This is a genomic window from Rhodococcus sp. DK176, from assembly GCF_038447315.2.
Lineage (GTDB): Bacteria > Actinomycetota > Actinomycetes > Mycobacteriales > Mycobacteriaceae > Rhodococcus_F > Rhodococcus_F jostii_A.
This window is the reverse complement of record NZ_CP118321.2, coordinates 6,696,400-6,752,768: the sequence shown is the minus strand read 5'-3', so window position 1 is coordinate 6,752,768 and position 56,369 is coordinate 6,696,400. Positions and strand designations below refer to the sequence as shown.

The following is a 56,369-nucleotide window of genomic DNA, read 5'->3' as shown; positions in this document are numbered from 1 at the left end:
GCGCTTCGGACCCTTACGGGTGCGGGCGTTGGTCTTGGTGCGCTGACCACGCACGGGCAGACCACGACGGTGGCGCAGGCCCTGGTAGCAGCCGATCTCGATCTTGCGTCGGATGTCGGCCTGGACCTCGCGGCGAAGGTCACCCTCGACCTTCAGCGACTCCTCGATGTACTCGCGGAGCTTGGCCAGATCCTCGTCCGAGAGATCCTTGCTCCGCAGATCCGGGCTGACGCCGGTGGCGTCCAGGATCTCCTTGGAGCGGGTACGGCCGATGCCGTAGATGTAAGTAAGTGCGATCTCCATCCGCTTTTCACGGGGAAGATCGACACCTGCGAGACGTGCCATGTCGGCATTTCCTATCGGTGTGCGGAGGTCTGCTCCCAGTCCATCCCCTGTGCCTCTTCAAACGTCGACGGTCTCGCGACCGACAATGCTTCAACTAACTCAGTGGGGCCCCGGCCTCCGTGCCGGGGGTGAACCAGTACCTGCTCGAAAGCCGTGAGTACTGGCTGGTGCTGGGAGGTCATCTTTGCTTGTTGCCAAGCAGATCCTCGAAAAGCGGAGATCTAGCCCTGACGCTGCTTGTGGCGCAGGTTCTCGCAGATCACCATGACCCGGCCGTTACGACGGATCACCTTGCACTTTTCGCAGATCTTCTTGACGCTCGGCTGAACCTTCACGTCTTCTGATCTCCTGTTTTGTGGCAGCCCACTACGCAGAGCCGCAGCGGACGTACTTCTCCCCGACCTGGTCGGGCGGGGAAGCTTTACTTGTACCGGTAAACGATGCGTCCGCGCGACAAGTCGTAGGGCGAGAGCTCTACGACAACGCGATCTTCCGGGAGGATGCGAATGTAGTGCTGACGCATCTTTCCGCTGATGTGGGCGAGAACCTTGTGGCCGTTCTCGAGCTCAATGCGGAACATCGCATTGGGCAGCGGCTCGACTACTCGTCCCTCGACCTCGATGGCCCCGTCTTTCTTAGCCATATCCTCCGCGATCCATGTGGTTTGGCGTGCTTATTGCATCTGTTTCCGTTACCGTGGCGCCCAATGGGATCTTCACCGGCCGAAACATGAACAATCCGGATCGAATCCGGCACTGGGCACGCAGACAACCGGCACGCATAGCGCACCGTTGATCCATGTTACGGGAAATTGCTCACCAGGCCAAATGCGGTCCCCGACGGAGCCGCCCGCCCGGCAGAATTCGACTTCCGATACCCACGGCCACGATGCGAAGGATGGTGTGCGTGCGCGCCCTGGTACAGCGAGTGACGTCCGCGTCGGTCCGCGTCGACGGCGACGAGGTCGGACGGATCACTCCCCCGGCCGGCGGCCACGGGCTGCTCGTCCTGGTCGGCGTCACCCATACGGACGACGAGGCGAAGGCGGCTCTGCTCGCGAAGAAGGTGTGGACCATGCGCATCCTGGAGAACGAACAGTCCGCGTCCGACCTCGACGCCCCGGTGCTCGTCGCCAGTCAGTTCACGCTCATGGCGGACACCCGCCGGGGCCGGCGCCCGTCCTGGTCCGCCGCGGCGCCGAGGCCGGTGGCGGAACCACTCGTGGACGAGTTCACCGGCGCCCTGCGCGAGCTGGGCGCGACCGTCGAGACCGGCGTGTTCGGCGAACACATGGAAATCAGCCTCGTCAACGACGGCCCGGTGACGTTGCTTATCGACGTATAGGCCCGCGCCCTCCGGCGGCCGGCCGCTACTCCGGACGCAGGGTCAGGATGCGCGGCCCATCCTCGGTGACCGCGACCGTGTGCTCCCAGTGCGCGGCACGGGTGCCGTCGGAGGTGACGACCGTCCAATCATCCTCGAGGACAACGGTATCGGTGGTGCCGAGGGTCAACATCGGTTCGATCGCCAGAACGGAGCCGACCACCAGTTGCGGCCCCTTGCCCGGAGCGCCCTCGTTGGCGAGGAACGGCTCCATGTGCATTTCGCGACCGATGCCGTGACCGCCGTAGCCGTCGACGATGCCGTACTTTCGGTCGTGCGCCACCTCGGCGGCGCGGGTGCCGAGTTCGATGGCGTGGGAGATGTCGGTGAGGCGGTTGCCGGGAAGCATCGCCGCGATCCCCGCCTCCATGGACAGCCGAGTGGCCTCGCTGAGCTGCTGATCCGCTTCGATGATGTCTCCGACACCGAAAGTCCACGCAGAGTCGCCGTGCCAGCCGTCGAGAATGGCGCCGCAGTCGATGGAGACGAGGTCTCCCTCGGCGAGAATGTCTTCCGCCGAGGGAATCCCGTGCACCACACGATCGTTGACGGACGAACAGATCGATCCGCTGAACCCGTGGTAGCCCTTGAACGAGGGCACGGCGCCTGCGCCGCGGATGACCGATTCGGCCACCTCGTCGAGTTCGAGCGTGCTCACACCCGGCTTCGCCGCATCGCGGACCGCCACCAGAGCCGCACCGACGATGGCACCGGCGGCCGCCATCGCGTCGAGCTCGCCTGCGGTCCGGAACGGAACGACCTTGCGCTTACGCCCGAAGCCCATTACTTACCCAACGCTGCCAGTGCACGAGCGTTGACCTCGTCGACCTCGCCCAGGGCGTCGACGGTCACCAGCTGGTCCTTGTAGTAGTCCAGCAGCGGCGCGGTCTCCTCGCGGTACACCCGGAGCCGGTTGCGGATGACGTCTTCCTTGTCGTCGGCGCGGCCACGGGCCAGCATCCGCTCGACCACGACGTCCTCGTCGACGATGAAGGACAGCACTGCGTCGAGCTTGGTGTTCAGCTCGGCGAGGATCGCCTCGAGCGCCTGAGCCTGGTCGACCGTCCGGGGGAAGCCGTCCAGGAGGAATCCGTTGGCCGCGTCCGGCTCGCCGACACGGGCCTTCACCATGTTGTTGGTGATCTCGCTGGGAACCAGGTCCCCGGCGTCCAGGTACTTCTTCGCCTCGAGGCCGAGGGGGGTGGCCTGGCCGATGTTCGCGCGGAACAGGTCGCCCGTCGAGATGTGCGGGACGCCGAGCTTCTCGGACAGAATCGCGGCCTGGGTGCCCTTGCCTGCACCGGGAGGACCAAGGAGGACAAGTCTCACTTGAGGAACCCTTCGTAGTTACGTTGCATCAATTGACTTTCGATCTGCTTGACCGTGTCCAGGGCGACGCTGACGAGAATCAGCACGGCCGCACCACCGAAGATGCTGCTGGAGGTCTGGCTTCCGGACAGGAAGAAGTGGGGCAGCACCGCGATCAGGCCGAGGTAGATCGAGCCGGGAACGGTGATGCGGTTGAGCACGTAATTCAGGTAGTCCGCGGTGGGGCGACCGGGGCGGATACCGGGAATGAAACCGCCGAACTTCTTCATCTCGTCCGCGCGCTCTTCCGGATTGAACGTGATCGCGACGTAGAAGAACACGAAGAACACGATCAGCGCGAAGTAGATGACGATGTACACCGGGTTGTTCGGATTCACCAGGTACTCGTTGATGATCCGCTGCCACCAGCTGGGATCGGCGGACGACGTGGCGCCGGTGAGCTGCGCGATGAGGTTCGGCAGATACAGAAGCGACGACGCGAAGATGACCGGGATGATGCCGGCCTGGTTGACCTTGAGCGGCAGGTACGTCGACGAACCGCCGTACATCTTGCGGCCGACCATGCGCTTGGCGTACTGCACGGGGATCCGCCGCTGGCCCTGCTCGACGAACACGACGCCGGCGATGATGGCGAGGGCCGCGACGCAGATGATCGCGAAGATCAGTCCCCCACGGCTGTCCAGGATGGCCTTGCCCTCGGACGGCAGGCGGGACGCGATACCCGAGAAGATCAGGAGCGACATGCCGTTACCGACACCGCGCTCGGTGATGACCTCACCGAACCACATGACGAGAGCAGCGCCCGCGGTCATGACCAGCACGATGATCACGAGGCCGAAGATGCTCTTGTCGGCGATGATCTCTTCCTGGCATCCCTGCAGCAGCTGGCCGCGCGACGCGAGCGCCACGATGCCGGTGGCCTGCAGGATCGCCAGGGCGATCGACAGATAACGCGTGTACTGCGTCATCTTCGCCTGGCCGGACTGGCCTTCCTTCCGAAGTTCCTCGAACTTCGGGATGACGACCGTCAACAGCTGGACGATGATGCTGGCCGTGATGTACGGCATGATGCCGATCGCGAAAATGGACAGCTGGAGTAGCGCGCCGCCGGAGAACAGGTTGATCAGCGAGTAGATACCCGCGGAGTCACCGCCCGACAGCTGATCGACACAGGCTCGGACGTTCCCGTAGTCGACGCCCGGCGACGGAATCACGGCACCGATGCGATAGAGCGCAACGAGACCGAGCGCGATGAGGATCTTCCGCCTCAGGTCTGGGGTCCTGAGGGCCGAGACGAAGGCGGAAAGCAAAGATCCTCCTGGCACGACGGTGGGGAGACGAGTCGAAAGCAGACTTGTCCGTGAATGAACTCTAGAACTCTAACAGTGGCAACTGAACGCACAGTTGGGAGACCTGCGGCAGGGCTGCCCGTACAGCCGCAAATGGCCGCAGTACAGCGCGAGGCTGTACTGCGGCCATCTACTGGCTAGCGGTGATAGCTCACAGCTCGGTGGCGGTACCACCGGCAGCAGCGATCTTCTCCTTGGCGGAGCCGGTGAACTTGTCGACCGTCACCTGGACGGCGACAGTCAGGTCGCCGTCGCCGAGAACCTTGACGAGCTGGTTCTTGCGGACGGCACCCTTGGCAACGAGGTCCTCGACCGTGACCTGTCCACCTTCGGGGAACAGACGGGCGATGTCGCCGACGTTGACGACCTGGTACTCGGTGCGGAACGGGTTGGTGAAACCCTTGAGCTTGGGCAGACGCATGTGCAGCGGCATCTGTCCACCCTCGAAGGCGGCGGGCACGTTCTTGCGGGCCTTGGTGCCCTTGGTGCCGCGACCGGCGGTCTTGCCGCGCTTGCCGCCTTCACCACGACCGACACGAATCTTGTCGGACTTGGCTCCCGGCGCGGGGCGTAGGTGATGCAGTTTGATGGTCATGGTTAGACCTCCTCAACTGTGACGAGGTGGCGCACCACGTTGATCAGACCGCGGTTCTGAGCATTGTCCTCGCGGACAACCGTCTGACGGATGCCCTTCAAGCCGAGGGTGCGCAGCGAGTTCCGCTGGTTCTGCTTGGTACCGATGGTGCTCTTGATCTGAGTGACCTTGAGTTCGGCCATTACTTCACGCTCCCAGCCTGTGCGCGCGCACGCAGCATGCCGGCGGGGGCAACGTCCTCGAGGGCGAGACCGCGGCGAGCGGCAACTTCCTCGGGGCGCTGCAGGCCCTTGAGCGCAGCAACGGTCGCATGCACAACATTGATGGCGTTGTCGCTACCGAGCGACTTCGACAGAATGTCGTGGATGCCGGCGCATTCCAGCACGGCACGCACCGCGCCACCGGCGATGACACCGGTACCGGGGCTTGCCGGACGCAGCATGACGACGCCCGCTGCGGCCTCACCCTGAACCGGGTGCGTGATGGTGCTGCCGATCATCGGAACGCGGAAGAAGCTCTTACGAGCCTCCTCGACGCCCTTCTGGATGGCCGCAGGAACTTCCTTGGCCTTGCCGTAGCCGACGCCGACCAGTCCGTTGCCGTCGCCCACGATCACAAGCGCGGTGAAGCTGAAGCGACGACCACCCTTGACGACCTTCGACACGCGGTTGATCGTGACGACGCGCTCGATGTGGTTCGACTTCTCGGCCGACTGTCCGCCGCGACGATCGTCGCGACCGCCACCACGACGGTCGCCGCCGCCGCGGTTGTCCCCGGTGTTGGGGCCATTCTGTCCGGCGGGTCCGCTTCCGCCGTCACGCCTCTGACGTCCCGGCATCAGGCTGTCCTTCCGTTCATGTACTCGGTCTTGGTCATCAGAACTTCAACCCGCCTTCGCGAGCTGCGTCCGCAAGGGCCGCGATGCGACCGTGGTAGCCGTGTCCACCGTGGTCGAACACGACGGCCTCGACACCGGCTGCCTTCGCGCGCTCGGCGATCAGCTGACCGACCTTCGCACTGAGGGCCTTCTTGTCGCCGTCCGCTGCACGCACGTCGGCCTCGGTGGTCGACGCCGCAGCCAGGGTGTGGCCTGCGAGGTCGTCCACGAGCTGGACGTGGATGTGGCGCGCGGACCGGTTGACGACCAGGCGGGGACGCTCGGGCGTGCCGGAGACCTTCTTGCGGAGACGGAAGTGACGACGCACCTTCGACAGGCGACGCTTCGTGGACGCATCCTTGCCGAGCGGAATCCGCTTGGCTTTCTGGTTTGCAGTCTGGCTCATATCACTTACCCGTCTTTCCGACCTTGCGGCGGATCTGCTCACCCTCGTAACGCACGCCCTTGCCCTTGTACGGGTCCGGACGACGGAGACGACGGATGTTGGCCGAGATCTGCCCGACCTTCTGCTTGTCGATGCCCGACACCGAGAACTTGGTGGGCGACTCGACCGCGAAGGTGATGCCTTCCGGAGCCTCGATCGGAACCGGGTGGCTGTAGCCGAGTGCGAACTCGAGGTCCTTGCCCTTGAGAGCGACGCGGTAACCGACGCCGTGAATCTCCATCTTGGTGGTGTAACCGTCGGTGACACCGGTGATGAGGTTCTGCACCAGGGTGCGAGACAGACCGTGCAGCGCGCGGCTGCGACGCTCGTCGTCCGGACGAGTCACGCTGAGCGTGCCGTCGTCGTTCTTCGCAATGGCAATCGGCTCGGAGATCGTCAGGGCCAGCGAGCCCTTGGGACCCTTGACCGTGACGTCCTGGCCGTCGATCGAGACGTCGACGCCGCCGGGGACGGTGACGGGAATCTTTCCAATACGCGACATTGTGGTGGCCTCCCTTACCAGACGTAGGCGAGGACTTCCCCGCCCACTCCTTGATTGGCCGCCTGGCGATCGGTGAGCAGGCCGGTGGACGTGGAAATGATCGCCACTCCGAGGCCGCCCAGAACCTTGGGCAGGTTGGTGGACTTCGCGTACACACGCAGACCGGGCTTGGAGACGCGACGCACGCCGGCAAGGCTGCGCTCACGGCTCGGGCCGTACTTCAGGTCGACGATGAGGGTCTTGCCCACCTCGGCGTCTTCGGTGCGGTAGTCGGCGATGTAACCCTCGCGCTTGAGGATCTCGGCGATGTTCGCCTTGATCTTCGAGTGGGGCAACTTCACCTCATCGTGGTACGCCGTGTTGGCGTTGCGCAGACGCGTCAAGAAGTCTGCGATGGGGTCGGTCATGGTCATGAGGTTGACCTCTACCTTTCTCACAACGGTTCCCTCTGCCGATTCCGGCGCAGGCCTATCGCGAAGTAGGTCTTACGTTTCCCGGTCCGAGGTTACGAACCGGAAGTCTGTGGGGTGACGCCGCCGCCGAGGCGACGGCGTCACCGGCTCACCAGGAGCTCTTGTGAACGCCGGGCAGCTCGCCGGCGTGCGCCATCTCACGGACGCAGATTCGGCACAGGCCGAACTTGCGGAACACCGAGTGCGGACGGCCGCAGCGCTGGCAGCGGGTGTAGGCGCGCACCGCGAACTTGGGCTTCTTGTTGGCCTTGTTGACCAATGCCTTCTTAGCCATTAGCTCAGTTCTCCTTGAACGGGAAGCCGAGGTGCTTCAGCAGGGCACGGCCTTCTTCGTTGTTGGTCGCGGTGGTCACCACGGTGATGTCCATGCCGCGCGGGCGGTCGATCTTGTCCACGTCGATCTCGTGGAACATCGACTGCTCGTTCAGGCCGAACGTGTAGTTGCCGTTGCCGTCGAACTGGTTGCCCGACAGGCCGCGGAAGTCCCTGATGCGGGGAAGCGCGACGGACACGAGACGGTCCAGGAACTCCCACATGCGGTCGCCACGCAGCGTGACGCGGGCACCGATCGGCATTCCCTCGCGGAGCTTGAACTGCGCGATGGACTTGCGTGCCTTGCGGATCTCGGGCTTCTGACCGGTGATCAGAGCGAGATCGTTGACGGCACCGTTGATCAGCTTGGCGTCGCGCGCGGCGTCACCGACACCCATGTTGACGACGACCTTGACGACGCCGGGGATCTGCATCACGTTGGCGTAGTCGAACTCGGTGTTCAGCGCAGCCTTGATCTCCTCGCGGTAGCGAGTCTTCAGGCGCGGCTGGATCTTGTTCTCAGTGGAGGTCATGTCAGATGTCCTTCCCGTTCTTCCGGGAAATCCGAACGCGCTTGCCGGACTCTTCGTCGGTCCGGTAGCCCACGCGGGTGGGGTTGCCGTCCGAGTCGACGACCGCGACGTTGGAAACGTGGATCGGGGCTTCCTGCGTGACGATGCCGCCGGAGGAGGCTCCGCGCTCGTTCGCGGAAACCGCGGTGTGCTTCTTGATGCGGTTCACGCCTTCGACGAGGACCTTGTTGGTCGCGGGGTAGGCCTGGATGACCTTGCCCTTCGCGCCCTTGTCCTTGCCGGCGATGACCAGCACGGTGTCACCCTTGTGCACCTTCATCACAGCACCTCCGGGGCGAGCGAGACGATCTTCATGAACTTCTTCTCACGCAGCTCACGGCCGACGGGGCCGAAGATGCGGGTGCCACGAGGATCGTTGTCCGGCTTGATGAGGACGGCGGCGTTCTCGTCGAACTTGATGTACGACCCGTCCGGACGGCGACGCTCCTTGGTGGTACGGACGATGACGGCCTTGACGACCTCGCCCTTCTTGATGTTTCCACCCGGGATGGCGTCCTTGACGGTGGCGACGATGATGTCACCGATCCCGGCGTAGCGGCGAGACGAACCACCGAGAACGCGGATGCAGAGAATCTCCTTGGCACCCGTGTTGTCGGCGACGCGCAGCCGCGACTCCTGCTGAATCACTTACTTCTCCTTGACCTGGACTGTTGCACGGCAGATTTCCGACCCGACGTGCGCGGTCTGTACCCGTGCCCTGCGAGAGGGGCCGCCCGGGTGGGCGGCACAACGGTGGGGTTGCCGTGCGTCTGCCGCAAGGCAACCCCACCATCGTACTGGATACATTATTCGGTTTCTTACTTGGCCTTCTCGAGGACCTCGACGAGACGCCAGTGCTTGGTCGCGGACAGCGGACGGGTCTCCATCAGCTGCACGCGGTCACCGATGCCTGCGACGCCGTTCTCGTCGTGCGCCTTCACCTTGCTGGTGCGCCGGATGATCTTGCCGTAGAGCGGGTGCTTGACCCGGTCTTCGAGCTCGACCACGATCGTCTTCTCCATCTTGTCGGAGACGACGTATCCGGTGCGGACCTTGCGGCTGCCGCGCTCTTCAGTGCTCACTGCTTTTTCCTCACTCATGCCGCGTCACCTGCGTCCGGACCAACGGCCAGCCCGAGCTCACGCTCACGCAGAACGGTGTAGATACGCGCGATCTCGTGACGAACGGTACGAAGTCGACGGTTGTTGTCCATCTGACCCGTTGCCATCTGGAAACGAAGGTTGAACAGCTCTTCCTTCGACTCACGAAGCCGGGTGACCAGCTCTTCTTCGGTGAGCTCGCGGAGCTCTGCGGCTGGGGTTCCAGTAGCCATCAGAACTGCTCCTCCCTTGTCACGATCCGGCACTTGCACGGGAGCTTGTGCATCGCGCGGCGCAGGGCCTCACGAGCGATCTCCTCATTGGGGTAGCTCATCTCGAACATCACGCGACCGGGCTTGACGTTCGCGATCCACCACTCGGGCGAACCCTTACCGGAACCCATGCGGGTTTCGGCCGGCTTCTTGGTGAGGGGGCGATCCGGGAAGATGTTGATCCAGATCTTGCCGCCACGCTTGATGTGCCGGGTCATGGCGATACGAGCGGACTCGATCTGCCGGTTGGTGATGTAGGCCGGCTCGAGAGCCTGGATGCCGTAGTCACCGAAGGTCACCTGGGTTCCACCCTTGGCGGCACCCGAACGGCTCGGATGGTGCTGCTTGCGGTGCTTGACCCGCCGTGGGATCAACATGCGTCAGCCCTCCTTCTGTTCAGTCGTAGCGGGTGCATCGGCAGTGGCGGTCGCTGCGCGGCCGGCCTCGGTGCTGGTCGCGGTGGTGCCGGTGGCACCGGAACGACGGGGACGGCTCGGACGCTCACGACGCGGGCGGTCGCCTGCGGGAGCAGCCACGTTGGCAGCCAGCTCACGCTTGCCACCGACGATGTCGCCCTTGTAGATCCAGACCTTCACGCCGATGCGGCCGAAGGTGGTCTTGGCCTCGTAGAGGCCGTAGTCGATGTCCGCACGAAGCGTGTGCAGCGGCACACGGCCTTCGCGGTAGAACTCCGACCGGGACATCTCGGCGCCGCCGAGACGACCGGAGCACTGAACGCGGATGCCCTTGACGTTGGGCTGACGCATGGCCGACTGGATGGCCTTGCGCATGGCGCGACGGAAGGCGACTCGGTTCGAGAGCTGCTCGGCCACACCCTGTGCGACGAGCTGAGCCTCGGCCTCGGCGTTCTTGACCTCGAGGATGTTCAGCTGGACCTGCTTGCCGGTCAGCTTCTCGAGCTCGGAACGGATGCGATCGGCTTCGGCGCCGCGGCGGCCGATGACGATGCCCGGGCGAGCGGTGTGGATGTCCACACGCACACGGTCACGGGTGCGCTCGATCTCGACCTTCGCGATGCCCGCGCGCTCCATGCCGGTGGCGAGGAGCTTACGGATCGCGACGTCTTCCTTGACGTACTCCGCGTACTGCTTGTCTGCGTACCAGCGAGACTTCCAGTCGGTGGTGATGCCGAGGCGGAAGCCGTGCGGGTTGATTTTCTGGCCCACTACTGAGCACTTCCCTTCCGGCGATTACGGGTCGATGTTCCGGTCTTCGGCAGGCTCTCCACGATCACGGTGATGTGACTGGTGCGCTTGCGGATACGGAACGCACGTCCCTGTGCACGCGGCTGGAACCGCTTGAGGGTCGCGCCCTCGTCCACGAACGCCGTGGCGACGACAAGCGTGCTCGGGTCGAGGTCGAGGTTGTTCTCGGCGTTGGCTGCTGCGGAGGCGATCACCTTGGCGACCGGCTCGCTCGCTGCCTGCGGCGCGAACTTCAGGATGTTCAGGGCGTCTTCAACCGAACGCCCGCGGACCAGGTCCACAACACGACGCGCCTTCATCGGCGTGACGCGCACGTGGCGCGCTACTGCCTTGGCGGTCGGGTTGGCGGTTTCGGTGTTGCTCATCGCCTCTTCGCCTTCCGATCATCCTTGATGTGACCCTTGAACGTGCGGGTCGGTGCAAACTCTCCGAGCTTGTGTCCGACCATCGAGTCGGAAACGAACACGGGGACGTGCTTGCGGCCGTCGTGAACCGCAAACGTGTGGCCGATGAAGTCCGGGATGATCGTGGAACGACGGGACCAGGTCTTGATGACCTGCTTGGTTCCCTTTTCGTTCTGCACGTCCACCTTCGCGAGGAGGTGGTCATCGACGAACGGGCCCTTCTTGAGGCTGCGTGGCATCCTTCACTCCCTCCTAGCGCTTGTTCTTGCCGGTACGGCGACGACGGACAATGAGCTTGTCGCTCGCCTTGTTCTTGCGGGTGCGGCCCTCGGGCTTGCCCCACGGGCTGACCGGGTGGCGACCACCGGAGGTCTTACCCTCACCACCACCGTGCGGGTGGTCGACCGGGTTCATCACGACACCACGGACGGTCGGGCGCTTGCCCTTCCAGCGCATACGGCCGGCCTTGCCCCAGTTGATGTTCGACTGTTCGGCGTTGCCGACCTCACCGATCGAGGCGCGGCAGCGAACGTCGACACGACGGATTTCGCCGGACGGCATACGCAGCGTGGCGTAGGTGCCTTCCTTACCGAGCAGCTGGATGCTGGATCCGGCCGAGCGGGCCATCTTGGCGCCGCCACCCGGGCGGAGTTCCACCGCGTGGATGGTGGTACCCGTCGGGATGTTGCGCAGGGGCAGGTTGTTGCCGGGCTTGATGTCGGCGCCTGCGCCGGACTCGACCGGAGCACCCTGGGCCAGGCCCTTGGGGGCGATGATGTAGCGCTTCTCGCCGTCCGCGTAGTGCAGCAGGGCGATACGCGCGGTGCGGTTGGGGTCGTACTCGATGTGAGCGACCTTGGCCGGCACGCCGTCCTTGTCGTTGCGACGGAAATCGATCAGCCGGTAGGCGCGCTTGTGTCCGCCACCCTTGTGCCGGGTGGTGATACGACCGTGTGCGTTACGTCCACCGCGTCCGTGGAGCGGGCGAACCAGCGACTTCTCGGGGGTCGACCGAGTGATCTCGGCGAAGTCCGAGACGCTCGAGCCACGACGGCCCGGGGTAGTCGGCTTGTACTTACGGATTGCCATGAGTCTTCTCGTCCTCTATGTCTCGTCAAGTCCCGGGCGCTTACGCGACCGGTCCTCCGAAGATCTCGATGGGCTTGCTGTCGGCCGAGAGGGTCACGAGCGCGCGCTTGGTGTCCTTGCGCTTGCCGTAACCGAACCGGGTCCGCTTGCGCTTGCCCTGACGGTTGGCGGTGTTGACGCTGGTCACGGTGACGCCGAAGATCTTCTCGACGGCAATCTTGATCTGCGTCTTGTTCGAGTCCGGGTGCACCAGGAAGGTGTAGGTGCCTTCCTCGATCAGTCCGTAGGACTTCTCGGAGATGACCGGGGCGAGCAGGATGTCGCGGGGATCGGCGATGGTGCTCACTTGCCCTCCTCCTTGTTCTCTTCCTGGGCGGTCTCGGCGGGCCCGTGGATGAACGAGTTCAGCGCCTCGACGCTGAAGACGACATCATCGCTGTTGAGCACGTCGTAGGTGTTGAGCTGGTCGGGTGCAATGGGGTGCACGCCGTCCAGGTTCTGCACGCTCTTCCAGGCCGCGATGTCCTCGCGTCCGACGACGAGCAGGACCTTCTTGCGGTCCGAGATCTCGCCGAGGAAGGTGCGGGCGGACTTCGTGGACGGAGTCTGACCGGCAACCAGTTCGGTGATCACGTGGATGCGCTCGTTGCGGGCCCGGTCGGAGAGGGCTCCGCGCAGGGCGGCGGCCTTCATCTTCTTGGGGGTCCGCTGGCTGTAGTCGCGCGGCTGCGGGCCGTGGACGGTGCCACCGCCGGCGAACTGCGGTGCACGGGTCGAGCCCTGACGAGCGCGGCCGGTGCCCTTCTGGCGGTACGGCTTCTTGCCACCGCCGCGAACCTCGCCGCGGGTCTTGGTGGCGTGGGTGCCCTGACGTGCAGCAGCGAGCTGCGCGACGACAACCTGGTGGAGAAGCGCGATGTTGGCAGGCGCGTCGAAGATCTCCGCGGGGAGATCGACGGTGCCGTTGGTCTTGCCGCCGGCGACCTTGACGTCCAGCGTCAGCTTGGTCGTCGATGTCTCGGTGCTGGTCATGCTCGTGCACCACCCTTCACTGCACTCTTGACGATCACGAGGCCACCCTTGCGGCCGGGGATCGCACCCTTGATCAGCAGCAGGCCGTTCTCGGCGTCCACCTTGTGAACGGAGAGGTTCTGCGTCGTGATGCGGTCGCTACCCATGCGGCCGGACATGCGCATGCCCTTGAACACGCGGCCCGGAGTGGCGCAACCACCGATGGAACCGGGGCGACGGTGAACGGCCTGCGCACCGTGCGATGCACCCTGACCGGCGAAGCCGTGACGCTTCATGGTTCCGGCGAAGCCCTTACCCTTGCTGGTTCCGGTGACGTCGACGTAGGCGCCGTCCTCGAAGACCTCGGCGGTAAGTTCCTGGCCGACCTCGTACTCCGAGGTGTCGGCAACGCGGAGCTCCACAACGTGGCGGCGCGGGGTGACGCCGGCCTTGGCGAACTGGCCGGAAGTCGGCTTGTTCACCTTGCGCGGGTCGATGGCGCCGAACGCGAGCTGCACGGCGCTGTAGCCGTCACGCTCTTCGGTACGAATCTGGGTCACGACGTTCGGTCCGGCCTTCACGACGGTGACCGGAACGACCCGGTTGTTCTCGTCGAAGACCTGGGTCATGCCGAGCTTGGTGCCCAGGATTCCCTTGATCTTGGTATCAGTCATTGTTTTTGTCTCCGCCGCGCTCACTGAATGTTGACGTCGACGCTGGCCGGAAGGTCGATGCGCATGAGCGCGTCAACCGTCTTGGGCGTCGGGTCGAGGATGTCGATAAGCCGCTTGTGAGTACGCATCTCGAAGTGCTCGCGCGAGTCCTTGTACTTGTGCGGCGAGCGGATGACGCAGTACACGTTCTTTTCGGTCGGCAACGGCACGGGTCCAACGACGCGGGCCCCGGTACGGGTCACCGTCTCGACGATCTTGCGCGCTGACGCGTCGATCGCCTCATGGTCGTAGGCCTTGAGCCTGATGCGGATCTTCTGTCCCGCCACGCTTAGTGTCCTTTTCTTGCCGCGTTTCGTAGTCCCACCCGAGTCGGGCCGAACTACCTCGTCTGCACAGTCCCTTACCTGGGCCGCAACTGTCCGAACGCTAGGCGACCGGGACACACCCGATCCGCTGCCGCTGTTCATCTGTCATGGTTCTCCGGTACACGCGGTCGGGCGTGTCGCCCTCCCACTCATTCTCCGACCCGGAACTTTTCAGCTTTTCGGGCCGGGAACGCGCACCGGATGCACTCGAATTCGAGTGCCAGTAGGTACTGCTTCCGTCTTGCATGTGGCCGCGAGCAGGTCATGTGATCTACACCGCGACGTTTCACCCCACCTGTTTCGGGCCGCAAACGATCGCGTCCCAGACAAGGCAACCCGACCAGTATGCCGTACCGGGCGGGAGACTTCAAACCGGGCTCGATTCCTCTCGTACTCGACCGAACTTACTCTGAAGTAAGATACGGGCATGACTACCTCGAGTCCCACGTTCGCCGCGTGGCAGAAGCTCCCCGACAACGCGCTCGGGCACGTCCTCTTCTCTGTCGGCATGTGTCTGCGCGTCCCCTACTTCGGCTCGGTACTCCCCCGCGTCGTCGAGATGCGGCCGGGCCGTTGCGAAGTCCGCGCACCGAAATGGTGGGGCGTCCGCAACCACCTGGGCACGTTCCACGCGATCGCGGCGTGCAACCTCGCCGAGGCCGCCATGGGCATGCTGTCCGAGGCGACCGTGCCGTCGACCCACCGGTGGATCCCGAAGTCGATGACGGTCGACTACCTCGCCAAGGCGAACGGAACGCTGCGCGCCGTCGCGGAACTGCGGGAGCTGCCGGACTTCGCCGCGATCACCGAGGGCACCGACGTGGTCGTGCCCGTGCGCATCTTCGACCGGCAGGGAGTAGAGGTGGTTCACGCCGACATCACGACGTGGGTCACGCCGCGGTAGAGCGCGAAAGGCACATGTCGAAGCTCACATTCGTTCCGGAGTTCGTGGGGGTGGCCCGAATTACCGTGTGGCACTTCCCCGGAGCCGGAACGTCACGGCACAGCACGCCCTTCCGGCCGGACGGGATCGGTTTCCGCCGTGGTCGCCGGGGCCGAAGTGGTACAGACGTCCGGCATTTATCGTGTACCTGTCTTTACGCGTTACAGAAGTTTTCCCCTCCCCTTCGTCGGGCGCGAAGGTGTTCCCCGGTCTGCCTTGATCACCCTCTTCGCGTGACATACTCGGGACATGCCAGCACCTGACACCGCCGTTCTTGTCGAGGGAATCGAGAAATCCTTCGGTGACGTAGCAGCGTTGCGGGGTGTGAGCTTCGAGGTGCCCCGCGGCACGGTCCTGGGCATCCTGGGCCCCAACGGCGCAGGGAAGACCACCACCGTCAACGTGCTGTCCACTCTGCTGCGGCCCGATGCGGGCCGCGCGTTCGTCGCCGGACACGACGTCGTCGAGGAGTCGGCGAACGTCCGGCGCAGCATCATGATGACGGGTCAGTACGCCGCCCTCGACGAGTCGCTGACCGGCCGCGAGAATCTGGTGCTGTTCGGCCGCCTGATGGGCCTGCCCAAGGCGTCCGCGAAATCGCGCGCGCAGGACCTCCTGAGCCAGTTCGATCTGCTCGAAGCGGGTGACCGGAAGGTGTCCGGGTACTCCGGCGGTATGCGCCGGCGCGTCGACATCGCCTGTGGCCTCGTGATCCGTCCCGAGGTGGTGTTCCTCGACGAGCCCACCACCGGCCTCGACCCCCGCAGCCGCCAGGGCGTGTGGTCCCTCGTATCCGCTCTGAAAGAGCAGGGCATCACGATCCTGCTGACCACGCAGTACCTCGAAGAGGCCGACCTGCTGAGCGACAACATCGTCGTCATCGACAAAGGCACCGTGATCGCCGAGGGCACGGCCGACGAACTGAAGGCCCGGACCGGCGGAAGCTACTGCGAGGTCGTCCCGGTGAGTCTCGACGACCTGCCGCGCGTCCGCGAAATCCTCACGAGCCTGTGCCCACCCGATCGGGCCATCGAGGAAGGCACCGACCGGTTGTCGATTCCCGCCGAACACGGCGCCCAGACCCTCGCCGAGGTTCTGCGCCGCCTCGACCTCGCCGGGGTCACGCTCGCCGACATCGCCCTGCGGCGCCCGTCCCTCGACGACGTCTTCCTCTCCCTCACCGGTCACGTCCGCGTCGACGAGAGCCTGCCGTCGTGACGGCGCCCGCCCAGCTCGGATTCGAGAGTGCCCTCGGCAGGCACCGGCGGCCTCAACCGTCGATCATCCAGCAGTGGATTGCGCTGTCCCAGCGGAACCTGCACACGATGTGGGTGTTCGGCCAGTTCTTCATCGCGGTGTTCGCCCCGCTGATCTTCACTGTCGGTTTCTATCTGCCGCTGCGTCTGGTGATGAAATTCCAGGGCATCGACTACGCGCAGTTCGTCATGCCGATCATCGTCCTGCAGGCCATGGCGTTCACCGCGATCTCGGCGGCGCACCGCGCGGCCACCGAGGCGTCGAACGGCATGAATTCGCGATTCCAGACGATGCCGGTCGGGGCGGCGGTCCCACTGGCCGCGCGCATGACAGCCTCCCTCGTGCACTCGACGATCTCACTCGTCGCCGCGATCGGCTACGGATACGCGATCGGCTTCCGGTTCGACGGCGGCTTCGGGCTGACCGCGGCGTTCTGCGGGCTGGCGATGCTGATCGGTTTCACGCTGACGACGGGTGCCGACGCCCTCGGCACGCTGACCCGGAGCCCCGAGGTCACCAGTCAGGCGCTGACGCTCCCCCAGCTGATCCTCGGCATGTTCTCGTCCGGTTTCGTTCCGGTGACGCAGTTCCCGGAGTGGGCGCAGGGTTTCGTGCGAAATCAGCCCATCTCGCAGTTTTCCTCGTCCATGCGTGCCATGACGGAAGGCACGATCACGTTCCACCAGCTGACACCCACCCTGTTGTGGTGCGGAGGGCTGGCGCTGGTCTTCATTCCGTTGTCGATCTGGTCGAATGTGAGGCGCGGATGACCACCGAGTACCGATCCGACACACCGGCGACGGTGACCTTCCCCGAGGTGCTCGAACCCCACCCGGAGAATTCCTTCGCCGCACTCTTCTCGCACAGCCTGCTGCAGACCGGACGACTTTTGCTCCGATGGGCTCGCGACCCGTACACCATGCTTCAGGCGATCGTGTACCCGTCGTTGATGTTGCTGATGTTCTGGGCGGTGCTCGGGATCTCGATTACCAAGGCCACCGGGGTCAACAGCGTCTTCGGGACCGTTCCGATGATCACGCTCGTCGGCGCGATGTTCGGATCCATCGCGGGCGGTCTGTCGCTGAAGAAGGAATGGGCGGACGGGCTCCTGAGCCGGTTCTGGGTGCTGCCCGTGCACCGCGCGTCGGGCCTGCTCAGCCGCCTGATGGCCGAATCCGTGCGGATCATGCTCACCACGGTGCTGATCATCGCCGTCGGTTTCGCCATCGGGTTCCGGTTCGATCAAGGCATTCTCGCCGGTATCGCATTGATGCTCCTGCCGCTGCTGTTCGGGGTGAGTTTCGCGACGATGGTGACCGCCCTCGCCGTCAACGCGGCGAAGGCGCCGCTCGTCGAACTCCTCTCTCTGCTGTGCACTCTCCTGCTGTTCTTCAACTCGGGATTCGTACCCACCGGCGCCTACCCCACGTGGCTTCAGCCGTTCGTGGAGAACCAGCCGATGTCGTGCGCCATCGACGCGATGAAGGGACTGTCGATGGGCGGACCGGTCGCGGAACCCCTGCTCAAGACGATCGCGTGGTCGCTCGCCGGGCTGCTGATCTTCACCTACCCGGCGGTGCGCGGCTATCGCCGGGCCGCGGGCAACCCGGCGTAGCCCCTCGCATACCGGAGTTCAGAAGAGTTTGATCCCGGACAACCGGTGACGCACCGCCGTCGCGGGGGTCAGCAGCCAGTCGACCGTCTCGACGATCCGGCCGACGCGCAGCAGCAGCTCGTCGAGGTCCTGTTCGGGGTCCGTCAGCGACCCGACGACTCCGTCCACCGACCGGACCGTGCCTGCGAACGTGTCGAGCCCGTCGGCGAACTTGTCCAGCAACGCGTCGAACCTGCCCAGCACGCGGGCGAATTCGTCGAGGGACGTCCCGATCTCGTGGGCCACCCCGTCGACGCGGCCGATGGTGACGTCGGCATTGAGTGCGGCCTGGGTGAGTCTCCTGATACGGCCGGCCGTGTCGACACCGTCCGCCCCTACACCCGTCGGTTTGCTCATCGATGTTCGCTCCTCGGCTCGTGCACGGACCTAGCGTGGGGTGTGCCCCGTGAGTGGCGGCTCGATCACCAGCGGATCGTCCGCAGCCGGTGGTCCGTAGACGCCGCCGTTCCTCGTCGCGTTCTCCTGACCCAGGTCGTCCGGTCGCGGAACGTTCACGGCGCCCCGCTGCTCCAGGTACTGCTGCGAGTGGCACGTCCAGTCCAGGGCGGGCTGACTCGGTTCCGCGTCGGTCACCAGACGGCGAGGGGCGTCGTACACGCATATCGGCCCCTGCGTTCCGACCAAAAGTAGGTCCGCGAGTCCGCCCTTCTCGATCGAGGCGATCTTCGGCAGCGCGCCGGGCATGATCGTCAGGCCGTAGTCGAGGGAGGGTGTGCGGTCACCGACGATCCGCGTGGGGAGAACCAGATTCGCCATCAGGGCGCCCAGTGAGTCCCGGTTTCCCGACAGCAACGAGTCCAGGCTCGCCATAGTCTGCGGCGAGCGCCCGAGCAGGTCGACGAGCGCGGAGTCGTTCGCCCGCAACTGCTCGAGGACGCTCCGGGCGGTGCTCGCCGATTCCGGCAGAGCGGCGGTGAGGCGGTCGGCGGTGTCCAGGAGCGGCATGCCCTTGTTCACGATGGTCGACAGTGCGTCGGTGCGGGTTTCGAGTGTCCGGGCGATCTCGGCGGAACCGTCTAGCAGGTTCTGCAGGTCGGGCCCCGTGCCCCCGAAGGCGGTGCCGAACGTGTCGGCCAGCGACGACAGAGCGGTGACGTCCAACGAGTTCACGAGGTCCGTGGTCTCGACGAGGGTCGCGTCGAGCGAGCGCGGGATTCCCTCCTCCGGAACCTCGACGACGTCCCCGTCCGCGAGGTACGGCGCGTTCGCACTGTCGGGCATGATGTCGAGCGCCTGGATGCCGATCGCGTTCTCGGTGGTGATCTTCGCCGTCGAGCCGGCCGGCACCTGGGTACCTGGATGCAGTTCGATGCCGAGGACGACGCCCGTTCCTTCGGGGTTCACGTCGATGGAGCTGATCGTGCCCACTCCGACGCCGCGATAATTGACGGACGCTCCCTGGGCGAGGCCGGCGGCGTGGTCGAGCCGCGCACTCAGGTGAATGGGACTTCCGAACGTGTCCGGGCCGGCGACGTACCGCAGCCCGAACAGCATCGCGGCGATCGAGATCACGAGGAACAGGACCAACTGCGCCACCACGTGACGTGTCATCATCGGACGCCTCCGCCGAGTACCTCGGGCAGCGTGCGGGCTTCCGGCACCTCGAGAGGAGCCGATCCGGTGAGCAACTTGGCGATGACGGCGGTGACGTCGAACGTTCCGTCGAACGTCGTGTAATCACCGGGTGTTGCCGCGGCGAATCCACCGAGGAACGTCGCCACCGAATTCAACGTCGGCGCGAGTTGTGACTCGAACCCGTCGAGTGCCGTGAGCACGGCCCCCGCGTCGCTGATCTCGGCCGACAGTTCGGATCCGGCGCTGCCGAGGACATGCTGCGCCTCGCGGCTGAGACGGGACGCCTCCCCCATCAACGCGACGATCTGATCTCGTTGCGACACCAGGAGGTCCACCGCAGGAGCCAGGTCGGTCATCGCCCGATCGAGGGTCGGTTGCCCGGCGGCGAGTTCCGCCGCGAAGGCATTGGACGCCACCATCGCCCGGTCGAGTTCGTCCCGATGGTCGTCGACGACGCCCAGTGTGTCGTTCAACATGTCCACCAGTTCCCGGACCTTGTCCGAGCGGCCCGCGAAGGCGACGGTCAATTCGTTCATGATGGCGTGCATCTGGTCGATGCCGCTGCCGTTCAGCACGGTGGCCAGCGCGGCCAGGCCGCTCTCGATGTCGGGACCGCGCGACGTCCGGTCCAGTGGGATGGTGTCACCCTCGCTCATCGGCGCGCCCGCCGCGTCCCCGACCTCGAGTCGGACGAAGGGATTGCCGAGGGCCGTGGGCAATTCGATCCGGGCCGTCGCATCCTGCGGTATCGGGACGTCGTCGCGGATCCGCATCTCGATCCGAGCGGTGAAGTCCCGGGTCGACACGTCCGAGACTCGGCCCACCACCTCTTGACCCACCCGGACCTCGGCGCCGGGGACGACACGATCTACTCCGTCGAACTGCGCGGAGATCTGATACGACGGACCGTCCGGCGAACGGCCCACCGACAGATCCTGCAGGCTCAGCGAACACCCCGCGACCGGCAGCGCCATACCGACGATCAGCGCCGCCGTCAGCGATTTCGTTCTCGTCCGGATCGTCATCGTCCTCCGACCATGAGTTCGCGCAGCCCGAACGGGTCGGACATGCTGGGCGGAAACTGAATCGGGTTGGTGATTCCCGCTCCGCGGCAGAGGATCGGATCGACCACCGCGCAGAGCGGGGACGTCGGCTCGGCCTGCGCCAGGTTGGTAGAGATGTTCAGCCGGATGCGGGCACGCTGGTCCGGGGTCACCGCACGCTGGATGTTGTCGATCAGCAAGGGCACCAGGTCCATGATCTCGGCGAGGTCGGTGTCGTGTCTCTGCAGCACCTCGCTCACTCCCGCGAGGTTGTCGATTCCGGCGGTGACATCGCCGCCCCGGGCGGACACGAGTTGGTCGATCTGGTCCAGGAGCGTGGACAACTGAGTAACGGTGTCGCCGATCGCGAACTGCCGGCCGGCGAACTCGTCGCCGATCGCGGTGAGCGAACCGGCGAGCGAATCGACCTGCGCCTGACGCGACGAGATCGCGTTCACGAGCACCTCGAGGTTGTCGACGAGCGCGCCGACGTCCGCGCTGTTGCCTGCGATCACCGAACTCGCCTGCGACAGTGTGCGGATGGCGTCGTTCATCGCGGGACCGAGACCGTCCGTGGACGCGGCGGCAGCGGAGATCGCGGCACCGGCGTCACCCCCGTCCGGGCCGAGTGCCTTGACGACGGTGTCGACGCTGTCCATCAACTGGTCCCAGGTAATGGGCGAATGACTGCGCTCGGGTGGAATGGTCTGCCCACTCTCGAACACCGGGCCGCCGGTGTACGCGGGGCCGAGTTCGACGAAACGCTCACCGATCGCAGACGTCACCAGCACGTACGCGTTCGCGTCCGCGGGCAGCACGATGTCCGACGCGACGGACATCGTGACCATTACGGTCGCGCCTCTCGGCTCGACCGCCTCGACGGTGCCGACCGGAACCCCGAGCACCGAGACCTTGGTGCCGGGGAACACGCCGTTGACGTAGGCGAATTCGGAATGCACGACGGTGGACGACGTGCGGAAGATCAGCAGCCAGCCGGCCACGACGATCGCGACCACGAGCGCGAGCACGCCGCCGATCCCGGCGGCCCTGCGCGCGATGCCCGCGTTCACGAGCACCCCGTGATCAGCCCGACGACGCACAGCAGGTTGTCGGCGATCACGGCCGACGGCGCGGAGACGTCGGCCCAGTCGCCGGTTCCGGTCGCGTTCACGAGCGCCCTCGCGGCGGGTGCACCCGTGGTGAGGAGCGCGTCGAGGTTGGCGAGGTTCGCCTGCAGCCGGTCCGTCACCTGTCTCGCGTTGACGAGCAGTGAATCCAGCTCGGCGGTGTTCTCGCCGAGGAACTGGGATGCCTGTGCGACGAGCCCCTGAAGATCGTCGACCATCTGGCGGATGGCTGCACGCCGGGTGGCGAGTGTGTTCATCACGACGTCCGCGTTACCGAGCAGGGTGGTGAGCTGACCCTGCTGACCGACCAGCACGTCCGTGAGGGTCCGCGAGCTGTCGAGCAATTGCGTGACCTGATCGGCGTTCTTCGCCAGGATCGTGGACGCCGCACTCACACCCGCCAGTGCCTCCCGGTTGAGGTTCGCGTCCTGCGGCAACGTCTCCGTCACCACCGCGAGCATCTTCTGCAGTCCCCCGAGGTCGAGTTCGTCCGCCGTCTCGATCGCGGACGACCCGATCTCGTCGAGCGAATACGGAACGCTGGTGCGGCGGAGTGGAATCACCCCGTCGTCCCCCAGGTCTCCCGGCCCCGACGGTGCGACGTCCAGATAGCGCTTGCCGAGGATGGTCGACAGCTTGACCCCCGCGGACGTCGTCGATCCGAGGTGACGTTCACCGTCGAGCCGGAAGTGCACGACCACGTGATCGCCCGCCAGGTCCACTCCGGTGACCCGGCCGGCGGGGACCCCCGCCACGTACACGTAGTCCGAATCGGTCAGGCCCGCAGCGTTCGCGAGTTCGGCTGTGTAGCCGTCGGTCCGCACGGCGAAGCTCACCCGCGGGATCACCAGAACCAGCGCCAGCGCCAGCGTCGCCGCGAGAATTCCCGCGATTCCGACGATCAGCGGGTTGACGGGCCGCACGCGCTGATTTCCGGCCAGCGAGTCCCACACGTCGCGCACGTTCTCGGTGACACTCATTGGCAGTACCTCGAATGCAGGTCGGGACCGAGGGCGCCTTCGCGACCGTCGACGTTGACGATGAAGGTGCACAGGTAGATGTTGAGCCACGAGCCGTACGAGCCCGAGCGGTCGACGGACGAGAAGAACTCCGGCATGGCCACCATCAGGTGATCGAATTCCGGGTTCGCGCCCAGCATCGCCCCCGTCAGCGAGTGAAGTTGTTCCACGGTGCGGCTGAGCTCCGGGACGCGCCCGTCCACGATCTGCAGCGCCGAGCGGCTCACCGCCGCACTCTGATCGAGGGTGTCCATGAGAACCTCGTTGTTCTCGGCCAGCATCCCGGTGAACTGGGTGAGGCTGTCGACCAGGTGGGACAGTTCGGGACCCCGCGCCGCCGCCGTTCCCACCACCACCTCGAGGTTCCGGATGAGGTCGCCGATCAGCTGATCGTGATTCGCCAGGTTGCCGGTGACGTCCGCCACCCTGCGCAGCAGAGTTTCCATGCTCGTCTTCCTGCCGTCGAACACCGCGACTACTTCGGTTGCGAGTGCGTTGACCTGTTTCGGGTCGATGGCGTCGAACAGTGGCTTGAATCCGTTGAAGAGGCTGGTGAGGTCGAGGGCGGGCGACGTTCGGTCGAGCGGGATCGTGTCGCCCTCCTCGAGGGTGCCCTCGTCCGACGGCCCGGCCGCGAGATCGAGATACCGGACCCCCAACAGGTCGCCGTATCGGATGGCGACGGTGGTGTCGGCGGGAAGTTCCTGATCGCGCTGCACCTCGAAGTCCACCAGGGCGGTGGCACTTCCGGCATCGCCGTCGACGATGTCGATCGAATCGACACGTCCCACCCGCACACCGGCGATGGTGACGTCGCTGCCGGGAGTGACACCCTGGGCGTCGGTGAACAACGCCTTGTACGTGACGGTCCGCCCCTCGACCGGCACCCGCAGCGTGTTCACCACGAGCACTGCCGAGAGGATGCCGAGGACACCGAAGATCGCGAGTTTGATTGCCGAGTTCCGGACGCTCATCCTCCGCCACCTCCCCCACAATTCGGTCCGTCCATGCCGGGATACTGCGGGCAGTCGGCCGACGTGTAGGGCCGCGGGTTGGACAGGTCCGCGGCGACGCGGACCGCGAATTTGCCGGTGGAGAAGACGGCGGCACCGGCCTCGCCGAACGGGCCTGCCTCGTCGAGGGTGGCCCGCAGCAGATCGGACTTGCTGGCCATCGTGCCCAGGGTCGGCGAGACGTTCAGGGCCACCGCGATCATGTTGTCCGCGTTCTGTTCCAGGACGTCGCCGGAATTCCTCGAGACGACGAGCGAGGCGGCGAGGAAACCCGTGAAGCTGTCGGTGTTCTCGACGAGAGTGCTCGACAGCGACACCGCGGCGTCCATGGCGGCGAGGACGTCCGGCGCGGCCGCGGCCAGTTGCTCACTGATCCGGGCGATCTGCGGAGCCCGCTCCGCGACCGACTCGACGAGTGGCGCGGTGGATGTCGCCACAGCGTGGAGGCTGTCGATAGTGTGCCCCAACCGCTCGCCGCGACCCCGCAACGCGTCGGCGACGGCGCTGAGTGCGGCCTGCATCTGCTCGGGCTTCACCCGCGACAGCATGTCGTAGACCTTCGAGTACAGGTCGTACATCTGGACGGTCTCGGCCGAGGTGTCGGGTTGCAGCCGCGCGCCGGCCTCGAGTCGGGCGCCGCCGGTTCCGGCGGTCGACACCAGCTCGACGGTCTGGTCGCCGAACAGCGTGCGGGGCACGACCCGCACCTGGACGGACGCCGGGATGTGGCGCATCTGCTCGGGGCGGAGACTGATGTCCATGCCCGTCTCGTTCATTCCGGGGTCGACACTCGACACGGTTCCGACGGTCGCCCCCTTGTAGGACACCGTGGTGTGCGACTTCACTGCACCGGCGTCGGCCGGAAGTGTCGCTGTCACCACGGGATCGGTGACGATCGTTCCGGTGCCGAAACCGACCAGCAATGCCGATCCCAGGATCAGGACCGCCACTCCGATCACCCCCCGCACTGCGAGTGCGCCGGTGCCCGGCCCACCCGGGCGACCGCGCATCACGGCAACCCCAGGGCGGGGGCGGACGGGACGAGGCCCCACAGCGAGAGCGTGAGCAGCAGATCGACGATGCCGATGGCGAGGATGCTGGTCCGCAACGCGCGTCCGGCCGCACGGCCGACGCCCTCGGGGCCGCCGTGCGCGTGGTACCCGTACGAGCAGTGGACGAGCGCGATGATCGTCGCGAACACGACGGCCTTGACGAACGAGTACACGACGTCGGTGGGGGTGAGCATGAGATGGAAGTAGTAGTCGTACGTTCCGGCCGACTGCCCGCCGAACGTGACGATCACCAGCCGCGAAGCCAGGTACGACGACAACAGGCCGACGACGTAAAACGGGACCACACAGATCAGGCACGAGACGAGTCGTGTGCTCGCGAGGAACGGCAGCGACCGGATCGCCATCGCGTCCAGCGCACTGATCTCCTCCGAGATGCGCATGGCGCCGAGTTGCGCGGTGAACCCGGTTCCGACCTTCGCCGCGAGCGCGATACTGGCGATCACGGGCGCCAGTTCGCGGGTGTTGAGGATCGCCGACAGGAGTCCGGACAGGGATCCCATGCCGAGCAGGTCCAGTCCGCGCAGCCCCTCGATGCCCACCTGCGTCGCGGCGACGGCGGACATCGCGAAGACGACACCGATCGCGCCGCCGCCGGCGAGCAGCGTGGCACCGCCGAAGCTGATGTCGCCGATCTGACGCATGATGTGCCGCCAGTACTTCACGATCGCGAGGGGAACTCCGGCGATCACGCTGCCGTAGAACGTGAATTCCCGGCCCAGCCCCGTCATCAGGTCCAGGGGCTGACGGGCCCGGGCCCGCACCCAGTGCACTGCGGGCCATCTGGTGCTCACGACCATCAGTAACCACCTACCGGGACGACGAGAACGGAATAGAGCTGACTGAGCACGGTGTTGACGATGAAGACCAGGATGAAGGCCAGAACGACGGCCTCGTTGACGGCGTCGGCGACACCGCTGGGCCCGCCCTTGGCGTGCAGCCCCTTGAAACTGGCGACGAGCGCCGACGTCACCGCGAACGCCATCGATTTGACGAGGGCGACCACGAAATCCGACAACCGCGTGTATTGGGACAGTGCAGTGAGAAAGCTTCCCGCCGAACTGTTCTGGACGATCACCTGGAAGAGGAAGCAGGCCGACACTCCGACGGCGGTGACCATCGCGCAGAGTGCGATGCCGACGATCACCGCTGCGAGCACGCGCGGGACCACGAGCCGCTCGATCACGTTGAGCCCGAGCACCTCCATGGCCTCGACCTCTTCGCGGATCGTCCGCGAGCCGAGGTCAGCGCAGATCGCGGACCCTCCGACCCCGGCCAGCATCAGCGCGCAGACCAGGGCGGACGCCTGCCCGACGATCACGAACCCCACGACCGCCCCGGTGTACCCCTCGGCGCCGAGCTGACCGGCGAGGCTACCGATCGTGACAGCGATGAGGACTCCGATGGGGATCATCAACAGCAGGGCGGGCGCCGACGTGACCGACGCGAGCCGCCAGGCCTGGTCCAGCAGTTCCCGCCAGGCCAGCTTGCGCCGCACCAGAACTCGTACCGCGGCCACCGTGGTCGCGATGGAGAATCCGATGAGTGCGCCGACTTCGTTGGCGAAATGACTCACGGGCCCTTTGGCGGGTGGCAACTCGAATGTCACGCGGTCCTCCCCCGTTGCCGGTCACCGCAGAGCGGGGACCGGCCTCGAGATGTTCGATACGGGGTCAGACGACCGCGACGCCGGTTGCGCCGTGGGCCTTTCGGAGCTCGCCTTTGACGACCTTGCCGCTGGCGTTGCGGGGCAGAGCGTCGACGATCACGACGTCTTTCGGGTGCTTGTACCGGGCGAGCTTGTCGTCGAGCCACGCCGCGAGTTCTTCCACGGTGAGGTCGGATCCCTCGTCGTCGAGTGCGACGACGGCGACGGGCACCTCGGTCCACTTGGGATCGGGCCGGCCGACGACGGCGGCCTCCCGGATCCGCGGGTGTCCGAACAGGACGTTCTCCACCTCGGCGCAGTAGATGTTCTCGCCGCCGGAGATGATCATGTCCTTCTTCCGGTCGACGACGTAGACGAATCCTTCGTCGTCCTGTCGCACCAGATCTCCGGAATGGAACCACCCGCCTGCGAACGCGTCCGCCGTGGCGGCCGGGTTCTGCCAGTACTCCAGCATCATCGTCGGTCCGCGGTAGACGATCTCGCCGACGGTCCCGGGTGCGACGTCGTTCATGTCGTCGTCGACGACGCGCGTCTGGATCGTCGGGATCGGCTTGCCCACCGAGCCCAGCTTGCGGATCGCGTCGTCACCGTCGAGGACACAGGTGATGGGCGACATCTCGGTCTGCCCGAACACCGCGACTATGAGCGCCCGCGGGAACGTGTCCGCCATGGCGCGCAGCACCGTATCCGATGCGGGCGCCGCCCCCCAGCTGATGACGCGGAGGGCGAGATCGCGACCCCGGACGGTCGGGTCGGCGCAGACGGCCTGCCACTGCACCGGCACGAGGAACACCGTCGTGATCCGCTCCTGCTCCCACACGTCGAGCATCTCGGTGGGGTTGAACGCCTTGAGGGGGTGAATCACCGTGGTACCCCCGAGCATCAGCATCGGGGCGACGGAACCGAGCGCGGCCACGTGGAACACGGGGGACGCGAGAAACCCGATGTCGTCGCCGCGGTCGTAACGCATCGCGCGGAGACAGGTGATGGACTGTCCGACCATGTTCGAGTGCGACAGCACCGCACCCTTGGGCGTACCCGTCGTTCCGGACGTGTAGAGGATCAGCGACGGTGTGTCCTCCGGCAGATCGACGCGGGCATGGGCCGGGCCGTCCTCCGACACGAGTTCTTCGTAACCGAGCACGTCGGCTTCCGTGTCGGCGCCGATGTTCACGACCAGGCTCAGTCCGGGAACGTCCTGCCGCACCGCGGCGACCAGCGGTGCGAGCGCGGGCTCGGTGAACACCGCACGAGCCCCCGAGTCACGGGCGATGAACGCGACCTCGGGTGGGGTGAGCCGGAAGTTGACGGGAACCGCGATGGCGCCGAGGGCGTTGATCGCAAGAACCGCCTCGAAGAACTCGGTGCGGTTGAGGGTGAGCAGCAGGACACGGTCGCCGAAGTTCACACCGCGCCGGGACAGTGCGCCGGCGAGCGCCTCCGATCGGTCGTGCAAGTCGCGCCAGGTCGTACTGTGGCCGAGAAAGCGGAACGCGGCCTGATCGGGCTTCATCTCCGCGTGTGAGGCAACCCAGTTGTTCCAGTGGTTGCGGCGGGATTGCAGTGGCTGCTCCAGCAGCTCGCTACGTGACGACATGTGGTGGTGGTCCCTTCGCTGTACTCGTGCCCGGCGCCTGTGTGCCTGTTCGGACCTGCACCGAGATGTGACGAGTATTACAGATCTCGACGTCTATCGGAACAATCTTGTTAACCGCAATTCGCATCAGCTCCGGAAGTTCGGAGTGCGTTTCGCGAGCATCGCGGTGACCCCTTCGACGAAGTCGGGGCCCTGCAACAGTTCCGTTTGGCCCGCCTTCTCGCGGTCGAGCGATGCGTCCAGAGCTGTCAGTGTCGCTGCGGTGAGTGCCCGCTTGGTGAGTTCGATGGCCCGCCTCGGACCACGAGCCAGCCGGACCGCCACGGCATCGACGTGCGCGGCGAGTTCGTCCGGTGGGAGAACACCCGCGATCAGGCCCTCCCGCTCCGCCTCCGCGGCGGGCAGGCGCTCCCCGAGGAGAGCCATCCGGGTGGCCCGCGCCCGGCCGATGGACGCCGCGATCAGCGCGCTGGAACCGCCGTCGGGCATCAACCCGATGTTGACGAACGCGAGGAGTAGATAGGCATTCTCGGAGGCGTACGTCAGATCGGCGGTCAGAGCGATAGACGCCCCGACCCCCGCGGCCGCCCCGTTCACCTGCGCGATGACCGGAACGGGCAACTCGACGATGGCACGAACCACCCGGTTGGCGGAGTCCATGACCACCTCGGCGGGCGCTTCCCGGCCTCCGGCCGCGGCGGCCGCCGCGAGGTCCGCGCCCGTGCTGAACGCCTTGCCCGCCCCCGCGATGACCACGACACGAACGGAGGAGTCCGTGGCGGCTGCAGTGAGCACGTCTCCCAGCGCCGTCATGTGCGCCAGGTCGAGGGCGTTCATCCGGTCGGGCCGGTCGATCGTGATCCGGAGGATCCCGGCCTCGTTGACGACGCGTAGCCCGTCGACCGCCGGGGCGGTCACGACACCGCGCCGATACGCGAGTCGACCGTGCTCGCGAGCCGCCCGGTGATGATCGATTGCGCCTCCGTGACCATCCGGGTCACGAGTTCGCGCACCGTCGGGATGTCGTCGATCAGGCCCTGGCTCTGTCCCGCGGTCCAGATTCCGGCGTCGAGATCGCCCTTTTCGAACACCGTGCGTCCCCGGGCTCCGGCGACGAGATGCTGGATGTCGGCGAATTCGCAGCCACGGGATTCGATGCCGACCACCTCGATGCTGACCGCGTTGGTCGCGACGCGGGCGGTGTTGCGAAGGGAGCGGAAGATGAGTTCGGTGTCGCGTTCGGTGTTGGCGACGATCCGTTCCTTGACGGCGCGTGCCACCGGGGATTCGACCGTGCACATGAATCGGGTGCCCATGTTCACGCCGTCGGCGCCGAGTGCGAGTGCTGCGACGAGACCACGCGCGTCCGCGATACCACCGGACGCGATCAGGGGGATCGTGAGCTTTCGGGCGGCTGCCGGGATCAGAATCAGGCCCGCGACGTCGTCCTCACCCGGGTGCCCTGCGCATTCGAAGCCGTCGATGCTGACCGCGTCGACACCTACCTGTTCCGCCTTCACCGCGTGCCGCACGCTCGTGCACTTGTGGATCACCTTGATCCCCGCGTCCTTGAGGTGCGGGAGGTGGTCCGCCGGATTGGAGCCGGCGGTCTCGACGATGCCGATTCCGGAATCGATGATCGCCTGGCGGTACTCGGCGTACGGCGGCGGGTTGATCGACGGGAGGATCGTCAGATTCACACCGAAGGGCTTGTCGGTGAGCTCCCGTGTGCGGGCGATCTCCGCGACGAGATCTTCGGGAGTCGGCTGGGTGAGCGCGGTGAGAAATCCGAGCGCCCCCGAATCGGCCACGGCCGCTACGAGTTCGGCACGGCCGACCCACATCATGCCGCCCTGGACGATCGGATGCTCGACACCGAAGGCCTCGGTGAATTTCGTCCTCAAATCAGTTCACCTCTTCGAACGTGCCGCCTGTGGCGGCCTTGTCCAGCAGCAGTTGGGGTGGAAGGAATCGGTCGCCGTACCGCGCGGCCAGCAGTTGCGCCCGGGAGACGAATCCCTGGATCCCGCCCGGGTACTGGTCGATGTAGCGGGCCACGCCCCCGGTCCAGCCGGGGTAGCCGATGCCGAGAATGGAACCGACATTGGCGTCGGTGGTCGACTCGAGCACACCCTCTTCCAGGCATCGGACCGTCTCGACGGCCTCGATGAAGAGCATCCGCTCCTTGATGTCCTCGAACGGGATCTCGGTATGCGCACCATCGCGCCGGAACATCTCGAGCCCGGACCACAATCCGACCCGCCTACCGTCCGCGTACTCGTAGAAACCGGCGCCCGTGGAGCGGCCCTTGCGACCGAATTCGTCGATCATGCGATCGACGACGGCATCCGCCGGATGCGGCTCCCAGGTCTTCCCGTCGGCGAGTATCGCGGCCTTCGTCTCCTCGCGGATCTTGCGGGGCAGAGTGAGCGTGAGTTCGTCCATCAACGCGAGGACGGGAGCGGGATATCCGGCCTGCGACACCGCCTGCTCGATCGACACCGGGGAGACGCCCTCGCCGAGCATCGCGATGCCTTCGTTGGTGAAGGTACCGATGACGCGGCTCGTGAAGAAACCGCGGCTGTCGTTGACGACGATCGGAGTCTTGCCGATCTGCCGGACCACGGCGAGCGCGCGTCCGAGCGCGTCGTCGCTGGTCTTCTCGCCCTTGATGATCTCGACCAGGGGCATCTTGTCGACCGGCGAGAAGAAGTGCAGGCCGATGAAGTCCTCGGTACGCGACACGTTCTCGCCGAGGAGGGTGATCGGCAATGTCGACGTGTTGGTGCAGAGCAGCGCGTCGGGCGCGATGAAGCCGTCGATCTCGGCGAACACCGTGTTCTTCACGGCCGGGTCCTCGAACACGGCCTCGATGACCAGCTGGGCACCTGCGGTGTCCTCGGGCCGGTCGGTGGGGAGGATTCGCGCGAGGATCGTTTCGGCCTTCCCGGCGGACGTCCGGCCCTTGGCGACTGCCTTGTCCAGAAGAGTCTTCGAGTACCCCTTGCCCTTCTCGGCCGCGGCCAGGCTCACGTCCTTCAGCACCACGTTCATGCCCGACTCGGCACACACGTACGCGATGGCCGCGCCCATCATCCCCGCGCCGAGCACCGCGACGGTGCCGACGGGTGCGCGGTCGGCACCGCCGTACTGGTTGACCAGACTGTTGGCCTTCTGGAGGTCGAAGAAGAACGCGCGGATCATGTTCTTCGAGATCTGCCCCGTCGCCAGCCCGGCGAAGTAGCGGTTCTCGATCTTCTGAGCCGTGTCGAAGTCGACGAGCGCACCTTCGACGGCAGCGCTCATGACCGCGATCGGAGCCGGATAGGGCGCGCCTTTGAGCTGTTTCCGCAGGTTGGCGGGGAAGGCGGGAAGATTCGCGGCCAGCGCCGGGGACGCGGGAGTTCCACCGGGAATCCGGTACCCCTGCACGTCCCACGGCTGCACTGCATCGGGGTTGTCGGCTATCCACTTCTTCGCCGCGGGCACCAGGTGGTCGACATCGTCCACGAGCTCGTCGATCAGACCGAGACCGTGCGCCTTCTCCGCTGTGTGGCGCTGCCCCTGCAGGAGAACCTGCGTGAGGGCGGAGACGACTCCGAGCAGGCGCACCGTCCGGACCACACCTCCCCCGCCGGGAAGGAGCCCGAGCGTCACCTCGGGGAGTCCGATCTGCACGCCTGCGGCATTCAGCGCGATCCGATGGTGGGTGGCGAGTGCGATCTCGAGTCCGCCGCCGAGAGCGGCGCCGCCGATGGCCGCGACGACGGGCCTGCCCAGCGTCTCCAGCCTGCGCAGTGGTTCCTTGATTCGGTCGACGTTCGCCATCACCGCCTCTGCCTGTCCCGCGCGGGACTTCAGGATGTCATTGAGGTCGCCGCCGGCGAAGAACGTCTTCTTCGCGGAGGTGACCACGACTCCGGCAATGGTGTCGCGCTCGGTGGTCAAGCGGTCGACGACCTCGCCCAGGGACACGATGAACCCCTCGTTCATCGTGTTCGCGGACTGGGCGGGGTCGTCGAGAACGAGGGTGACGATTCCGTCCGCGTCCTTCTCGTACCGAATTGTGCTGTCAGTCATGCTGTTCGCTTCTCCTGTGGTCAGTGCTGGATGCGTTCGACGACCGTCGCGATGCCCATGCCCGCGCCGACGCACAGGGTGGCCAGGCCGTAACGCTTGCCTCGACGTTCGAGTTCGTCGAGCAGCGTGCCGAGGATCATTGCGCCGGTGGCGCCCAGGGGGTGGCCCATCGCGATGGCGCCACCGTTCACGTTCACCTTGTCGAGCGGGATCTCGAGGTCTTTGGCAAACTTCAGTGCCACGGAGGCGAATGCCTCGTTGATCTCGAACAGATCGATGTCGGAGACGGCCAGTCCGGCTTTCGCGAGTGCTTTGCGCGCGGACGGCGCGGGACCGGTGAGCATGATCGTCGACTCGGAGCCGATGACGGCCGTGGACACGATCCGGCCGCGCGGCGCGAGGCCGGCGCGTTCGCCGGCTTCGGCGCTGCCGATGAGCATCAGGGAGGCACCGTCCACGATTCCGGACGAGTTGCCGGCGTGGTGGACATGATCGATGCGCTCCACCCAGTGGTATTTCTGCAGTGCCACCGCGGAGAATCCGCCTTGCTCCCCCAGCGCGGCGAATGACGGCTTCAACGCCGCCAGGCCCTCGACGGTGGCGCCGGGCCGCATGTGCTCGTCCCGGTCGAGGACGACGACACCGTTGCGATCCCGCACCGGGACGACCGAGCGGTCGAACCGTCCGCGGGCCCACGCCTCGGCCGCCAGTTCCTGTGAGCGAACCGCGAACTCGTCGACCTGGCAGCGACCGAATCCCTCGATGGTCGCGATGAGATCGGCGCCGATCCCCTGCGGAACCATGTACGTGTCGTAGTTGGTCGCCGGATCGAGTCCCCATGCACCGCCGTCCGACCCCATGGGAACCTTCGACATGGACTCGACGCCACCGGCGAGAACGAAGTCTTCCCAGCCGGACGCCACTTTCTGCGCGGCGAGGTTGACGGCCTCGAGCCCGGAGGCGCAGAAGCGGTTGATCTGGACACCCGCGACGGTCTCGGGCAGTCCGGCAGCCAGCGCCGCGACCCGCGGAAGCACGCCGCCCTGTTCACCCAGCGGCGACACGATGCCGAGCACGATGTCGTCGATCAGTGCCGGGTCCAGATTCGGATTCCGGACCTGGATCTCCTCGATCAACCCGACCGCCAGGTCGATGGGCTTGGTGCCGTGCAGGGCACCGTTGCTCTTGCCCCGCCCACGGGGGGTTCTGATCGCGTCGAAGATCAATGCCTGCCCGCTCTGCCGGGTTGCACTCATGATCCAGCTACCTCCGATAGTTCGAAATGTGACATCCAGGAGCGCACGACCGTCAGGAGACCGCGGACACATGCGAATTGCGGTTAACTTATTCCGCTTGTTCCTTACGTGTCAATACCCCCACGACACCTCCGCAGCCGGATTCACCGGCATTTTCCGAGAATGCGGCGTGGCGCTTTCTTCGCACGCGACCCTCAGCCGACCCGACGATGCGAAAGTCTCGGTTAAGATGATCGACAGTTAAACTGGCAGATGACTGCCGATTACTGGAGGTGACCGTGGCTCGGACCAGCACGGCGGCCGGTGCCGCCACCGAGCGGCCGATCCGCCGTCGCCCGAAGAACCGCAAGGCCCAGATCGCGAACGTCGCTGCCGAGGCCTTCAGCGAGCGCGGCTACCACGCGGTCGGCGTCGACGAGATCGCCGCCACCATCGGGATCTCCGGCCCCGCCCTCTACCGGCACTACCCCAACAAGTACGCCCTGCTCGTACACGCCGCCACCACGACGGCCGACGCTCTGCAGGCAGCCGCGGACGGCGCGCTCGAGGGGATGGCCGAACGCGAGCCCGGAGACCGCCTCGACCATCTGGTCTCCGCGCTCGTCGCGAACACCATCGAGAACCGCAAGGTCGCCGGGCTCTACCGCTGGGAGGGCCGGTACCTCGAGGCCGAGGATCGCACGCGAATCCGCGACGTCTTCGTTCACGTCACCCAGTGCGTGGCGGGCCCCCTGCGGGAACTGCGCCCCGAACTCACGTCCGTCGACGCCACGACGCTGGGGGCGTCGACACTGAGCGTGATGGGGAGCATCAGCGCACACCGCACCACCCTCGCGACGCGCCGGCTCGACGCGCTGTTGAAGTCGGCGTGCGAATCGATCCTGCGTGCGACACTGCCTCCCGCCGTCCCGGCCGACGGAAGGAACGCGGGCACAGGTGCGGTACGCGGCCTGGCGGTGACATCCAAGCGCGAGTTGCTGATCAACGAGGCCGTGAAGATATTCGACCGGCACGGCTATCACGACTCGAGCATCGAAGAAATCGGCGCCGCGGCCGGCATCAACGCGTCGAGTGTGTACCGCCACTTCCCCAGCAAGGCCGACCTTCTCGCAGCGGTGTTCTACCGTGCGTCCGACCGGCTGGCCGTGGCCACCTCGGCGGCGCTGTCCACCGCCACCGGCCCCGAGGATGCGCTCCGCAAACTCGCGGAGTCCTATCTGGAACTCTCCTTCCGGAACCCGGAAGTGCTGTCGGTGTACTTCGCGGAGATCGGGAATCTCCCGAAGAACGAGCGGACCAATCTCCGCAACGTGCAGCGCCTGCACGTCGAGGAGTGGGTCCACCTGGTGACCACCGTGCGCTCCGAACTCTCGGCTCCGGAGGCACGGTTCCTGGTTCACGCGGCGCTGGGATTGGTTCTCGATATCGGCCGACTGGTCCACTTCGACACCCGCGAGGAGTCGCGTGCGCGTCTCCACACCCTGATGACGGCGGTACTGCTCGGCCACTGAGGCCGTGCCCCTGGACGAATCACCCAGGGACACAGCCCGTCATGCGACCCGTCGACGGGCTCCACGGTGATTGTCGCCGTCCGCCCCCAGGTCCCGGGGACGGTAGCCGACCGGGTATCCGGGGTAGCTCCGGTTGTGCCGATCCCGGGCGGCCTTGGACTCCCGCCGCGGCGGCAGGTAGCGCACGAACCTCGCCCGTATCCCCAGCGCACGGCGGGACGCGTTCTGCAGCCAGATCGGGGCGGCGGGAAACCCGAACGCCGACAGCATCATCGGGTCGAGGAGGGCGTAGACCCCCTGAGCGACGAGCGGCCGGAGGGGCGCCGGAAACCAGGAGCAGAACAGCTTCAGTGTGTAGGTACCGACGCGATGGTTGTCGTCGGTGTACCGGAAATGCCGCCGCTCGTAGTCGACCTTGAACCGGTAGAAGGCCTCGAAATCTTCGGGAATGTTCTTGATTCCCATGCGGATTCCCACCTGACGGTAGAAATGGAAACACGCGAGACGCTCGTTCGGGGTCAGCCGCCGCCACCCGAAGCGTTCGATCCAGTCGATCGGCTCGTAGATGAAGGTGGTCAGCACGTACAGCATGTCGTCGTTGTCGATGTCGTACTTGGCGTGCATGCGGTTCACGACGCGCAGCGATTCGACGCCGCGCTCGGAGTCGTAGCCGTGTTCGACGAGTTCGGCCATCAGCAGCGCGGTGTCGTCGTACCGTTTCTGTGGTCGTTTCTCGAACTCACCGGTGCGCTGCAGCAGTTCCGAAATGGTGGGGACGCAGTACGTCCGGAACAGCGCGAACTCGAGGGATCGCTGGTAGTCCCACGGAAATTCGTAGCCGGCCGTGATGCGATGGATCTCCTGGTGATCCCGAACCGGGTCGAGTTCCTCGATGCGGCGCTGCCAGCCGTGCCTGCCCCGCGGAATCCCGCCCGGCGCGCCGCTGTCGGCGCGCTTGGTCTTCATCAACATGTGAATACCCTCCTGCCGTGTGATCAGCGTCCGTGCCGGTTCTTCAACATCCAGGCCGAGATCTTCATGTCCCGCGACTTGCGCTGCATGGTGAGCAGGTTCAGCGGAGCCGTGAACTTCTGCCTGGCGATGGATTTGACCCGGCTGAATTCACGCAGACCGTCGGCGCCGTGGATGCGGCCGAAGCCCGAATCTCCGACACCGCCGAACGGCAGCGCCGCCACACCGGCGAACCCGAGCACCGAACCGATCGTCACGACTCCGGTCCTGAGCTTCTCGGCAGCCTGCATCGCCTTCGTCGCGTCCTTGGTGAAGATGGATGCGCCGAGCCCGAACGTGGTGCCGTTGGCCTTCGTGACCGCTTCGTCGAGGCTGGCAACCTTGTTGATGACGACCGTGGGGCCGAACGTCTCTTCGCGGATCGCGGTGCTGTCCTCGGGAACGCCGGTCAGCACGATCGGCCCGACGTAGCCGTCCTTGATGGAGTCCAGTCCGCCGACCACCGCGGATCCGCCCTTGTCGAGTGCGTCCTGGACGTGACTGCGGACGACGTCGGACTGGCCGGCCATCGTCATCGGACCGTAGGCGGCGTCCCGGGGGCCGGGGTGCAGGGCCTTCGACTTCTCGGCGACCAGTCGGACGAACTCGTCGTAGACCGAGTCGACGACATAGATGCGCTCGACGCCGGCGCACGTCTGTCCGGCGTTGCCCATCGCGCCGAACACCGCGAAGCCGGCCGCCTCGTCGAGATTCGCGTCGGCGTCGACGAGCATGGCGTCCTTGCCGCCCGCCTCGACGACGAGGGGGGTGAGCGTTTCGGCGCACGCGGCCATGACGCGCTTGCCGGTGGCGGCAGATCCGGTGAAGGCGATCTTGTCGACCCCGGCCGAGACGAGCGCCGCGCCGGTCGATCCGTCTCCGGTGACCACCTGCAGCACGGGCTGGTTGGGAACGAGCGCCTTCCACTTGTCGGCGAGCCACACCGCGACCCCGGGGGTCAGCTCGCTGGGTTTGAAGACCACGGTATTGCCTGCCGCCAGCGCATAGGAGATCGAACCCATCGGCGTGTAGACGGGGTAGTTCCACGGCCCGATGACACCGACCACACCCATCGGCTCGTATCCGACGCTGCTGGCCTGGTTCGCGCTGACCAGGCCGGACGGCACCTTGCGCCGTTTCAGGACCTTGCCCGCGTTCTTCGCGGCCCAGTCGAGGTGTTCGACGGCGAGCATCACTTCGAGGAGCGCGTCGTCGTCCGGCTTACCGGTTTCGGCGGCGACGAGTGCGGCGAGCTGCTCACCGTCTCGTGCGACGGACTTCTTCCAGTCGAGAAGCCATTGCTTGCGGCCGTCGAATCCGAGAGCGTTCCACCACTGCGCGGCCGCTCGGGCCGCGTCGACGGCGTCGCGCACCTCCGGCTCCCCCTGGATCGGGTACTCGGCCAGGACGTTGCCATTGCGCGGGTCCAGGGACGCGAACGTCTTCGGCGCCTGCTCCGTCGGGGCTGCGGGCTGTTCGCCGGCCGTCGTCTCGGTCGTCTCCGCCTGCTGTGGCATGGTCTGTCCTCCCTCGAGATCACATCAAATATATGTGATGTAATGTAGTGGACATCACAGTATGCGGCAGACCCCATCGCGGCAAGCCCCGCACAGTCACTCCGGCCGACCGATTCACCGGCCGAATCAACCATGAGGAGTCCCCCGGACATGAGCGTCGAATTCACCAGTGAACAGAAGGACTTCGCGTCGGCTATCGCCGATTTCTGCAAGCGCGAGAGCGGCACCCGCGAGCAGCGCGACAGGCTGACGAATCACGGCGAGCACAACCACAATCAGGACGTCTACGAGAAGATGGCCAAGCTGGGCTGGCTGGGCATCACCATTCCCGAGGAGTACGACGGCTCGGCCGCCAGCCACGTCGACATGTGCATCCTGCTCGAGGAGGCCGCCAAGGGCATGGCACCCATCGGCGGCATCGGTCCCACCCTGATCACGGGCGGCGCCTACGCGAAGTTCGGAACAGACGCACAGAAGGACGTCGTGCTGCGCGGCATCGTGGCAGGCCGATCGCAGTCCATCTCGATGTCCGAGCCGGAAGCCGGTTCCGATGTCGGCAACCTCAGCACCCGCGCGGAAAAGACCGCCGACGGCTGGGTGATCAACGGTCAGAAGACGTGGTGCTCCAACGCGCACTTCGCCGACAACATCCTGCTCGTGGCCCGCACCGGGCGCGGCGACGGCAAGCACGAAGGCCTCACCATGTTCCACGTCCCCGCGGATACCGCCGGGCTGAAGATCAGCGGCATCGACACGATGGGCGGCAAGGAGGTCAACGATCTCTACTTCACCGATTGCGTCCTGCCCGAGGACGCGGTGGTGGGCGAGGTCGGCAACGGCTGGCGCCAGCTGATGACCGGCCTGAACTTCGAACGCCTGATCCTCGCCGCCATGATGCTCGGCACCGCGCAGCGCGCGTTCGCCGACACCCTCGACTTCGTCACCCAGCGAAAGCAGTTCGGGCGGCCCGTCGGATCGTTCCAGGCGCTGCGCCATCGCATCGCCGATCTCGCGACGGAGATCGAGTGCTGCAAGCTGCTCGTCTACAGCGTCGCCAAGGACGTCGACGCGAACCCGGACAAGATGCTGGCCCGCGAGGCGTCGATGGCCAAACTGAAGGTCACGGAGACGGCGAAGAAGGTCGCGCTCGAGGGTATGCAGATGATGGGCGGGTACGGCTACGCCACCGAGTTCGACATGGAGAAGCACGTCCGCTCCACCATCGTGTCGACCATCTACGGCGGTACCAACGAGATTCAGCGCGACATCATCGGCAAGACCTACGGCTTGTAATCATCCCCTGCGGTTTATGCTGGTTTGCCGCATCGAAGGAGTTCTCCATGGCATCGCCCTCCGTGTCACGATCCCCAGCGGGCCGCACCCTGCGCCGCCGACCCCAGCTGTCGGACGACGTCGCCGTGCACGTCCGCAACCTGATCATGTCCGGGGGCGTTCGCCCGGGTGACTTCATCCGCCTCGACGAGACTGCGGCAGACCTGGGGGTCAGCGTCACACCTGTCCGTGAGGCGCTTCTGACCCTGCGGGGCGAGGGACTCGTCGAACTGGTTCCTCACCGCGGGTACGTCGTCGCACCGCTCAGCCGGGACGACATCCACGACCTCTTCTGGCTGCAGGGGCAGATCGCCGAGGAACTCGCGGTCCGCGCGACACGGTCGGCCACCCCGGAGGCCGTGGAAGAGCTGACCGCGATCAACGAGAAGCTGCGGCGCGCCGTCGAGGACGGCGACGCCGGCCGCATCGAGGACCTCGAGTTCTCGTTCCACCGGGTCATCAACCGGCTTGCCGACGCGAGCAAGCTGTCGTGGTTCCTGCTCAGCGCCACCCGCTACACCCCGGTGCAGTTCTATTCGTCCGATCCGGCCTGGGGTGAGTCGGCGGTCGACAGCCATCGCCGTCTCATCGCCGCCCTCGCCGACGGGAAGGCCGAAGTGGTGGGTGCCGAGAACAAGGCCCACTTCATCGACGGCGCCCAGCGACTGGTCGCGCATCTCGACGAGGTCGGCATCTGGGACTGACCGGCACTACCGGTCCCCGGCGCCGGGTCAGCACGGTGCGGGGTTGCGATCTCCGTAGGTGGGGTCCAGCGCCCGCTGGATGATGTACACGGCCCGCGCATCGGTGGTCAGCTGGCCGTGTTCGGCCGTGTTCGTCTCGCAGCCGTCCTGGAGCCAGATGTTGTGCACGACGGCCCCCGGACCAGCCGCCAGGAACGTGTTCTCCGGCGGGGTCGACACAGTATCCCTGCGGCTGGCGACCACCGTGTACTCGATGCCCGGGTCGGTGTCGCCGCCCGCGTTGAGGAGTTGGAGGAAGGGCGAGCCCACCATCTGCTGGATGTAGGACGGCCCGACCGCGACACCGGCGAGCGTCGTGACCGGCACGCCCAGTGCCTGAGCGATTGCACCGAGCGCCTGGACGTCCCCGAAGCTGGTGCCGTGGTTGGTGGCACCGAGCGTGACGAGCGAGTGCACCTTGTTCAGCGCGGGGTTCGTTGGGTCGGCGCCGCCGTCGAACCGCAGGTACTGGCGGGACACCGTGCCACCGAGCGAATGCCCGATCATGTCGACCTGCGAAGCGCCGGTGGTGGTACGGACCTGGTCGACGAAACCGGCGAGCTGCCGCGCGGACTCCGCGATGTCGGCGCCGCCGAACATGCGCATCAGGTTGCCCTCGGTCAGACCGGCAGCCTGTCCGTAGTTGAGGGCGAAGACGCAGTACCCCTCCGCCGTGAGCGCCGGGGCGAGGTCCTTCCACGTTCCCACCATGCCGGTCCAGGTGCCGTGCACCAGTACGACGGGACGCGGGTGCGCCGCGGACGGCTTACAGCTCCAGTCGTTCGCCCCCGGCAGTACCGACGGGTCGGCCGCGGGTGCGGGTTCCGCTTCCACGGGATCCGCTGCCGCTGGTGCCACACCGCAGAGCATCACGATGCCTGCCAGCGCGAACAACAGGGCCTTACCGGCCGACGATATACGCATATTCCTCGTATCCTGAGTTGACGGAAATAGACTTCAGGTTACGTTACCCAACTGTCCATCGAAGTCTCAACCTGAGATCGAGACTCTGGGGGTGATAACCCACACGATTCGTCTTCGGCTGATCACAGACAGTCCTCCCGGCCATCCGGAAGGCTCGCCGAAACGAACCACCAACGACACACGATAGTCGGGATGAGAAAGCTACTGCCAATCGAGTGAGTGGGGCGATTATGTATTTCTCCGTAGAACAGCGGAACGGCGACGATTCCGGAGAGCATTCTGACGCCTCGGCGCAGCAGGCACTCGACGGTCTGCGCGCCGAACTCGACGCAGTCGACGCGACCCTTCTCGACGCGGTCCGGCAGCGCTTGGAGGTGTGCCTGCGCATCGGCGAACTGAAGCGACGCGAGCACATCGCCATGATGCAGCCCGGCCGGATCCACATCGTCCGCGAACGGGCACGACAGTACGCGGACAGCCACTCACTGTCCCCGGAGTTCTTCGACTCGCTTTACGACCTTCTCATCGCCGAGACCTGCAGGCTCGAGGACCTCGTGATCAACGCGGAGCCCGCCGACGAGGGCCCTCACCACAACGGACGCCACGACCACCATGACAACCACCACGTTCGTCACAGTTCCGTGCCCTCTGCGAATGTCGAGTCGTGATGAGTACCCGGACGCTCTTGGTCGACAATTACGATTCCTTCACCTACAACCTGTTCACCCTGCTGGCCGAGGTGAACGGTGAACCCCCCACGGTCGTGCACAACGATGTGGAGTGGGATTCGATCCCCTGGTCCGACTTCGACAACATCGTCATCTCCCCCGGCCCCGGACGCCCGGAGCGGCAACGGGACTTCGGCATCAGTGCGCGCGTCATCACGGAGACCGCACTCCCCGTCCTCGGCGTGTGCCTCGGCCATCAGGGGCTGTGTCAGCTGTTCGGTGGCAGTGTGGTTCTCGCACCCGAACCGATGCACGGCCGCGTGTCCCTCGTCGAACACAACGGTTCCGAACTCTTCGCGGGCATTCCGTCACCGTTTCCGACGGTGCGCTACCACTCGCTGATCGTCGAGGATCTCCCCGACGACCTCGAGGCCACCGCCTGGACCGCCGACGGCCTGCTGATGGGTGTCCGTCACCGCACTCGTCCGCTGTGGGGCGTCCAGTTCCACCCCGAGTCGATCAGCACCGCCTTCGGTCACGAACTGCTCGCGAACTTCCGCGATCTCACGCAGACGCATTCCGGGACATCCACGCACGGTTCCATGCTCAGAATCCCGATTCCCCACGCGCCGTACGTGATCCAGCAGGTGCGCGTCGACCACGAAGTCGATCCCCGCACCACGTTCGAGGATCTCTTCGCGTCCGGGCCCAACGCGTTCTGGCTGGACGGGACGTCGGCGTCGGAACCGAATTCGCGGTTCACCATCATGGGCAATTGTTCCGGCCCCCGCGCCGAATACATCACGTACGACGTCAGCGAAGCGATCGTCCGGATCACTCGCGAGGGGTTGCCGGTCGAACAGGTACATGCACCGTTCTTCGACTACCTCGAGCGGCAACTGCAGGCCCGGTCGGTGCCCGGCCTCCCGGGGGTGCCGTTCGGCCTCGGCTACGTGGGGTACCTCGGCTACGAACTGAAGGCCGAGACCGGCGGCACGGCGGCCCACAAGTCGCCCACCCCGGACGCCGCGCTGGTGTTCGCGGACCGCGCTGTCGTCATCGACCATTCCGGCGAGCGCACCTACGCGCTGTGCCTGAGCGATCACCAGGACGATCCGGAGTTGCGCCGCTGGCTCGACGAGATGGAGGTGGCGCTGCATCGGCTGGCCGAGCCGGACAACCCGCCGACCGCGGTGTCGCCGATCCGGAAGCCGGAGTCCGCCGAACTCGCCCTGCGCCACGATCACGACAAATACCTCGAACACATCGGGACCTCGCTCGGCGAGATCCGGACCGGCGAGTCCTACGAGGTGTGCCTGACCAACATGGCGACGGTGGACCAGTCGATCGATCCCCTGCACACGTTCGAGTTGCTGCGCTCCATCAGCCCCACCCCGTACAGCGCGTACCTCCAGTTCGCCGGTCTGTCGGTTCTCAGCGCCTCCCCCGAACGGTTCCTCAGGATCGGAGCGGACCGGGTGGTGGAGTCCAAACCCATCAAGGGGACGCGTCCGCGCGGCGCGACCCCCGCCAAGGACGCGGCGCTGCGGCAGGACCTGCTCGACAGCGAGAAGGACCGCGCCGAGAACCTGATGATCGTCGACCTGACGCGCAACGATCTGGCCCGGGTGTGCGTTCCCGGATCGGTGCACGTTCCCAAGCTCTTCGACGTCGAGACGTACGCGGCCGTGCATCAACTCGTGTCGACCGTGCGCGGGACGCTCAGCGCCGACGCCTCCGTCGTCGAGTGCGTTCGCGCCGCCTTCCCGGGCGGATCGATGACGGGCGCCCCGAAGATCCGGACCATGGAGATCATCGACCGGCTCGAGTCCGGGCCTCGCGGTGTGTATTCCGGATCGATCGGCTACTTCTCACTGACGGGGACGGCCGACCTGTCGATCGTCATCCGCACGATCGTCGCCACGGATACCGAGGTGACGTTCGGCATCGGCGGCGCGATCACCGCCCTCTCCGACCCGGAGGAGGAGTTCGACGAGGCGATGGTCAAGGCCGCCACCATGTTGCGGGCACTGACCGTGACGGCAGACCGGCCGAACGAGATCGGGCCGTGAACGTCCCGGCCGCATCCACCCGGACCGTCGCGCTGATCGGCGGTTCCGGCGATGTCGGCCGGATGCTGGCGGCTCGGCTGCGCGCCGACGGAAACACGGTGCGCACCATCGACATCCGATTCACCGACCGGTCCGACCCGGATCAGGTGAAGGGGGACGTCACCGACCCGTCGCCGGAGCTGCGGGCGGTGGTGCACGCCGCCGATGCGGTAATCCTCGCGATCCCCGAAAGCGTCGCTCTGGAGGCGATTCCGTTCGTCGTCGCGGAATTGCCCGAACACGCCCTGCTGGTCGACACGCTGTCCGTGAAGTCCCGATTCGACGCCGCCCTGCGTGACAGCGCGTTGCGCAACGGCGCGGTGGGCATCAACCCGATGTTCGCGCCTTCCCTCGGGCCGGAGGGCCGCCCCGTCGCGGCGGTGACCTACCGGGACAGCGGTGAGGTCGAGTGGTTCCTGTCGGTGCTGTCCGGCTGGGGGTCGTCGGTGGTCCGCCTGGACGCCGAACACCACGACCGGCTCACGGCAGCGACCCAGGCACTGACCCACGCCGGCGTCCTCGCGTTCGGCCTCGCGCTCGCGGACCTCGGTGGCGACGGCGCCGAACTCACCGCGGTGGCAACCCCTCCCCACCTCGTGTCGCTCGCGCTCCTCGCGCGGGTCGGCGGAGGTGTCCCGGAGGTCTACCGGGACATCCAGGCGGGCAATCCCTTCGCGGGCGAGGCCCGCCGCGCGCTCGCCGCGGCGCTGACCACTCTCACGGAAACCGTCGAGCAGGGCTCGGAGGATGATTTCGCCACGCTCATGTCCCGCTCGACGTCGACGCTCGGCGGCCGGAGCGAACCCCTCGCCCGGCTGTGCGCCGACCTCTTCACCGATCTCGTTCGCAGACAGCCGCAGTCGTGGGACAGGAATGGAGATTCGTCATGACGCCCCAGAAGACTCCTTCGCTCCCGGAGTACGACCCGTCTGATCCGGTGGAGAGCGCCGTCGTGTCCCGACTCGCCCGGAACTGGGGACAGCGGGCGACCGTGAAGAAGCCGGAACCGGACCTCGACGCGCTGTTCGATCTCGACAAGCAGGACTACCCGAACGAGTTGCTGCCCTTCGCCGATCACGATCGGTTCCTCGGCATGCGCGAGGAGCAACGGAACCAGCTCCGGGCGTGGGCCTGGATCGCTTTCAACAAGAACGTCATGGACATCGAGCAGTACGTGGTCAATCCCGGGTTCGACCTCGTCGCGCACGACGCCCTGGACACCGGGCTCGGCGACACGTTCGCCGTGGCCGTCCACCAGGCGATGGTCGACGAGCAGTACCACACCCTCATGCACCTGAACGCGAGCGCGGTCACGCGCAGGCAACGCGGTTGGGCCATGCCGAACAACGCCCTTCCCGACGTCCTGACGTTGCGCCGTCAACGCGCGGCGACCGCCGATGCCGCCGACCCGAGGAAGCGGGCGATCACCACGTTCGCCTTCATGACGGTGGCGGAGATCTCGATCAGCTCCTACCTCGACCTGATCTCCGAGAACGACGTCATCCAGCCGGTCAACCGGGCGACGGTCCGCCTCCACAACCGCGACGAGTACTGTCACGCCTCGATCGCCGACGACATCGCGGGCGTCGTCTACGACACGCTGAGCCCCGACGACCGCCGCCACTTCCTGGACGGGCTCGTCGACGCGATGACGGCATTCAGCAGCAACGACTACTCGACGTGGCACACCATCGTCGACATCCTGGACCTGGACGGCGGTCAGGCGATGATCGACGACGCCGAACACGACACCCGCCGATCCGCACTGGTCCAGGATTTCAGTGGGATCCACAAGCTGTGCAAGCACCTCGGCGTCGCGGGCGAGATGTCCTTCGAGTGGGCCTGACTCCGCGGCGACGGAAACAGACGGGGCCACGTGGTGGGAAGGCTCGGAGCCTCCCCACCACGGGCCGCGGAGATCAGCGCCCGGATCGCTCCTCGGCCTGAGCCACGAGCGCGGTGAGGGCGGCCACCCAGAACTCCCCGAACCGATCCACTTCCGGCGCCGAGATGATGTCGGGCGGGAACGACATGAACGCCGACAACTGCAGGCCCTCCGCGGTTTCCGAAACCACCGACTGGATGTCGAGAACGGCCTGGGCAGGCATCGCGCTGTTCTCGTATCCGCCTGCGATGGAGGATTCGAAATCGGGCAGCCAGTCGAGTCCGCGTACCGCCTCGGGAACCTCGGCCGCGCTGACGCGTCCGATGTAGTTGAACACGATCTGCGGTTCCGACCAGTTCCTCATGACCGCCGACGTGTCGGGGTTCAGGTACCGGAGCAGCCCGTACCCGATTCCCCGGTCCGGGATCGCGCTCAGCTGATCCCGTACGGCGCGCACGGCGTCCGCCGCGCCCGCGCCACCCCGCAGGGCATCGGCGATGTCGACCCCGGCGAGGTCGAGACGTGCCGGGTACATCGTGGTGAACCAGCCGACCGTCCGCGACAGATCCGCACCCGGCACCGTGGACTCTTCACGTCCGTGGCCCTCGAGGGTGACGACCGTCGACGAAGCCTCGACTCCGCGGTCGCGCCGCCATGCGGCCACTGCCAACGCGAGGGCTGCCGCGAGGACGTCGCCGATCTCACCGTCGAGCGAACCCGGCGTGCCACCCAGCAATGCCTCGGTGACCGGTGCCGGAACATCCACCCGGGTCCGCTCCAGCGTGCTCACCAGATCGGTTCCCAGGTCCAGCTCACGCGATCCGAGCAGCGGATCCGGGCCGGTCAGCATGTGTTCCCACACCTCGAGTTCGGCCACCCGCTCCGGCTTGACCGCCGCCTCGAGCAGACCGTCGGTCCAGCGCCGCAGCGACGTTCCGACCGGCTCGAGTGACGGCGACGTACCGGCGGCGATCTGCGCGCCCGCGGTCGCGAAGTCCGGCACGAGGATCCGCCACGACACGGAGTCGATGACGAGGTGGTGCGGCACCACGAGGAGCCGTCCGCGCCGATCCGACTCGGCGGGGTCGAACCAGACGAACTGGAGCATCGACCCGGTGCGCGGGTCGAGGCGATCCAGCGCCGCGTCGAACGCCGCACTCGCCACCGCGTCGAACTCCGGCGAACCGGGCTCGTCGCCGGCCGCGATCGCCACCCGCTGCACGGTGGCGTCGATGTCGACGCTGCCCGCGGGTGCGATCTCGAGCGCGTCCCCCACGCCGGACGTGACCAGGGTCGACCGCAGCACGTCGTGCTTGTCGACCACGGCGGCGATCGTCGCGATCACCTGCTCGCGTTCGATCCCGGCGGGCAGTGTGAGCAACAGCGGCATGACGAACCGGTCGAAGTCGCCGCCGCGCTCGACCATCTTGCGGGCAACTGGGGTGAGCGGCACCGTTCCGACGCCACCACCCTCGTACTCCTGCAGTGCGGCCGCCGCGGACTCGCCCGAGTCGGCCACCGCGGCCAGCTCGGCAACGGTGCGCCGCTCGAACACATCTCGCGCGGTGAAGTGGATACCGGCCGAACGTGCCCGCGCCACCAACTGGATCGACACGATGCTGTCGCCGCCGAGCTCGAAGAACGAGTCGTCGATTCCGACGCTCTCCCGGCCGAGCAGTTCACCGAACACGGTCGCGAGTGCACGCTCGGTGTCGGTGCTCGGCGCCCGGAACTCGGCCGCCGACGCGAAGTCCGGCACCGGCAGTGCGCGCCGGTCGAGCTTGCCGCTGGTACCCAACGGCAGTTCGGCGAGAACCATCACGAAATCCGGAATCATGTACTCGGGCAGCGATTCCGCGACGAACCCGTTCAGCGCCGCCGCGTCGAGAGCGGCATCCGGCTTCGGCACGACGTAGGCGACGAGCCGCGCACCCACCTCGCTGTTGTGGACGATCACGGCCGCCTGCGCCACGTCGCGGTACCGGACGAACGCCTCCTCGACCTCGCCGAGCTCGATACGCAGTCCGCGCACCTTCACCTGGAAGTCGGTGCGGCCCACGAACTCGAGGACGCCGTTCTCGTTCCACCGGACGAGGTCGCCGGTGCGGTACATCCGCGCACCCGAATCGTCGAACGGGTTCGCGACGAACCGTTCCGCACTCAGTGCGGAACTGTTGACGTATCCGCGAGCGAGTTGCGCGCCGTCGAGGTACAGCTCACCGGGAACACCGATCGGCGCCGGCTTCAGATGAGCGTCGAGCACGTAGGCCCGCGTGTTCCAGGCCGGCGAACCGATCGGCGCGATCGTCGCCGTTCCCGACGGCTCCACCACGTGGGCCGTCGAGTTGATGGTCACCTCGGTCGGGCCGTACAGGTTCACCAATTCCGCGGAACCGAGACCGGCGACCCGCTCGGCAGCCGACTGCGGCAGCGGCTCACCGCCCGCGAAGACCAGGCGCAGCGAACCACACCGGTCGGCCGTCGCGGCGTCGAGGAACATGGTCAGCACGGACGGGACGAACTGGATCACCGTCACCGCTTCCGTGCCCACGGTCGCTGCCATGTACTCGGGGTCGCGGTGACCGTCCGGCGACGCGATCACGAGAGTGCCACCGACCACCAACGGCAGGAACAGCTCCCACACCGAGGCGTCGAACGTGAACGGTGTCTTCTGCAGCACCACGTCCTGCGCGCCGATGCCGTAGACGTCCCGCATCCACGCCAGCTGGTTGGCCAGCGCCGCGTGCGGAATCGCCACGCCCTTCGGACGTCCCGTCGAACCCGACGTGTACAGCGCGTAGGCCAGGTTGTCCGGGCGCAACTCGGCGAGCCGCTCGGAATCCTCGACCGGGCCGGCCGCGTACTCGGACAGGTCGAAGTCCTCGACCAGGTACACCGGCACGTCCACGTCGAGATTCGCGATGTCGTCGGCCAGGCTCAGCACACACGTCGGCCTGGCACTGTCCACCACGTACGAGGTGCGGTCCGCCGGGTGCTCCGGGTCGATCGGCACGTACGCGCCACCCGCCGCGTGGACGGCGTAGAGGCTGATCACCATGTCGAGCGAGCGTCGCATCGCGATGCCCACCACCGAGTCCGGCCCCACACCCATCGATATCAGGTGCCGCGCCAGACGATTCACCCGCGCGTCGAACTCCGCGTAGGTGAGCCGGACGTGGTCCGCCACCACCGCCGTTCGATCCGGTGTGCGGGCGACTTGGGCGCCGAACATCGACACCACGGATTCGTCGGTGACGTCGTGCCCCGAGTCGTTCCACCCGGACAGGACGAGTTCGCGTTCGTCGCCGGTCAGCAGGTCGAGATCGCCCACCAGCGTGGAACTGCCTGCCGCGATGGTCTGCAGGATCCGGTTCAGCCGGGACCCGAGCCGCTCGACGGTGTCGGCGCCGAATACGTCGGGAAGGTACTTCAGGACCAGTTGCAGCTCGCTGTCCGACTGGGCCAGCAGGCTCAGCGGGTAGTGCGAGGCGTCGCTGATCTGCACCCCGGCGACCCGGAGACCGTCGATGTCACTGTCCTCGGTGAGACCTGCGCGGTCCACCGGGTACGACTCGAACACCGTCAACGTGTCGAACAGCCCACCGATTCCGGCGATCTGCTGGATCTCCGGAAGACCGATGTGATGGTGGTCGAACAGCGTCGACTGTTCCGCCTGCAGCCGCTCGAGTAGTCCGAGGAGCGACTCACGGGGATCGATACGCACGCGGATCGGGATGGTGTTGATGAACAGGCCCACCATCGACTCGATGCCTGCGACCTCCGGGGGACGACCCGACACGGTGGCGCCGAAGACGACGTCGTCCGAGGCCGTCATGCGGGCCAGCAGCAGACCCCACGCAGCCTGGACGATCGTGTTCATCGTCAGGCCGCGGTCCCGGGCGATGCGCGCCAGGTTCTCGCTCACCACCTCACCGAGGTGCAGCGCGAACTCGGCCGGCTCGGGTCGGTCCTCGCTGCTCGGCGCCGGGGCCAGCACGGTCGGGCCGTCCAGTCCCGCCAGTGCATGCGCCCAGGCGCTGCGCGATGCGTCGGTGTCGCGTTCGGTCAGCCAGCCGAGGAAGTCTCGGTAGCTGCGCACACGCGGCAGCACCGAACCGTCTCCGCGGGTCGCGTACAGCACCAGCAGGTCCTTCATCAGCAACGGCATCGACCATCCGTCGAGCAGGATGTGGTGGTTGCTGATGGAGAACCGGTAGCTGTTCTCGCCCGTGCGGATCAGCAGGAACCGCATCAGGGGCGGACGACTCATGTCGAACCGCGCCGAACGATGCTCGCTCAGAACGGAACTCATCCGCTCCTCGCGTTCGGCCCCGGACAGACCGGAGAGGTCGAGCTCTTCCCACGGCAGTGCGACGCGGTCGACGACCACCTGGACCGCGGTTCCCGAATCGTCGGGGACGAACGCCGTGCGCAGGTTCGCGTGCCGTGCGATCAACGCCTCCGCCGCGCCGCGGAGCCGGCCGGTGTCGACGATGCCCTGGAAGTCCAGCACCACCTGAGCGGTGTAGACGTCGACCGCGTCCTCGGCGAGAACGGAATGGAAGAACATTCCGGACTGCAGAGGGGCGAGCGGCCACACGTCGGTTGCGTCGGGGTAGCGCCGCTCGAGCGCCTCGAGGTCGTCCTGCGTCACGGACACCAGCGGAACGTCGGACGGGGTGAGACCGCCGCCGTTCGGTCCGGAGGCGTGCTCGGCCAGCGCGGTCGCCGCGGCGTGCCACAGTTCGGCGAGCTCCCACACGTCCGCCTCGTCGAGAATCTCGGTGGCGAACGCGATCTTGGCTTCGATCTGGGGACCGGACGCCGTCTCCGACGTCACCGCGTTGATGCTGAGTACCGCGGGTGCCACCATGTCGTCGTCCATGGCACCGCCGAACTCACCCGAATCGCTGTCGGGGATCCAGCCGAGATCCCGGATCTCGGCGGGCAGATCCACCGAGCCCGCGCGACCGAGGTAGTTGAACCCGATCTGCGGAGTCGGCAACGATGCCAGAGCCGCAGCGGTCTCCTCGTTCAGGTAGCGAAGCAGCCCGTAGCCGATGCCCTTGTCGGGCACGGCAAGCAACTGTTCCTTGACAGCCTTCAGCGCCGCGCCTGTCGACGTCCCGCCGTCGAACGCGTCGTCGAGATCGGCCCGGGAGACGTCCAGCCGCACCGGGTACAGGCTCGTGAACCAGCCCACCGTGCGGGAGAGGTCGGCACCGGGCACGGTCGCCTCTTCCCTGCCGTGTCCCTCGAGGTTGATCAGCACCGAGCGATCCTCGGTCCCGTTGCGGAGTCCACGCCAGCGCGCGACCGCGAGAGCGAGAGCCGCGAGCAGGCCGTCGTTGACACCGCCGTTCACGGACTGCGGGATCGTGGTGAGCAGCGCCTGCGTCACCTGCGTCGAGAACGTCATGCTCAGGCGGTCGGTCCGGGCGATCACGTCGCGTGCGGGATCGAATGCACGCTTTCCGATCAGCGGGTCTGTGCCCGCGAGCATCCCGCGCCAGAAGTCGAGTTCCGCCACGCGGTGCGGCGACTTCGCCTCCTCGACGAGACCGTGCGCCCACGCACGGACCGACGAGCCGACCGGTTCGAGCTGCGCCGGCTGTCCCGCCGTGACCTGCGAACCCGCGGTCGCGAAGTCCGGCAACAGCACTCGCCAGGACACACCGTCGACGACGAGGTGATGCGCGAGCACCAGCAGGCGGCCGCTCTGCCCCGGCAACGACGCCGCGGGAGCGAACCACACGAACTGCGTCATCCGGCCCGACGCCGGATCCAGCCGCTCCGCCGCGCGGTCGAGAGCCGCGCGTGCCAGCCTCTCGAATCCGTCCGTTCCCGGCTTGTCGGTGAACTCGATCCGCTCGATCAGGTCGTCCGCACCGAACGCTTCTTCGGTGGAGAGAGCCTCGAACGCCCAGTCGTCCCCGGCCCGGGTGAGCCGGGATCGGAGAATGTCGTGGCGTTCCAGGACAGCATCCACCGTGGCCACCAACTGATCCCGCGTGACCGCGGGCGGGGTGGTCAGCAGAACCGCCTGCGAGAACTTCTCGAAGGTCCCTGCCGTCTCCACCAGCCAGTGCGCGATGGGCGTGAGCGGAATCGAACCGACGCCGCCGCCCGGCAGCTCCTCGAGCTTCACCGACTCGACGTCGGTGGCCCAGGCGGCCACGTCGGCCAGCGCCGAGACGGTCTTGCGCTCGAAGACGTCCCGAGCCGTGAACAGCACCCCGGCGTTCTTCGCGCGGGTCGTCAGCTGGATGGACACGATGCTGTCGCCGCCGAGGGCGAAGAACGAGTCGTCGACGCTGACACGGTCCACACCGAGCACCTGCGCGAAGACGTCGGCGATGGCCTTCTCCATCGGCGTCGACGGCGCGCAGTACTCACTGGCGGCCGACACGAACTGAGGTTCGGGAAGCGCCTTCCGGTCGAGCTTTCCGGCGGGCGTCAGCGGCACCGAGTCGATCGCCATGATCGACGACGGCACCATGTACCCGGGCAGGGTCTCGGACACGAACGCCGACAGTTCCGCGACGTCGATCGACGCGCCGGCAGCGGGCATCACGTACGACACCAGCACGGTCTGACCGGTCTGCTCGCGGTGGTGGCCCAGCGTGACCGCGAAGTCCACGCTCGGGTGGCTGCCGAGTTCGGCGTCGATCTCACCGAGCTCGATGCGGAACCCGCGGACCTTCACCTGGAAGTCCGACCGGCCGACGTAGTCGAGGACGAGGTCGCCGGTCTCCCCGTCGTGCACCCAGCGGACGACGTCGCCGGTGCGGTAGAGCCGCTCACCGGGACCGCCGAACGGGTTGGCGACGAATCGCTCCGCCGTCAGGGCGAACCGGTTGTGATAGCCGCGTGCCACGCTCGGACCCGCCACGTACAGCTCACCCGCGACCCCCACCGGGACGGGCGTGAGCCGCGAGTCGAGCACGACCACGTCGACGCCCCGGGTGGGACCACCGATGGTGACGGGCTGATCCGCCTTCATCGGGTTGCTCGACGTACTCCAGATCGTCGCCTCGGACGGGCCGTAGAGGTTGAACATGCGCCGGCCCGGCGCCCACTTCTGCATGAGTTCCGGCGGGCAGGCCTCACCGGCCACCGACAGCACCTCGATGCCGTCCAACCCGGCCGGGTCGACCGTGGTCAGAGCCGCGGGCGTGATGAACGCGTGCGTGACCTTCTGCTTCTTCAGCAACCGGGCGAGTTCGTCGCCGCCGTAGACCACGCCGGACGCGATGACCATCGTCGACGCGGCGGCCACGGCGTGCAGCAGTTCGAACACGGACGCGTCGAAGCTCGGCGAGGCGAAGTGCAGCACCCGCGACTGCGGAGTGAGGCGGAGTCGCTCGACCTGCTCGGTCGTGACGTTCGCCAGCCCGGTGTGGGTGACGACGACGCCCTTGGGCAGACCCGTCGACCCCGACGTGTAGATGACGTACGCCGCATCGTCGACCCGTGTCGGACGGATGCGGTCGGCGTCGGTGACGGCCTCGGACGACACGGACGCGCAGTCGCCGTCCATCTCGTCCTCACCGAGCACCAGCCAGCGCACGGTGTCCGGCAGCTCGCCGACGTGGGCGCCGGTGGTGAGACCGACCTCGACGCGGGAGTCCGTGACCATGTGCAGGATCCGGTCGAACGGGTAGCTCGGATCGACGGGCACGAATGCGGCGCCGGTCTTCGCGACCGCCCAGATGGAGAGGATGGATTCGACGGAACGCGTCAGCGCCAGTGCGACGAAGTCGTCGGCCCCGATGCCCCTGCCGATCAGGACGCGGGCGAGACGGTTCGAGCGCTCGTCGAGCTCGCGGTAGGTGACCTGTTCGTCGCCGCACACGACGGCGACGGCATCGGGGTCCACCGCGGCGGCGGTGGCCAGGATGCTCGACAGGAGCTCGGGTGCGGCGCTGTCGGCGCCGCGCACGGGTGCCAGCACCGCGTGCTCGTTCTCGCTCAGGACGTCGATGTCCCCGATCAGCACGGAGGCGTCGGTAGTGATCGCCTCGAGGATGCGCTGGAAACGGAACGCGAACGACGCGATCGTGCGTTCGTCGAACAGATCCGTCGCGTAGGTGAAGACGCCCCGCATGGGCGCGTCCCCGTCCGTGCCGGCTGCGTCCGCGAGCGTGAGCTGCAGATCGAACTTCGCGGCGCTGATCCCACCGTCGAGTCCCTCGACCGTCAGACCGGGCAGCTCCAGGTGCGCCTGCTCGATGTTCTGGAAAGCGAGTGCCACCTGGAAGAGCGGCGAGAACGCCGTGGAGCGTTCCGGCTGGAGGATCTCGACCAGCCGCTCGAACGGCACGTCGGTGTGCGTGAACGCACCGAGGTCGTGCTGACGCACCTGCGCGAGGAGGTCGGCGAACGTCGCGTCGACGTCGACCTGCGCGCGCAACACCAGCGTGTTGACGAACATGCCCACGAGGTCGTCGAGCGCGGCCTCGCCGCGGCCCTCGATCGCGGTCCCCAGCGCGATGTCGTCCGTGGCGCTCAGCCGAGCGAGCAGCACCGACAGTGCCGCGTGCGCGACCATGAACAGCGACGCGTTGTGCTCACGCGCCAGCGCCCCGAGCCGGTCGCGCAGTTCCGCGTCGATCTCGAAGTCGAAGTTCGCGCCGCGCATCGACTGCGCGGGCGGCCGCGGCCGGTCCGTCGGCAACGGCAGCACGTCCGGCAGACCGCTGAGCGTGGTCCGCCAGTAGTCGATCTGCTTGGTGGCCAGCGAATCCGACGCGTTCTCGTCGCCGAGCAACTCGTGCTGCCAGAGCGAGAAGTCCGCGTACTGGACGTCGAGCGGAGCCCAGGCAGGTTCGGAACCGGCCGCGCGTGCGCTGTACGCGATCACCACGTCGCGCGCCAGCGGTGCCGTCGAGGCACCGTCGGAGGAGATGTGGTGGACCACGATGACCAGCACGTGCTGCTCGGCGTCGATCCGCAGGAGACGCGCGCGGACCGGGACGGTCTTCGCGACGTCGAAACCGGCGGTGACGAGGGAGATCACGCGCCCACGCAGGGCGTTCTCGTCTGCGACGTTCTCCACGTCCAGTGAGGTGAAACTCCGGGTACGCGACAGCACGACCTGGCCCGGACCGTCTCCGGTGTCGGGGTACGTCGTGCGCAGCGTCTCGTGCCGTTCGACGACGTCGCCGAGTGCCTGTTCGAGCGCCGGGACGTCTAGGTGGCCCGTCAGCCTGATCGCCAACGGAATGTTGTACGCCGCCGACGCCGTGTCGAACTGGTTGATGAACCACATGCGGGACTGCGCCGGGGACAGCGGAATCCGGGCCGGACGCGGCTGCGGCACCAGGGCCGGGCGGTTCGCGCCCGCCGAATCGGACTGCTCGGCGCGAGCCGACAGCGCGATCACCGTCGGAGCCTCGAACAGTTCGCGCACACCGATCGACGTGTCGAGCGCGGCGTTGACGCGGGCGACCACGCGCGTCGCGACCAGTGAGTTGCCGCCGAGGTCGAAGAAGCTCGTGTCCACGCTGACCCGCTCGTGACCGAGCACGTCCGCGAAGACTCCGGCGACGATCTCCTCGACGGGCGTACGCGGAGCCTTGTAATGGTCCACGGCGCCACCGAACTCGGGTTCGGGGAGCGCCTTGCGATCGAGCTTGCCGTTGATGTTCAGCGGCAGCACGTCGAGGGCGATCAGCGCGGACGGCACCATGTATCCCGGCACCGACCGGCCGGCGAACGTGAGAACGTCGGCGTCGTCGACGGAGACGCCCTGCTCCGGCACCACGTAGCCGACGAGCCGGTCCCCGGTGTGACGGTCGTGGTGGACGACGACGACGGCCTGCGCCACCGACGGGTGCGCCACGAGCGCCCGCTCGATCTCGCCGAGTTCGATCCGGAAACCGCGGACCTTGACCTGGAAGTCGCTCCGGCCGACGTAGTCGAGGTTGCCGTCGCGGTTCCATCGCACCAGGTCACCGGTGCGGTACATCCGGTGTCCGGCGTCGCCGAACGGGTTGGCGACGAACCGTTCCGCGGTGAGGTCGTGGCGGCCGAAGTAACCGCGCGCCAACTGCTCGCCCGCGAGATAGAGCTCACCTGTGACGCCGGCGGGAACCGGGTGAAGACGCGCATCGAGAACGTACGTCTGCGTGTTCCATTCGGGCCTGCCGATCGGGACCGAACCGTCGCGCTCGTCGCCGCACCGGTAGTGGGTGACGCTGACGGCGGCCTCGGTGGGGCCGTACAGGTTGAAGATCTCCGCGTCGGAGACGTCGCGGAAGCGGAGCATCGTGTCGGCGGGCAGTGCCTCACCGATGCAGAGCACACGTCTCAACGACACCAGCTGGGCAGGCTCCGCCACCGCGACGAACGCCGACAGCAGCGAAGGCACGAAGTGGACCGTCGAGACCTGCTGCTCCGCAACGAGTGCGGCCAGGTACGACGGGTCGCGGTGGCCGTCCGGTGTGGCGACGACCAGACGTGCGCCCGCGGTCAGCGCCCACCAGAACTCCCACACCGACAGGTCGAACGTCGCCGCCGTCTTGAGCAACACCGAGTCTTCGGCGGTGAGCGGATATTCCGACTGCTTCCACCGCAACTGGTTGGCGATCGCACGGTGCGCGATCGCCACACCCTTCGGGCGGCCGGTCGAGCCGGACGTGTAGATCACGTACGCGGCGTTCTCCGGCCGCAGCGGCGTGATCCGCTCCGAGTCGGTGAGCGGGGACGGGTCGATTCCGCCCAGATCCAGTTCGTCGAGGAGGAGGTAGTCGACCTCGCCCGGCAGTCCCCCGACGACGGCGCGGGTCGCCAGGACGCAGACGGGTTGTGCGCTCTCCATCACGTACGCGGTGCGCTCGGCCGGATGGTCCGGGTCGATCGGCAGGTACGCACCGCCGGCCGCGGCGATCGCGTACATGCCGACCAGCAGTTCCACCGAACGCGGAATCGCGAGGCCGACCACGGTTTCCGGGCCGACCCCGCGGCCGACGAGGTGCCGGGCCAACCGGTTGACCCTCGCCGAGAAGTCGGCGTACGT

At 66.7% G+C, this 56,369-nt stretch carries 57 protein-coding genes (2 of these 57 only partly in view); 12 read left to right on the top strand and 45 right to left on the bottom strand.

The window, feature by feature from the left end; genetic code table 11:
- The 3 genes from rpsM to infA form a co-directional block, all read right to left on the bottom strand.
- Window positions 1-345, bottom strand: partial view of a 30S ribosomal protein S13 gene (rpsM, locus tag PSR88_RS31295; protein WP_005239677.1) — the 5' portion only. 30 nt of this gene lie to the left of the window's left edge; 345 of the gene's 375 nt are visible here — the first part of the coding sequence; its start codon is at window positions 343-345; the stop codon falls past the left edge of the window.
- 221 nt (window positions 346-566) lie between these two features.
- On the bottom strand, window positions 567-680 hold the full coding sequence (gene rpmJ, locus PSR88_RS31290) for a 50S ribosomal protein L36 (protein ID WP_003938068.1): 114 nt from the start codon (window positions 678-680) through the stop codon (window positions 567-569).
- Between the two features lie 86 nt (window positions 681-766).
- On the bottom strand, window positions 767-988 hold the full coding sequence (gene infA, locus PSR88_RS31285; protein WP_003418601.1) for a translation initiation factor IF-1: 222 nt from the start codon (window positions 986-988) through the stop codon (window positions 767-769).
- A 263-nt stretch (window positions 989-1,251) separates the two neighbouring features.
- On the opposite strand from infA, the gene dtd reads away from it, so the two are divergent.
- Window positions 1,252-1,689: a D-aminoacyl-tRNA deacylase gene (gene dtd, locus PSR88_RS31280; RefSeq protein WP_005253862.1), complete on the top strand. Its 438-nt coding sequence runs from the start codon at window positions 1,252-1,254 to the stop codon at window positions 1,687-1,689.
- Between the two features lie 25 nt (window positions 1,690-1,714).
- Here the strand turns inward: dtd and map are convergent, their stop codons facing one another.
- The 24 genes from map to rpsJ form a co-directional block, all read right to left on the bottom strand.
- Window positions 1,715-2,512 (bottom strand): type I methionyl aminopeptidase, encoded by a 798-nt coding sequence (map, locus tag PSR88_RS31275; RefSeq protein WP_009479374.1) that lies wholly within the window; start codon window positions 2,510-2,512, stop codon window positions 1,715-1,717.
- The gene (locus PSR88_RS31270) at window positions 2,512-3,057 is read right to left on the bottom strand and encodes an adenylate kinase (protein ID WP_009479373.1); all 546 of its coding nucleotides are present in this window, start codon (window positions 3,055-3,057) and stop codon (window positions 2,512-2,514) included. The genes map and PSR88_RS31270 overlap by 1 nt, the downstream gene beginning before the upstream one ends.
- On the bottom strand, window positions 3,054-4,367 hold the full coding sequence (secY, locus tag PSR88_RS31265) for a preprotein translocase subunit SecY (RefSeq protein WP_005239668.1): 1,314 nt from the start codon (window positions 4,365-4,367) through the stop codon (window positions 3,054-3,056). The genes PSR88_RS31270 and secY overlap by 4 nt, the downstream gene beginning before the upstream one ends.
- Window positions 4,368-4,557: 190 nt before the next feature.
- On the bottom strand, window positions 4,558-5,001 hold the full coding sequence (gene rplO / locus PSR88_RS31260; protein ID WP_005239667.1) for a 50S ribosomal protein L15: 444 nt from the start codon (window positions 4,999-5,001) through the stop codon (window positions 4,558-4,560).
- A gap of 2 nt (window positions 5,002-5,003) precedes the next feature.
- Window positions 5,004-5,183 carry a 50S ribosomal protein L30 gene (gene rpmD, locus PSR88_RS31255; RefSeq protein ID WP_005253859.1) on the bottom strand — a complete coding sequence of 60 codons (180 nt, stop codon included), beginning with the start codon at window positions 5,181-5,183 and terminating at the stop codon, window positions 5,004-5,006.
- Window positions 5,183-5,839 carry a 30S ribosomal protein S5 gene (gene rpsE / locus PSR88_RS31250; protein ID WP_005253858.1) on the bottom strand — a complete coding sequence of 219 codons (657 nt, stop codon included), beginning with the start codon at window positions 5,837-5,839 and terminating at the stop codon, window positions 5,183-5,185. Before rpsE ends, rpmD begins: the two co-directional genes overlap by 1 nt.
- A gap of 37 nt (window positions 5,840-5,876) precedes the next feature.
- On the bottom strand, window positions 5,877-6,284 hold the full coding sequence (gene rplR / locus PSR88_RS31245) for a 50S ribosomal protein L18 (RefSeq protein ID WP_009479372.1): 408 nt from the start codon (window positions 6,282-6,284) through the stop codon (window positions 5,877-5,879).
- A 1-nt stretch (window position 6,285) separates the two neighbouring features.
- Entirely contained in the window at window positions 6,286-6,825 is a 540-nt protein-coding gene (gene rplF, locus PSR88_RS31240) for a 50S ribosomal protein L6 (protein WP_009479371.1), read from the bottom strand.
- Between the two features lie 14 nt (window positions 6,826-6,839).
- Window positions 6,840-7,238: a 30S ribosomal protein S8 gene (rpsH, locus tag PSR88_RS31235; RefSeq protein ID WP_005239657.1), complete on the bottom strand. Its 399-nt coding sequence runs from the start codon at window positions 7,236-7,238 to the stop codon at window positions 6,840-6,842.
- A gap of 148 nt (window positions 7,239-7,386) precedes the next feature.
- Complete coding sequence (locus tag PSR88_RS31230; RefSeq protein WP_005239644.1) at window positions 7,387-7,572, bottom strand: type Z 30S ribosomal protein S14; 186 nt, start codon at window positions 7,570-7,572, stop codon at window positions 7,387-7,389.
- A gap of 4 nt (window positions 7,573-7,576) precedes the next feature.
- Complete coding sequence (rplE, locus tag PSR88_RS31225; protein ID WP_005239642.1) at window positions 7,577-8,143, bottom strand: 50S ribosomal protein L5; 567 nt, start codon at window positions 8,141-8,143, stop codon at window positions 7,577-7,579.
- A 1-nt stretch (window position 8,144) separates the two neighbouring features.
- Window positions 8,145-8,462 (bottom strand): 50S ribosomal protein L24, encoded by a 318-nt coding sequence (gene rplX / locus PSR88_RS31220; protein ID WP_005239640.1) that lies wholly within the window; start codon window positions 8,460-8,462, stop codon window positions 8,145-8,147.
- On the bottom strand, window positions 8,462-8,830 hold the full coding sequence (rplN, locus tag PSR88_RS31215; RefSeq protein ID WP_005239639.1) for a 50S ribosomal protein L14: 369 nt from the start codon (window positions 8,828-8,830) through the stop codon (window positions 8,462-8,464). Before rplN ends, rplX begins: the two co-directional genes overlap by 1 nt.
- A gap of 170 nt (window positions 8,831-9,000) precedes the next feature.
- A complete protein-coding gene (rpsQ, locus tag PSR88_RS31210) occupies window positions 9,001-9,282 on the bottom strand; it encodes a 30S ribosomal protein S17 (RefSeq protein ID WP_005239638.1) in 282 nt (93 codons plus the stop codon).
- A complete protein-coding gene (gene rpmC, locus PSR88_RS31205; protein WP_005239637.1) occupies window positions 9,279-9,515 on the bottom strand; it encodes a 50S ribosomal protein L29 in 237 nt (78 codons plus the stop codon). Before rpmC ends, rpsQ begins: the two co-directional genes overlap by 4 nt.
- The gene (gene rplP / locus PSR88_RS31200; protein ID WP_005239636.1) at window positions 9,515-9,931 is read right to left on the bottom strand and encodes a 50S ribosomal protein L16; all 417 of its coding nucleotides are present in this window, start codon (window positions 9,929-9,931) and stop codon (window positions 9,515-9,517) included. Before rplP ends, rpmC begins: the two co-directional genes overlap by 1 nt.
- Window positions 9,932-9,934: 3 nt before the next feature.
- Window positions 9,935-10,741 carry a 30S ribosomal protein S3 gene (gene rpsC, locus PSR88_RS31195; RefSeq protein ID WP_005239635.1) on the bottom strand — a complete coding sequence of 269 codons (807 nt, stop codon included), beginning with the start codon at window positions 10,739-10,741 and terminating at the stop codon, window positions 9,935-9,937.
- Window positions 10,741-11,145: a 50S ribosomal protein L22 gene (gene rplV, locus PSR88_RS31190; RefSeq protein WP_005239634.1), complete on the bottom strand. Its 405-nt coding sequence runs from the start codon at window positions 11,143-11,145 to the stop codon at window positions 10,741-10,743. Before rplV ends, rpsC begins: the two co-directional genes overlap by 1 nt.
- Window positions 11,142-11,423: a 30S ribosomal protein S19 gene (gene rpsS / locus PSR88_RS31185; protein WP_003940820.1), complete on the bottom strand. Its 282-nt coding sequence runs from the start codon at window positions 11,421-11,423 to the stop codon at window positions 11,142-11,144. Before rpsS ends, rplV begins: the two co-directional genes overlap by 4 nt.
- 13 nt (window positions 11,424-11,436) lie before the next feature.
- Window positions 11,437-12,273 carry a 50S ribosomal protein L2 gene (rplB, locus tag PSR88_RS31180; RefSeq protein ID WP_009479368.1) on the bottom strand — a complete coding sequence of 279 codons (837 nt, stop codon included), beginning with the start codon at window positions 12,271-12,273 and terminating at the stop codon, window positions 11,437-11,439.
- Window positions 12,274-12,313: 40 nt separating this feature from the next.
- Window positions 12,314-12,619, bottom strand: a complete 306-nt coding sequence (gene rplW, locus PSR88_RS31175; protein ID WP_005239632.1) for a 50S ribosomal protein L23 — start codon at window positions 12,617-12,619, stop codon at window positions 12,314-12,316.
- Entirely contained in the window at window positions 12,616-13,305 is a 690-nt protein-coding gene (gene rplD / locus PSR88_RS31170; protein ID WP_009479367.1) for a 50S ribosomal protein L4, read from the bottom strand. The genes rplW and rplD overlap by 4 nt, the downstream gene beginning before the upstream one ends.
- Window positions 13,302-13,958 carry a 50S ribosomal protein L3 gene (gene rplC, locus PSR88_RS31165; protein ID WP_009479366.1) on the bottom strand — a complete coding sequence of 219 codons (657 nt, stop codon included), beginning with the start codon at window positions 13,956-13,958 and terminating at the stop codon, window positions 13,302-13,304. Before rplC ends, rplD begins: the two co-directional genes overlap by 4 nt.
- Window positions 13,959-13,978: 20 nt before the next feature.
- Window positions 13,979-14,284: a 30S ribosomal protein S10 gene (gene rpsJ, locus PSR88_RS31160; RefSeq protein WP_003938093.1), complete on the bottom strand. Its 306-nt coding sequence runs from the start codon at window positions 14,282-14,284 to the stop codon at window positions 13,979-13,981.
- Between the two features lie 466 nt (window positions 14,285-14,750).
- Here rpsJ and PSR88_RS31155 point away from each other — a divergent pair, with 466 nt between their 5' ends.
- The 4 genes from PSR88_RS31155 (at window position 14,751) to PSR88_RS31140 (ending at window position 18,138) form a co-directional block, all read left to right on the top strand.
- The gene (locus PSR88_RS31155) at window positions 14,751-15,227 is read left to right on the top strand and encodes a hotdog fold domain-containing protein (protein ID WP_016883235.1); all 477 of its coding nucleotides are present in this window, start codon (window positions 14,751-14,753) and stop codon (window positions 15,225-15,227) included.
- Window positions 15,228-15,515: 288 nt separating this feature from the next.
- Complete coding sequence (locus PSR88_RS31150) at window positions 15,516-16,484, top strand: ATP-binding cassette domain-containing protein (protein ID WP_016883236.1); 969 nt, start codon at window positions 15,516-15,518, stop codon at window positions 16,482-16,484.
- Window positions 16,481-17,293 carry an ABC transporter permease gene (locus PSR88_RS31145; protein WP_016883237.1) on the top strand — a complete coding sequence of 271 codons (813 nt, stop codon included), beginning with the start codon at window positions 16,481-16,483 and terminating at the stop codon, window positions 17,291-17,293. The genes PSR88_RS31150 and PSR88_RS31145 overlap by 4 nt, the downstream gene beginning before the upstream one ends.
- The gene (locus PSR88_RS31140) at window positions 17,290-18,138 is read left to right on the top strand and encodes an ABC transporter permease (protein WP_016883238.1); all 849 of its coding nucleotides are present in this window, start codon (window positions 17,290-17,292) and stop codon (window positions 18,136-18,138) included. Before PSR88_RS31145 ends, PSR88_RS31140 begins: the two co-directional genes overlap by 4 nt.
- Window positions 18,139-18,156: 18 nt before the next feature.
- On the opposite strand, the gene PSR88_RS31135 is transcribed toward PSR88_RS31140, so the two are convergent.
- The 14 genes from PSR88_RS31135 to PSR88_RS31070 all read right to left on the bottom strand — a co-directional run bounded on the left by PSR88_RS31135 (window position 18,157) and on the right by PSR88_RS31070 (window position 33,647).
- Window positions 18,157-18,534 carry a hypothetical protein gene (locus tag PSR88_RS31135; protein WP_016883239.1) on the bottom strand — a complete coding sequence of 126 codons (378 nt, stop codon included), beginning with the start codon at window positions 18,532-18,534 and terminating at the stop codon, window positions 18,157-18,159.
- Window positions 18,535-18,564: 30 nt separating this feature from the next.
- Window positions 18,565-19,752, bottom strand: a complete 1,188-nt coding sequence (locus PSR88_RS31130) for an MlaD family protein (RefSeq protein ID WP_016883240.1) — start codon at window positions 19,750-19,752, stop codon at window positions 18,565-18,567.
- Window positions 19,749-20,798: an MCE family protein gene (locus tag PSR88_RS31125; protein ID WP_011598154.1), complete on the bottom strand. Its 1,050-nt coding sequence runs from the start codon at window positions 20,796-20,798 to the stop codon at window positions 19,749-19,751. The genes PSR88_RS31130 and PSR88_RS31125 overlap by 4 nt, the downstream gene beginning before the upstream one ends.
- Window positions 20,795-21,886, bottom strand: a complete 1,092-nt coding sequence (locus tag PSR88_RS31120) for an MCE family protein (protein ID WP_037197360.1) — start codon at window positions 21,884-21,886, stop codon at window positions 20,795-20,797. Before PSR88_RS31120 ends, PSR88_RS31125 begins: the two co-directional genes overlap by 4 nt.
- Complete coding sequence (locus PSR88_RS31115; RefSeq protein ID WP_016883242.1) at window positions 21,883-22,923, bottom strand: MCE family protein; 1,041 nt, start codon at window positions 22,921-22,923, stop codon at window positions 21,883-21,885. Before PSR88_RS31115 ends, PSR88_RS31120 begins: the two co-directional genes overlap by 4 nt.
- A complete protein-coding gene (locus tag PSR88_RS31110) occupies window positions 22,920-23,936 on the bottom strand; it encodes an MCE family protein (RefSeq protein ID WP_016883243.1) in 1,017 nt (338 codons plus the stop codon). Before PSR88_RS31110 ends, PSR88_RS31115 begins: the two co-directional genes overlap by 4 nt.
- Window positions 23,933-24,985, bottom strand: a complete 1,053-nt coding sequence (locus PSR88_RS31105) for an MCE family protein (RefSeq protein WP_011598151.1) — start codon at window positions 24,983-24,985, stop codon at window positions 23,933-23,935. Before PSR88_RS31105 ends, PSR88_RS31110 begins: the two co-directional genes overlap by 4 nt.
- On the bottom strand, window positions 24,985-25,845 hold the full coding sequence (locus PSR88_RS31100; RefSeq protein WP_016883244.1) for an MlaE family ABC transporter permease: 861 nt from the start codon (window positions 25,843-25,845) through the stop codon (window positions 24,985-24,987). Before PSR88_RS31100 ends, PSR88_RS31105 begins: the two co-directional genes overlap by 1 nt.
- The gene (locus tag PSR88_RS31095) at window positions 25,845-26,654 is read right to left on the bottom strand and encodes an MlaE family ABC transporter permease (protein ID WP_011598149.1); all 810 of its coding nucleotides are present in this window, start codon (window positions 26,652-26,654) and stop codon (window positions 25,845-25,847) included. The genes PSR88_RS31100 and PSR88_RS31095 overlap by 1 nt, the downstream gene beginning before the upstream one ends.
- 64 nt (window positions 26,655-26,718) lie before the next feature.
- Window positions 26,719-28,311, bottom strand: a complete 1,593-nt coding sequence (gene fadD5, locus PSR88_RS31090; protein WP_016883246.1) for a fatty-acid--CoA ligase FadD5 — start codon at window positions 28,309-28,311, stop codon at window positions 26,719-26,721.
- 126 nt (window positions 28,312-28,437) lie between these two features.
- On the bottom strand, window positions 28,438-29,229 hold the full coding sequence (locus PSR88_RS31085; RefSeq protein WP_016883247.1) for an enoyl-CoA hydratase: 792 nt from the start codon (window positions 29,227-29,229) through the stop codon (window positions 28,438-28,440).
- Window positions 29,226-30,215 carry an NAD(P)H-dependent flavin oxidoreductase gene (locus tag PSR88_RS31080; RefSeq protein WP_016883248.1) on the bottom strand — a complete coding sequence of 330 codons (990 nt, stop codon included), beginning with the start codon at window positions 30,213-30,215 and terminating at the stop codon, window positions 29,226-29,228. Before PSR88_RS31080 ends, PSR88_RS31085 begins: the two co-directional genes overlap by 4 nt.
- A 1-nt stretch (window position 30,216) precedes the next feature.
- Entirely contained in the window at window positions 30,217-32,391 is a 2,175-nt protein-coding gene (locus PSR88_RS31075; RefSeq protein ID WP_016883249.1) for a 3-hydroxyacyl-CoA dehydrogenase NAD-binding domain-containing protein, read from the bottom strand.
- 20 nt (window positions 32,392-32,411) lie between these two features.
- Window positions 32,412-33,647 (bottom strand): acetyl-CoA C-acetyltransferase, encoded by a 1,236-nt coding sequence (locus PSR88_RS31070; protein WP_016883250.1) that lies wholly within the window; start codon window positions 33,645-33,647, stop codon window positions 32,412-32,414.
- A 272-nt stretch (window positions 33,648-33,919) separates the two neighbouring features.
- On the opposite strand from PSR88_RS31070, the gene PSR88_RS31065 reads away from it, so the two are divergent.
- Window positions 33,920-35,158, top strand: a complete 1,239-nt coding sequence (locus PSR88_RS31065; protein ID WP_011598142.1) for a TetR/AcrR family transcriptional regulator — start codon at window positions 33,920-33,922, stop codon at window positions 35,156-35,158.
- 39 nt (window positions 35,159-35,197) lie between these two features.
- Here PSR88_RS31065 and PSR88_RS31060 read toward each other — a convergent pair whose 3' ends face one another.
- Complete coding sequence (locus PSR88_RS31060) at window positions 35,198-36,130, bottom strand: oxygenase MpaB family protein (protein WP_016883251.1); 933 nt, start codon at window positions 36,128-36,130, stop codon at window positions 35,198-35,200.
- Between the two features lie 23 nt (window positions 36,131-36,153).
- Complete coding sequence (locus tag PSR88_RS31055) at window positions 36,154-37,686, bottom strand: aldehyde dehydrogenase family protein (protein WP_016883252.1); 1,533 nt, start codon at window positions 37,684-37,686, stop codon at window positions 36,154-36,156.
- 150 nt (window positions 37,687-37,836) lie between these two features.
- Here PSR88_RS31055 and PSR88_RS31050 point away from each other — a divergent pair, with 150 nt between their 5' ends.
- Together PSR88_RS31050 and PSR88_RS31045 are read left to right on the top strand one after the other, a co-directional pair.
- Window positions 37,837-38,979 (top strand): acyl-CoA dehydrogenase family protein, encoded by a 1,143-nt coding sequence (locus tag PSR88_RS31050; protein ID WP_016883253.1) that lies wholly within the window; start codon window positions 37,837-37,839, stop codon window positions 38,977-38,979.
- A 47-nt stretch (window positions 38,980-39,026) separates the two neighbouring features.
- Entirely contained in the window at window positions 39,027-39,722 is a 696-nt protein-coding gene (locus PSR88_RS31045) for a GntR family transcriptional regulator (RefSeq protein WP_009479348.1), read from the top strand.
- A gap of 27 nt (window positions 39,723-39,749) precedes the next feature.
- Here the strand turns inward: PSR88_RS31045 and PSR88_RS31040 are convergent, their stop codons facing one another.
- Entirely contained in the window at window positions 39,750-40,685 is a 936-nt protein-coding gene (locus PSR88_RS31040; protein WP_016883254.1) for an esterase/lipase family protein, read from the bottom strand.
- 230 nt (window positions 40,686-40,915) lie between these two features.
- Here PSR88_RS31040 and PSR88_RS31035 point away from each other — a divergent pair, with 230 nt between their 5' ends.
- The 4 genes from PSR88_RS31035 to PSR88_RS31020 are packed head-to-tail and all read left to right on the top strand — an operon-like array spanning window position 40,916 to window position 45,310.
- Complete coding sequence (locus tag PSR88_RS31035) at window positions 40,916-41,353, top strand: chorismate mutase family protein (RefSeq protein ID WP_011598136.1); 438 nt, start codon at window positions 40,916-40,918, stop codon at window positions 41,351-41,353.
- Window positions 41,353-43,425, top strand: a complete 2,073-nt coding sequence (gene pabB / locus PSR88_RS31030; RefSeq protein ID WP_016883255.1) for an aminodeoxychorismate synthase component I — start codon at window positions 41,353-41,355, stop codon at window positions 43,423-43,425. Before PSR88_RS31035 ends, pabB begins: the two co-directional genes overlap by 1 nt.
- The gene (locus tag PSR88_RS31025) at window positions 43,422-44,354 is read left to right on the top strand and encodes a prephenate dehydrogenase/arogenate dehydrogenase family protein (protein WP_016883256.1); all 933 of its coding nucleotides are present in this window, start codon (window positions 43,422-43,424) and stop codon (window positions 44,352-44,354) included. The genes pabB and PSR88_RS31025 overlap by 4 nt, the downstream gene beginning before the upstream one ends.
- Complete coding sequence (locus tag PSR88_RS31020) at window positions 44,351-45,310, top strand: AurF N-oxygenase family protein (RefSeq protein WP_016883257.1); 960 nt, start codon at window positions 44,351-44,353, stop codon at window positions 45,308-45,310. The genes PSR88_RS31025 and PSR88_RS31020 overlap by 4 nt, the downstream gene beginning before the upstream one ends.
- 73 nt (window positions 45,311-45,383) lie before the next feature.
- On the opposite strand, the gene PSR88_RS31015 is transcribed toward PSR88_RS31020, so the two are convergent.
- Window positions 45,384-56,369: the 3' end of a non-ribosomal peptide synthase/polyketide synthase gene (locus tag PSR88_RS31015; protein WP_037197338.1), read on the bottom strand. It continues 22,761 nt past the right edge of the window; the window shows 10,986 of its 33,747 coding nt (coding positions 22,762-33,747); its start codon lies beyond the right edge, outside the window; its stop codon occupies window positions 45,384-45,386.

Coding starts and splice junctions, on each gene's coding strand:
- infA (WP_003418601.1), bottom strand. CDS start 988: ATGGCTAAGAAAGACGGGGCCATCGAGGTCGAGGGACGAGTAGTCGAG.
- map (WP_009479374.1), bottom strand. CDS start 2,512: ATGGGCTTCGGGCGTAAGCGCAAGGTCGTTCCGTTCCGGACCGCAGGC.
- rplO (WP_005239667.1), bottom strand. CDS start 5,001: ATGACCATCAAACTGCATCACCTACGCCCCGCGCCGGGAGCCAAGTCC.
- rpmD (WP_005253859.1), bottom strand. CDS start 5,183: ATGGCCGAACTCAAGGTCACTCAGATCAAGAGCACCATCGGTACCAAG.
- rpsE (WP_005253858.1), bottom strand. CDS start 5,839: ATGCCGGGACGTCAGAGGCGTGACGGCGGAAGCGGACCCGCCGGACAG.
- rplR (WP_009479372.1), bottom strand. CDS start 6,284: ATGAGCCAGACTGCAAACCAGAAAGCCAAGCGGATTCCGCTCGGCAAG.
- rplF (WP_009479371.1), bottom strand. CDS start 6,825: ATGTCGCGTATTGGAAAGATTCCCGTCACCGTCCCCGGCGGCGTCGAC.
- rpsH (WP_005239657.1), bottom strand. CDS start 7,238: ATGACCATGACCGACCCCATCGCAGACTTCTTGACGCGTCTGCGCAAC.
- PSR88_RS31230 (WP_005239644.1), bottom strand. CDS start 7,572: ATGGCTAAGAAGGCATTGGTCAACAAGGCCAACAAGAAGCCCAAGTTC.
- rplE (WP_005239642.1), bottom strand. CDS start 8,143: ATGACCTCCACTGAGAACAAGATCCAGCCGCGCCTGAAGACTCGCTAC.
- rplX (WP_005239640.1), bottom strand. CDS start 8,462: ATGAAGGTGCACAAGGGTGACACCGTGCTGGTCATCGCCGGCAAGGAC.
- rpsQ (WP_005239638.1), bottom strand. CDS start 9,282: ATGAGTGAGGAAAAAGCAGTGAGCACTGAAGAGCGCGGCAGCCGCAAG.
- rpmC (WP_005239637.1), bottom strand. CDS start 9,515: ATGGCTACTGGAACCCCAGCCGCAGAGCTCCGCGAGCTCACCGAAGAA.
- rplP (WP_005239636.1), bottom strand. CDS start 9,931: ATGTTGATCCCACGGCGGGTCAAGCACCGCAAGCAGCACCATCCGAGC.
- rplV (WP_005239634.1), bottom strand. CDS start 11,145: ATGAGCAACACCGAAACCGCCAACCCGACCGCCAAGGCAGTAGCGCGC.
- rpsS (WP_003940820.1), bottom strand. CDS start 11,423: ATGCCACGCAGCCTCAAGAAGGGCCCGTTCGTCGATGACCACCTCCTC.
- rplB (WP_009479368.1), bottom strand. CDS start 12,273: ATGGCAATCCGTAAGTACAAGCCGACTACCCCGGGCCGTCGTGGCTCG.
- rplD (WP_009479367.1), bottom strand. CDS start 13,305: ATGACCAGCACCGAGACATCGACGACCAAGCTGACGCTGGACGTCAAG.
- rplC (WP_009479366.1), bottom strand. CDS start 13,958: ATGACTGATACCAAGATCAAGGGAATCCTGGGCACCAAGCTCGGCATG.
- PSR88_RS31155 (WP_016883235.1), top strand. CDS start 14,751: ATGACTACCTCGAGTCCCACGTTCGCCGCGTGGCAGAAGCTCCCCGAC.
- PSR88_RS31150 (WP_016883236.1), top strand. CDS start 15,516: ATGCCAGCACCTGACACCGCCGTTCTTGTCGAGGGAATCGAGAAATCC.
- PSR88_RS31140 (WP_016883238.1), top strand. CDS start 17,290: ATGACCACCGAGTACCGATCCGACACACCGGCGACGGTGACCTTCCCC.
- PSR88_RS31135 (WP_016883239.1), bottom strand. CDS start 18,534: ATGAGCAAACCGACGGGTGTAGGGGCGGACGGTGTCGACACGGCCGGC.
- PSR88_RS31130 (WP_016883240.1), bottom strand. CDS start 19,752: ATGATGACACGTCACGTGGTGGCGCAGTTGGTCCTGTTCCTCGTGATC.
- PSR88_RS31125 (WP_011598154.1), bottom strand. CDS start 20,798: ATGACGATCCGGACGAGAACGAAATCGCTGACGGCGGCGCTGATCGTC.
- PSR88_RS31115 (WP_016883242.1), bottom strand. CDS start 22,923: ATGAGTGTCACCGAGAACGTGCGCGACGTGTGGGACTCGCTGGCCGGA.
- PSR88_RS31110 (WP_016883243.1), bottom strand. CDS start 23,936: ATGAGCGTCCGGAACTCGGCAATCAAACTCGCGATCTTCGGTGTCCTC.
- PSR88_RS31105 (WP_011598151.1), bottom strand. CDS start 24,985: ATGCGCGGTCGCCCGGGTGGGCCGGGCACCGGCGCACTCGCAGTGCGG.
- PSR88_RS31100 (WP_016883244.1), bottom strand. CDS start 25,845: ATGGTCGTGAGCACCAGATGGCCCGCAGTGCACTGGGTGCGGGCCCGG.
- fadD5 (WP_016883246.1), bottom strand. CDS start 28,311: ATGTCGTCACGTAGCGAGCTGCTGGAGCAGCCACTGCAATCCCGCCGC.
- PSR88_RS31075 (WP_016883249.1), bottom strand. CDS start 32,391: ATGACTGACAGCACAATTCGGTACGAGAAGGACGCGGACGGAATCGTC.
- PSR88_RS31070 (WP_016883250.1), bottom strand. CDS start 33,647: ATGAGTGCAACCCGGCAGAGCGGGCAGGCATTGATCTTCGACGCGATC.
- PSR88_RS31060 (WP_016883251.1), bottom strand. CDS start 36,130: ATGTTGATGAAGACCAAGCGCGCCGACAGCGGCGCGCCGGGCGGGATT.
- PSR88_RS31055 (WP_016883252.1), bottom strand. CDS start 37,686: ATGCCACAGCAGGCGGAGACGACCGAGACGACGGCCGGCGAACAGCCC.
- PSR88_RS31050 (WP_016883253.1), top strand. CDS start 37,837: ATGAGCGTCGAATTCACCAGTGAACAGAAGGACTTCGCGTCGGCTATC.
- PSR88_RS31045 (WP_009479348.1), top strand. CDS start 39,027: ATGGCATCGCCCTCCGTGTCACGATCCCCAGCGGGCCGCACCCTGCGC.
- PSR88_RS31040 (WP_016883254.1), bottom strand. CDS start 40,685: ATGCGTATATCGTCGGCCGGTAAGGCCCTGTTGTTCGCGCTGGCAGGC.
- PSR88_RS31035 (WP_011598136.1), top strand. CDS start 40,916: ATGTATTTCTCCGTAGAACAGCGGAACGGCGACGATTCCGGAGAGCAT.
- pabB (WP_016883255.1), top strand. CDS start 41,353: ATGAGTACCCGGACGCTCTTGGTCGACAATTACGATTCCTTCACCTAC.
- PSR88_RS31020 (WP_016883257.1), top strand. CDS start 44,351: ATGACGCCCCAGAAGACTCCTTCGCTCCCGGAGTACGACCCGTCTGAT.